The 44,749-nt window shown below is 63.5% G+C and carries 43 protein-coding genes and 1 pseudogene; 28 read left to right on the forward strand and 16 right to left on the reverse strand.

Annotated elements, in window-relative coordinates; all coding sequences use genetic code 11:
* The 8 genes and pseudogenes from PCA31118_RS27155 to PCA31118_RS26035 all read left to right on the forward strand — a co-directional run.
* Positions 1 to 417 (forward strand): annotated as a pseudogene (locus PCA31118_RS27155) (hypothetical protein); the annotation flags it as partial.
* Position 418: 1 nt separating this feature from the next.
* Positions 419 to 610 (forward strand): hypothetical protein, encoded by a 192-nt coding sequence (locus PCA31118_RS26005; RefSeq protein ID WP_150627827.1) that lies wholly within the window; start codon positions 419 to 421, stop codon positions 608 to 610.
* Positions 607 to 1,629: a DUF551 domain-containing protein gene (locus PCA31118_RS26010; RefSeq protein ID WP_150627828.1), complete on the forward strand. Its 1,023-nt coding sequence runs from the start codon at positions 607 to 609 to the stop codon at positions 1,627 to 1,629. The genes PCA31118_RS26005 and PCA31118_RS26010 overlap by 4 nt, the downstream gene beginning before the upstream one ends.
* Positions 1,629 to 2,132, forward strand: coding sequence for an AP2 domain-containing protein (locus PCA31118_RS26015; RefSeq protein ID WP_217431300.1), 504 nt, complete (start codon positions 1,629 to 1,631; stop codon positions 2,130 to 2,132). Before PCA31118_RS26010 ends, PCA31118_RS26015 begins: the two co-directional genes overlap by 1 nt.
* Positions 2,129 to 2,329 carry a hypothetical protein gene (locus PCA31118_RS26020; RefSeq protein ID WP_150627829.1) on the forward strand — a complete coding sequence of 67 codons (201 nt, stop codon included), beginning with the start codon at positions 2,129 to 2,131 and terminating at the stop codon, positions 2,327 to 2,329. Before PCA31118_RS26015 ends, PCA31118_RS26020 begins: the two co-directional genes overlap by 4 nt.
* On the forward strand, positions 2,326 to 2,562 hold the full coding sequence (locus tag PCA31118_RS26025; RefSeq protein ID WP_150627830.1) for a hypothetical protein: 237 nt from the start codon (positions 2,326 to 2,328) through the stop codon (positions 2,560 to 2,562). The genes PCA31118_RS26020 and PCA31118_RS26025 overlap by 4 nt, the downstream gene beginning before the upstream one ends.
* Positions 2,563 to 2,570: 8 nt before the next feature.
* Positions 2,571 to 2,807, forward strand: a complete 237-nt coding sequence (locus PCA31118_RS26030; protein WP_150627831.1) for a hypothetical protein — start codon at positions 2,571 to 2,573, stop codon at positions 2,805 to 2,807.
* A gap of 291 nt (positions 2,808 to 3,098) precedes the next feature.
* Positions 3,099 to 3,398, forward strand: coding sequence for a helix-turn-helix transcriptional regulator (locus PCA31118_RS26035; protein WP_246190442.1), 300 nt, complete (start codon positions 3,099 to 3,101; stop codon positions 3,396 to 3,398).
* Between the two features lie 229 nt (positions 3,399 to 3,627).
* Here the strand turns inward: PCA31118_RS26035 and PCA31118_RS26040 are convergent, their stop codons facing one another.
* Positions 3,628 to 4,257, reverse strand: a complete 630-nt coding sequence (locus PCA31118_RS26040) for a DUF1415 domain-containing protein (RefSeq protein ID WP_246190443.1) — start codon at positions 4,255 to 4,257, stop codon at positions 3,628 to 3,630.
* A 192-nt stretch (positions 4,258 to 4,449) separates the two neighbouring features.
* On the opposite strand from PCA31118_RS26040, the gene PCA31118_RS26045 reads away from it, so the two are divergent.
* From PCA31118_RS26045 to PCA31118_RS26055, 3 genes are all read left to right on the forward strand, one after another.
* Complete coding sequence (locus PCA31118_RS26045; RefSeq protein WP_150627833.1) at positions 4,450 to 5,718, forward strand: ankyrin repeat domain-containing protein; 1,269 nt, start codon at positions 4,450 to 4,452, stop codon at positions 5,716 to 5,718.
* Between the two features lie 105 nt (positions 5,719 to 5,823).
* The gene (locus PCA31118_RS26050) at positions 5,824 to 7,563 is read left to right on the forward strand and encodes an ankyrin repeat domain-containing protein (protein ID WP_150627834.1); all 1,740 of its coding nucleotides are present in this window, start codon (positions 5,824 to 5,826) and stop codon (positions 7,561 to 7,563) included.
* A 194-nt stretch (positions 7,564 to 7,757) separates the two neighbouring features.
* Positions 7,758 to 8,960, forward strand: a complete 1,203-nt coding sequence (locus tag PCA31118_RS26055; RefSeq protein WP_150627835.1) for a globin domain-containing protein — start codon at positions 7,758 to 7,760, stop codon at positions 8,958 to 8,960.
* A gap of 111 nt (positions 8,961 to 9,071) precedes the next feature.
* Here the strand turns inward: PCA31118_RS26055 and PCA31118_RS26060 are convergent, their stop codons facing one another.
* The 6 genes from PCA31118_RS26060 to PCA31118_RS26085 all read right to left on the reverse strand — a co-directional run bounded on the left by PCA31118_RS26060 (position 9,072) and on the right by PCA31118_RS26085 (position 15,057).
* A complete protein-coding gene (locus PCA31118_RS26060) occupies positions 9,072 to 9,899 on the reverse strand; it encodes a phosphodiesterase (protein WP_150627836.1) in 828 nt (275 codons plus the stop codon).
* A 7-nt stretch (positions 9,900 to 9,906) separates the two neighbouring features.
* The gene (locus tag PCA31118_RS26065; protein ID WP_150627837.1) at positions 9,907 to 10,950 is read right to left on the reverse strand and encodes an ABC transporter ATP-binding protein; all 1,044 of its coding nucleotides are present in this window, start codon (positions 10,948 to 10,950) and stop codon (positions 9,907 to 9,909) included.
* Between the two features lie 65 nt (positions 10,951 to 11,015).
* Positions 11,016 to 11,885 carry an ABC transporter permease gene (locus tag PCA31118_RS26070; protein ID WP_425495405.1) on the reverse strand — a complete coding sequence of 290 codons (870 nt, stop codon included), beginning with the start codon at positions 11,883 to 11,885 and terminating at the stop codon, positions 11,016 to 11,018.
* Positions 11,825 to 12,649, reverse strand: a complete 825-nt coding sequence (locus tag PCA31118_RS26075) for an ABC transporter permease (RefSeq protein ID WP_150627839.1) — start codon at positions 12,647 to 12,649, stop codon at positions 11,825 to 11,827. The genes PCA31118_RS26070 and PCA31118_RS26075 overlap by 61 nt, the downstream gene beginning before the upstream one ends.
* A gap of 75 nt (positions 12,650 to 12,724) precedes the next feature.
* Positions 12,725 to 13,738 carry an extracellular solute-binding protein gene (locus PCA31118_RS26080; protein WP_150627840.1) on the reverse strand — a complete coding sequence of 338 codons (1,014 nt, stop codon included), beginning with the start codon at positions 13,736 to 13,738 and terminating at the stop codon, positions 12,725 to 12,727.
* Positions 13,739 to 13,947: 209 nt separating this feature from the next.
* Positions 13,948 to 15,057: a LacI family DNA-binding transcriptional regulator gene (locus PCA31118_RS26085; protein WP_150627841.1), complete on the reverse strand. Its 1,110-nt coding sequence runs from the start codon at positions 15,055 to 15,057 to the stop codon at positions 13,948 to 13,950.
* Between the two features lie 311 nt (positions 15,058 to 15,368).
* Between PCA31118_RS26085 and PCA31118_RS26090 the strand changes: the two genes are divergently transcribed.
* Entirely contained in the window at positions 15,369 to 15,935 is a 567-nt protein-coding gene (locus tag PCA31118_RS26090) for an SRPBCC family protein (protein WP_150627842.1), read from the forward strand.
* Between the two features lie 12 nt (positions 15,936 to 15,947).
* Here the strand turns inward: PCA31118_RS26090 and PCA31118_RS26095 are convergent, their stop codons facing one another.
* Positions 15,948 to 17,054 carry a hypothetical protein gene (locus tag PCA31118_RS26095; protein WP_150627843.1) on the reverse strand — a complete coding sequence of 369 codons (1,107 nt, stop codon included), beginning with the start codon at positions 17,052 to 17,054 and terminating at the stop codon, positions 15,948 to 15,950.
* Positions 17,055 to 17,404: 350 nt separating this feature from the next.
* Between PCA31118_RS26095 and PCA31118_RS26100 the strand changes: the two genes are divergently transcribed.
* The 11 genes from PCA31118_RS26100 to PCA31118_RS26150 all read left to right on the forward strand — a co-directional run bounded on the left by PCA31118_RS26100 (position 17,405) and on the right by PCA31118_RS26150 (position 27,419).
* Entirely contained in the window at positions 17,405 to 18,877 is a 1,473-nt protein-coding gene (locus tag PCA31118_RS26100; RefSeq protein WP_150627844.1) for a 2-hydroxymuconic semialdehyde dehydrogenase, read from the forward strand.
* 115 nt (positions 18,878 to 18,992) lie between these two features.
* Entirely contained in the window at positions 18,993 to 19,427 is a 435-nt protein-coding gene (locus tag PCA31118_RS26105) for a RidA family protein (protein ID WP_044456491.1), read from the forward strand.
* A 54-nt stretch (positions 19,428 to 19,481) separates the two neighbouring features.
* Positions 19,482 to 20,030 (forward strand): 3-hydroxyanthranilate 3,4-dioxygenase, encoded by a 549-nt coding sequence (locus tag PCA31118_RS26110; RefSeq protein WP_150627845.1) that lies wholly within the window; start codon positions 19,482 to 19,484, stop codon positions 20,028 to 20,030.
* A 58-nt stretch (positions 20,031 to 20,088) separates the two neighbouring features.
* Complete coding sequence (locus tag PCA31118_RS26115) at positions 20,089 to 21,084, forward strand: amidohydrolase family protein (RefSeq protein ID WP_150627846.1); 996 nt, start codon at positions 20,089 to 20,091, stop codon at positions 21,082 to 21,084.
* A gap of 212 nt (positions 21,085 to 21,296) precedes the next feature.
* The gene (locus tag PCA31118_RS26120; RefSeq protein WP_150627864.1) at positions 21,297 to 22,490 is read left to right on the forward strand and encodes an ABC transporter substrate-binding protein; all 1,194 of its coding nucleotides are present in this window, start codon (positions 21,297 to 21,299) and stop codon (positions 22,488 to 22,490) included.
* A 90-nt stretch (positions 22,491 to 22,580) separates the two neighbouring features.
* Entirely contained in the window at positions 22,581 to 23,453 is an 873-nt protein-coding gene (locus PCA31118_RS26125; RefSeq protein WP_150627847.1) for an alpha/beta hydrolase, read from the forward strand.
* Positions 23,450 to 24,370 (forward strand): branched-chain amino acid ABC transporter permease, encoded by a 921-nt coding sequence (locus PCA31118_RS26130; RefSeq protein ID WP_044456496.1) that lies wholly within the window; start codon positions 23,450 to 23,452, stop codon positions 24,368 to 24,370. The genes PCA31118_RS26125 and PCA31118_RS26130 overlap by 4 nt, the downstream gene beginning before the upstream one ends.
* Before the next feature lie 33 nt (positions 24,371 to 24,403).
* Positions 24,404 to 25,378 carry a branched-chain amino acid ABC transporter permease gene (locus PCA31118_RS26135; protein ID WP_150627848.1) on the forward strand — a complete coding sequence of 325 codons (975 nt, stop codon included), beginning with the start codon at positions 24,404 to 24,406 and terminating at the stop codon, positions 25,376 to 25,378.
* On the forward strand, positions 25,375 to 26,145 hold the full coding sequence (locus PCA31118_RS26140; RefSeq protein ID WP_150627849.1) for an ABC transporter ATP-binding protein: 771 nt from the start codon (positions 25,375 to 25,377) through the stop codon (positions 26,143 to 26,145). The genes PCA31118_RS26135 and PCA31118_RS26140 overlap by 4 nt, the downstream gene beginning before the upstream one ends.
* The gene (locus PCA31118_RS26145; RefSeq protein WP_044456498.1) at positions 26,142 to 26,852 is read left to right on the forward strand and encodes an ABC transporter ATP-binding protein; all 711 of its coding nucleotides are present in this window, start codon (positions 26,142 to 26,144) and stop codon (positions 26,850 to 26,852) included. The genes PCA31118_RS26140 and PCA31118_RS26145 overlap by 4 nt, the downstream gene beginning before the upstream one ends.
* Before the next feature lie 207 nt (positions 26,853 to 27,059).
* Positions 27,060 to 27,419 carry a helix-turn-helix domain-containing protein gene (locus tag PCA31118_RS26150; protein ID WP_017234237.1) on the forward strand — a complete coding sequence of 120 codons (360 nt, stop codon included), beginning with the start codon at positions 27,060 to 27,062 and terminating at the stop codon, positions 27,417 to 27,419.
* A gap of 122 nt (positions 27,420 to 27,541) precedes the next feature.
* Here the strand turns inward: PCA31118_RS26150 and PCA31118_RS26155 are convergent, their stop codons facing one another.
* Together PCA31118_RS26155 and PCA31118_RS26160 are read right to left on the reverse strand one after the other, a co-directional pair.
* Entirely contained in the window at positions 27,542 to 28,498 is a 957-nt protein-coding gene (locus tag PCA31118_RS26155) for a LysR substrate-binding domain-containing protein (RefSeq protein WP_150627850.1), read from the reverse strand.
* A gap of 10 nt (positions 28,499 to 28,508) precedes the next feature.
* Positions 28,509 to 29,210, reverse strand: a complete 702-nt coding sequence (locus tag PCA31118_RS26160) for a TetR/AcrR family transcriptional regulator (RefSeq protein ID WP_150627851.1) — start codon at positions 29,208 to 29,210, stop codon at positions 28,509 to 28,511.
* 678 nt (positions 29,211 to 29,888) lie between these two features.
* On the opposite strand from PCA31118_RS26160, the gene PCA31118_RS26165 reads away from it, so the two are divergent.
* The 3 genes from PCA31118_RS26165 (at position 29,889) to PCA31118_RS26175 (ending at position 31,376) form a co-directional block, all read left to right on the forward strand.
* Positions 29,889 to 30,335 (forward strand): hypothetical protein, encoded by a 447-nt coding sequence (locus PCA31118_RS26165; RefSeq protein WP_150627852.1) that lies wholly within the window; start codon positions 29,889 to 29,891, stop codon positions 30,333 to 30,335.
* Positions 30,336 to 30,513: 178 nt separating this feature from the next.
* Positions 30,514 to 30,780, forward strand: coding sequence for a glycine zipper 2TM domain-containing protein (locus PCA31118_RS26170; RefSeq protein ID WP_150627853.1), 267 nt, complete (start codon positions 30,514 to 30,516; stop codon positions 30,778 to 30,780).
* A gap of 17 nt (positions 30,781 to 30,797) precedes the next feature.
* On the forward strand, positions 30,798 to 31,376 hold the full coding sequence (locus PCA31118_RS26175) for an EF-hand domain-containing protein (protein WP_150627854.1): 579 nt from the start codon (positions 30,798 to 30,800) through the stop codon (positions 31,374 to 31,376).
* 127 nt (positions 31,377 to 31,503) lie between these two features.
* Here the strand turns inward: PCA31118_RS26175 and PCA31118_RS26180 are convergent, their stop codons facing one another.
* The 4 genes from PCA31118_RS26180 to PCA31118_RS26195 form a co-directional block, all read right to left on the reverse strand.
* A complete protein-coding gene (locus tag PCA31118_RS26180) occupies positions 31,504 to 32,871 on the reverse strand; it encodes a DUF3100 domain-containing protein (protein ID WP_150627855.1) in 1,368 nt (455 codons plus the stop codon).
* Between the two features lie 442 nt (positions 32,872 to 33,313).
* A complete protein-coding gene (locus PCA31118_RS26185; protein ID WP_150627856.1) occupies positions 33,314 to 34,828 on the reverse strand; it encodes an aldehyde dehydrogenase family protein in 1,515 nt (504 codons plus the stop codon).
* A 163-nt stretch (positions 34,829 to 34,991) separates the two neighbouring features.
* Positions 34,992 to 36,023, reverse strand: coding sequence for an NAD(P)-dependent oxidoreductase (locus tag PCA31118_RS26190; protein ID WP_343043316.1), 1,032 nt, complete (start codon positions 36,021 to 36,023; stop codon positions 34,992 to 34,994).
* Positions 35,984 to 36,883 (reverse strand): VOC family protein, encoded by a 900-nt coding sequence (locus tag PCA31118_RS26195; RefSeq protein ID WP_150627858.1) that lies wholly within the window; start codon positions 36,881 to 36,883, stop codon positions 35,984 to 35,986. Before PCA31118_RS26195 ends, PCA31118_RS26190 begins: the two co-directional genes overlap by 40 nt.
* 210 nt (positions 36,884 to 37,093) lie before the next feature.
* Here PCA31118_RS26195 and PCA31118_RS26200 point away from each other — a divergent pair, with 210 nt between their 5' ends.
* Complete coding sequence (locus PCA31118_RS26200) at positions 37,094 to 38,023, forward strand: LysR family transcriptional regulator (RefSeq protein WP_150627859.1); 930 nt, start codon at positions 37,094 to 37,096, stop codon at positions 38,021 to 38,023.
* A 537-nt stretch (positions 38,024 to 38,560) separates the two neighbouring features.
* The gene (locus PCA31118_RS26205; protein WP_044456508.1) at positions 38,561 to 39,625 is read left to right on the forward strand and encodes a porin; all 1,065 of its coding nucleotides are present in this window, start codon (positions 38,561 to 38,563) and stop codon (positions 39,623 to 39,625) included.
* Between the two features lie 131 nt (positions 39,626 to 39,756).
* Here the strand turns inward: PCA31118_RS26205 and PCA31118_RS26210 are convergent, their stop codons facing one another.
* Complete coding sequence (locus PCA31118_RS26210) at positions 39,757 to 42,771, reverse strand: autotransporter family protein (RefSeq protein ID WP_174990611.1); 3,015 nt, start codon at positions 42,769 to 42,771, stop codon at positions 39,757 to 39,759.
* 742 nt (positions 42,772 to 43,513) lie between these two features.
* Entirely contained in the window at positions 43,514 to 44,674 is a 1,161-nt protein-coding gene (locus PCA31118_RS26215) for an autotransporter outer membrane beta-barrel domain-containing protein (protein ID WP_150627861.1), read from the reverse strand.
* Positions 44,675 to 44,749 lie beyond the last annotated feature (75 nt).

Below are 44,749 nucleotides of genomic sequence, written 5' to 3' on the forward strand. Positions count from 1 at the left end.
CTGAAGTTCGAAGTCGCTGCCGATAACGGCGTGCTCGCGAACTTCGGCGCCGACCTGCGCAGCATGCTCTATACGCAGCCGGATACGCAGGAAGACCTCATCGACCCGGACCGTCCGACGAAGCTCAAGTACCCGAAGATGTCGGCCTTCAAGTGGGATCAGGAAGGCGTCGGATACACCGCAGAGATCGACTACGGCCTGGGCGGCGATAGCAACATCGTGCTCGAAGAACTGAAGGTTGACGGCTTCCGCATCCAGCCGATGGAAGGCGGTACGGTGATCGTCACCTTCCGTGCGATCGCGCATCCGGACGAGAGCGACACCGGAAAGCTGTGCAGCCTGATTCAACGCGACGTCGAACTGACTTTGACCGCCCCGCCGCCGACCAGCGTCCACGACTTGCTCAAGGATGCCTGACATGCGCACCCCATCCACCACTGAAATAGTGAAGTCGCTGGAGCACATCTCCGGCGACCTGACCGACGACGAGCGCGCAACGCTCGCGCCGATGGCCGAAGCCATGCACTCAGGCGTCGTCACCCAACTCACCGGCGAGCAGGTCGAAGCCTTGGCCGACATGTACGCCGCGTACTTCGGGAGCACCGTATGAGCACCCTTCTGAACCTGTGGCGCGAAGTATGCGAACGCTCGCCGGCGCTGGTTAATCCGCAGGGAAAGCACCTGATCGTCAGCGAGAGCGATTGTGCGCTGCTCGGCTGCGAGATCGAGCGCGCTTGCCTGCCGCCGGCACATCCCTCGATTGTCGAGACGCTGGCCACCGGTGGCGCAGTCATGATGGGTTTCGATGACGAGACGCAGCAGGTCACGATGAAAGCGATCTCGCTGGAAGAAATGCGCACCCCCACGCCAGCCGCACAGAGCGCAGGGCAAGATGCGGCGGGGTGGCGATCCGTAGACGACGGACTACCCGAGCCTGAAACCGACGTGCTGGTACGCAAGGAGTTCGGCGCGGCCATTTATCACGATATCGCCGGACTGTTCGATGGAGTGTGGAAGTCGCAAGTCAGTCAGGACGACTGCAAATTCCACGTAACGCACTGGATGCCGTTGCCCTCGCTCTACGCCGCGCCCGTGAATGGCGGCGAGCGCGAGTTACTGAACAAGATTCGCGAGCAAGCAGACAAGATTGCAGAACTAAACGCATTCTTCGACACAGGTGTTCCCGAAAATTGGCGCGCGGAAAATTCACCCCTAGTGGACAGGGAATTGCTAGAAGCCGTGCGCGAACTTGTCGACGCCGTCGCTCCATACGCTTACCCGACGCCGGACAAGACGCATACGGTTTGGGCAAAGCTCGAACGCGTGCGCGCCGCCCTCTCGTCTCCCGCGAAGGTGGGCGTGGATGAGCGGGACGCTGCATGGGAAAAGTGGATTCTTGACCCTAAGTTCTACGACTGGAACACCACGGCCCAATGCGCCCAGCTTCATTTCACCGCTGGATTCGATGCAGCCCGCGCCGCGCTGTCGGCGGATGGCGGGGAATTGATCGTAGCAGCAAATATTGCGGTGCACGAAATGCGCCATACCTCCGCGCCGCGCAACAGCTTTACCGAAGCGGTCGATAGGCTGGACGCCGCCGTTGCCGCCAGTACGGCGAAGGGGGCGTGATGAAAGTCATCTTGGCAAGCAATGGCGCAGAAATACTCGTTGATGATGCGGACTTCCCTGCGATGCAGGCTCATAAGTGGAGGATCGACCGGAAGGGATATGCCCGGACGAACATTCGGCCCGTGCCGGACGGCCCGCAAAAGACGGTGTTTATGCATCGCATGCTGCTTGGCGTACTGGGGTCGTCAAGAATTTATGTCGACCACCGAGACATGAACCCGCTGAATAACACGCGCGCCAACATTCGCCTGTGCACGCCCTCTGAGAACGTTTGCAACCGTCCTGCAATGCGCACCAACAAAACGGGATTTAAGGGTGTCTCGAGGCTGCCCAATGGCAGATTCCAAGCGCAGATTAAGGCTGGCCCGACAAAGCTCTACCTGGGGTCATTTGCCACGCCGGAAGAGGCCCATGCTGCATATCGACAAGCCGCCGATACTTATCACGGTGAATTTGCAAATCACAGTCGCGCCGCCTCGCAGGCAGCGGAGGAGCGGACATGAAAACACTACGTTCGATATTCGCTGCCATCTTGGGCTTTGCCGCCGGTTGTGCGGTCATTGCCGGGCTGGCTTGGGCTGGTGGCTACAACTTCGACACGCGCAACCCCGATGTGGCTTTCGGATGTTTCATGGCGCTGGTCTTCGGCGTCGCGGTTGCCAGCGCGGCGTATATGGCAGCGGAGGAGCGGAAATCGTGATCACGATCAAAGACAAGCCGGGGTGCATTACCGTAGATGAAATGCGCAACTACTTCGAGAATTCGATCAAGGAGACGGCGCTGCTGACAGCCAATACACCGCTCGGCGTCATGGAGATCAACGGAAAGTTTTCTCACTACGTGACACCTGACACCAACACCATGTGGATCGGGTTCGCGCTCGGCATGCGCGCCGCCGAACGTCTCGTATCCCACAGCTGGGGGGATATATGAAACTCGTAATGACCGAAGCCGAAGCAATCGCCGCCGGGTTCACTCACGCAGGCACGCTCTATAGCGTCCCGGTATGGGTGGATATGCGTTGCGAGTCGTGCCCGAACATCCATCCGAAATACCGCATCTCTGAGCCGTGGATATGGCTATGTGAACTCATGGCGATTCCCGTGAGCATGTGTATGTCGGAATCGTATTTCCGCATCACGCTCAAGCGCCCGCTCGACGCGAAGGACCGCTCATAAGACAGAACGAGATCATTCTGGGCGACCAGAGGAGCGAACGCTACCGCATCGAGATTCGGCCGATCGTTATGTTCGATGCGCCCGAAGCATGCCAAGTCTGGCTGAAGGTTGGTCCGCAGGAATTCCCTGTTGGTAATGCCCATGAGACACGCGCCGAGGCAACTTGGTATGCGGGTGTTCTGAGACGCGCAATGCGAAAGGCGACAGGCGAAGCAGCATGACCACCGACCCGGCCACGGCCGAAGCACTGAAAGAGATTCTGCGGGTTACGGCCCGCGCCTGGGAGATACGATGATGAATGCTCAACAGCACACCGAACACGCCCGGGCGCCGAAGCGCGCCCGCGAAGATTCGCCGACACTTCCGGCCGAGGGATTCGTGCGACTGCCTCAGGTGCTCGCCGTCTTTCCCGTCTCGCGCACGACGTGGTTGCGCGGCGTGAAGGAAAAGCGCTACCCGGCACCGGTCCAGTTGTCGCCGAGCACGGTAGCATGGCGGGTCGAAGATATCCGCCGGCTGCTCAACTCGATCGCAGCCAATGGCGACGAGATTGGGGGTACTTTTGGGGGTATCGAACCGGACAAAACATGACAAACCATTACCATTCAACGATCTCCCGGCATTTCACGATTCCTCTCTCCGGCACCAGCGACTTACTCAGTCCCTGGTCATGCAAGCAAGACGTAGTCCTCAACAGAAAAGCCGCCCGAATTTATCGCGCGGCTTTTTTGTTTTTGTCGTTCTACGCCTGTTGACGTCGAGCGTAGATCGCCTGCGCGGCGACCCACGGTCAACGGTGCTCGCATCGCTCACGCCGACATCATTTGCGACTGCCTTCGTCTTCCTCGTCGATGACGTTGTCGTTCGCGCCCTCTTCATCCTCGGCGGGCTGCGCCATCCATTCGTGATAGCCCGCTGCGCCCATCTTGCGCATCAACGCTTCGTTACGTTCGTAGATTGCCTCGGCGTCGGGGAATGCGGCGACAGCGCGGTCGATGCTCGCTTCGCGCAGCAAGTGCAGAATCGGATACGGCGACCGATTCGTGAAGTTCTCCACATCGTCCGCCGCCGTGCCTTCGAACTGATAGTCGGGATGAAAGCTCGCGATCTGTAGTTCGCCTTCGAGATGCAATTGCTTGAGCATGCGCTCGGCAAAGAACAGCGCATCGTTGTACTCGTGAAAGTCGAGCAAGGCGTGCGGCAGGATCAGCAGCGTCGTGTCGACGTCCTGCGGATCCGCTTCCGACAGCCATTGCAATTCCCTCTCCAGATCCAGCAGCACGCCCTCCATGTCGCGCGCCGCGCTCACCACGTAGTGGATCTGATCCTTGACGTGAACGGCCTTGGCGAACGGGCAGAGGTTGAGCCCGATCACCGCGCGCGTGAGCCAGTGACGCGTCGCCGCGATCACGGCCTCGCTGTCCTGTGCGCTCGCCCCGTCTGTCGACACGTTTGTCGCCACGTTTGTCGCTAAATCTGCCGCCGAAGCAGGCACCGAGTGTTTCTTGTCCGACATGTGAAATGCATCGCCATGAATCGTGAATACCGCATTGTAGTTCGCCTGCACGCCGCCATCGGCATGTCCACGGTCGATAGCTTCCCGGTGTGAATGCCAAAACGCGGCCTCGCCTTATGCGCAACCATGCCGCCTTTCCACCGCACGCCGCCGACAGCGCTCACCACCATGCCCGGAACGCCACCCATCACCACCTGCGCCCACAGCACCAGCGCCCGCGACCTCACCGCTCCCTCATCCTCCTCATCCTCCTCATCTGCCGCCGCACCCAACTGGCAAGCCGACAGGCAACCGCTTGCCGCGATGTCGCTCGCCGAACTGCTCGACACGCAGCACACGCAGCCCTTTCGTTCGCCGCCCTATCGCACGCAAGACATCTGGAATGTTCTCGTGAACGGACAGACATACGCCGGTCGGGAGTTGCGCGACGCATGCGACAAGGCGTCGCCCAATGGGCCGCTGTTTCTCGAAATGGTCACGCTGCTCACTACGAACGAAAGCGAGCGCACCGTCGACAAACTGGTCGATGCCGGCATCTTTCTGATGCCCAATCTCGCGCGAAATCTGCGGGCCGACGACGCAGCCTTGCTCCGCAGCACCGAAGGGCTGCTGCTCTGGCTGCAATATGCCGCCACCCCGACCGGATACCTCAACGTGTTCGACGGCTCGGACATCTTTGGTACCACTTCCGTCAACGATCGGACACGGATCGGGAAGATCCTGCGGATTCTGGTCGCATGCGGGCGCGACCGAACCGACACCGCGCCGTTGGCCATGGAGGAAACGGCGCCGCTCAATCCCCTTGTCCATCTGTGCAGCCAGGTCGCGCCGCAATGGTTGCGCCGCCTGCTCGAACTGGGGGTGAATTCGAATCAGCGCAGCCAGCGCGGCATGCCGCTGACCGTGGCCGCCATGCGCGCCGAAGCGCTGCGCCTGCACAACGCCGGTCAGGACGTGATGCATGCCCACGGCTCGCTGCATCGCCTCGCGGAGCTTTTGAAGCGTTACGGCGGCGATCTGATGGCGCCGAACCGTCGCGGCGTGCCGTCCGTCGCGCTCCTCACCTTCCATGGGCTTTGCGGCGCGGCCGAAGCGCTGCTCGCCTGCGGCGCCGATCCGAACGCACCGGACCCGAACGGCAATACGCTGATGCACCATCTAGCCCACGCCTCCCGACTTCATCAAGACCCCGCGCATGCCGATAACGCGCAACTCGCCCGCTACATGTTGAGGGTCGCCTTGCGCTATGGCGCCGATCTCGACCGCGTGAACGGTGCCGGGTACACGGCGCGCGAATGGGTGCCCGACACGGTTTCGCTCGGCACGCAGATCGACATCGCGTTTCTCGTCACGACACGCGCCACGGCGTTCCGTCGCATCAAAACGCTCGGCTGATGCCATTGGCAGCCCTCGGCCAGACAACGCCCTCTCCCAATCTCCATGCCCTTCGTCCCATTCCATTCCCCGCCGATGACGTCTGCTTCGATGACGTCTCCGTCGATGATGACATCGCACCAGAACAACATCCCGACCTGCGACATTGCGTCGCCGGATATCGCCACGGCATCGCTACGTAACCTGTCACTCGACGACTTGCTCAAAACGCGACGCGAAGGGCAATGCTCGTCGCAGGCGGCATGGGAGACGTTGATGAGCCTCTCCAGCGCCGCAGGACGCGAACTACGCGACAGTTGTCTGATCGCGAGCCCGACCGATCCGCAAGGACTGGCGTTTTCGATGGCGACACTTTTCTGCAAGCCGGAACGACGTAGAACGCTCGCCGATCTGGACAGCGCCGGCGTCTTCGTCGACCGCTCGCGCAGCGCACAACTCGCCCCCGAGGACGCCGATCTGCTGATGAGCGACGAAGGCCTGCGACTGTGGCTTCGCTACGCGGCGGCCCCGTCGGCCTACCCGACGCTCTTCGTCGACACGATCATGGGCGACGCCCCGGCCGCCGAGCCGGGGTCCACGGTGGAACGCGCACTACGCGTGCTGGTGGCCTGCGGGCGGGACACGACCAGCGACGTTCCCATTTCGGAATTGCCCGGCGATGTGTATCCGCCGCTCTCGCATCTGTGCAGTCACGTCGCCGTGCAATGGCTGCCATCGCTGCTGACGTTCGGTGTGAACCCCAATCAACCGACGGCCGGCGGCGTGCCCCTGATCGCCACGGCACTGGCCGCAGAGGCCGAGCGCCTTCATTCGCAGGGACACGACCTGCTGATCGCGCAGGACTCGCTTTACCGACTGGGCAAGACGCTGCACTCGCACGGCGCGAGCCTCACGACACCGTCTCGCAAAGGCTCCCCGCCCGCCATGCTGCTCGCCCTGAACGGCTACTGCGCCGCCGCTGAAGTTCTGCTCGGACTGGGCGCCGCGTGCAACACATCGGAAGGCAATCAGAGCGGCAATACGCTGATGCATCAGCTCGCGGCGGCGACCCGCCAAAAGGCATACTCGTTCACCGCGTTCTTCCTCCTGAGCGTTGCCTTGCGCTACGGTGGCGACCCCGACCAGAAGAACCACGCAGGCGTGTCCGCCATCTCGCTGCTACCGGACAGCCTTTCGCACTACGTGCGTCTTAGCCAGAAGATGATTTCCCAGGCGCGCGAGCGCGCGCTGCACGTCATTGCCAATCCCCGACCGAAGTCCGCCGAGGAATCGGAGGGCAGGCTGCCGACCGTCAGTGCTTCTCTCATGTCGCTTGCCAAACGTCTGTGCGACGGCGGGCATGACCCTCTGCACCCGCATGAAGCGCTGTTTGAACGCGTTGCGTCGCTCAAACAGCAGGGCGTCGACATGACGCAGTTGCATCGGGACGGATCGCCCCCCGTACTGTGGCTCACGCTACGCGGTTACTGTGGCGCAGCCGAAGTCCTGCTCGCACTGGCGCCGGACTGCAACGCGCCCCGGTTCGAGGGCAATACGCTCATGCACTTCCTCGCGGTGGCGACACGCCATCCCGGCGACGCCATCTATGCCGATTACATGCTCAACACGGCGCTTCGCTACGGCGGCGACCCCACGATCTGCAATCACGCCGGGCACTCCGCCATCGCGTCGCTGAGCGCCGAGCGCGCCCGCTTCCTCCGTGCGGGTATGGCCTTCATCGCCCAGACACGCAGGAGCGCGACGCAGACAGTCAATGCCCGCCGCACCCCTTACGCGCGCGTCGCGCAGACACAGCAGGCGCCTGCGAACGCGCCACTCGTGCGGCATTCCGTCGCAACGACTTAATATGCATTTTATTTGCATCTTATAATGACGTCGCCGGGCCCCTGAATGTCGTGGTCGTGAATTGAGCCTTGGGGTCCGGCGTCCAAATGCCGTGCCCCGACATGGATGCATCCATGTCGGGGCGCCGATGCACAGTCATCAGTACGACCTAAAAGATGTATTTTATTTACATCTTAAAACTCAGGAGTCTTCTCATGCTTTCCGCCGCTTCCCGCCCCTACATCGACGCCAGTGTCCCGGTCCTGCGCGAACACGGCCTTGCGATCACGCGTCACTTTTACGCCAGCATGTTCGAAGCGCATCCGGCGCTGCGCCATCTCTTCAATATGGGCAATCAGGCAAGCGGCGCGCAGCAGCAATCGCTGGCCTCGGCCGTGTTTGCGTACGCGGCGAACATCGACAATGCTGCCGCGCTCGCGCCGGTGCTCGAACGTATCGTCCACAAGCATGTGTCGGTCGGCATCACGCCGGCGCACTATCCGATTGTCGGACGCCATCTGCTCGCCGCCATCAAGCACGTGCTTGGCGACGCTGCCACACCTGCGCTGATCGCTGCCTGGGACGAAGCGTACTGGCTGCTCGCCGGTGCGTTGATCGCCGCCGAAGCCCGCCTGTCGGAGAAGACGCACGCCCCGCTGGGCAGTCTGCGCGAGTTGGTGGTGGCCGACGTCGACCGCGAGACCGAGCACGTCGCGTCTTACTACCTGCGCACGCCGGAAGGCGGCTCTCCCGGCGAGTTCGCGCCGGGCCAATATGTCAGCGTCTCGGTCACCCTGCCGGACGGTCTGCAACAGCGCCGCCAGTACAGTCTTTCCGATGCGCCGCAAGCCCCGCACTGGCGCATCACCGTCAAGCGCGAGGCGGCGAACGACACGAAACCTGCGGGTCAGGTATCGAACTGGCTGCACGCCAATCTCAAGGCGGGCGACCGTCTTCTGGTCAGCCCCGCTTATGGGGAATTCACGCTGCCGCAGTCCGATACCCGAGCGCTCGTGTTGCTGAGTGCCGGTGTGGGCATCACGCCGATGATGTCCATGCTCGCGGCGCTGGCCGCACAAGGCTCACGCCGCGAAGTGCTGTTTGCGCACGCGGGGCGTAACGGCGCGCACGTCGCGCTGCGCCGTCACCTGGCGTACGCCGCCCGACAACTGCCGCATCTGCGCGTCGCAACGTTCTTTGAGACGCCCCTGCCGGACGAACGCGAAGGCATCGACTACACGTTTGCCGGACGTATGGACATCGCGCGCCTCGCCCTGCCGACGGACGCCGATTACCTGCTGTGCGGCCCGTCCGCTTTCATGCAAACGCAATGGCGTGCCCTGCGCGATGCAGGCGTGCCCGCAGATCGCCTGCATCGCGAGGTCTTCGGCCCGGATGCACTGGACCACTTGCTGTAATCGCCGAACACCGTCACAAGCCATCACAAGCCATCTCGGACAGCACCGAACGAACGAGGCCCCCGACGATCCGCCGGGGGCCTCGTTGTTTCATTCGTGCACAAGGATCGATCAGTCGATCAGCGCGCCCGACGCATCGTAAAAGGGATGCGCGCCACCTGCGTCGTCGACGAAGGCCAGATGCGAGACGAGCCCGGTCAGTGGCGTGTATCGATGCAACTGGAAGGCGGGCGGATCGAGCACCCACGCCGAAGGCCCCCCGTCACGCAGATCAAGCGCCACCTGATGCGCAGGTGACGGACACACGCTGGCAACGGTACCCGCGAAACGCGTGTGAATCGGTCGGTGCACGTGCCCGCAAATCACCCGCTCCACGTTGTCGAAACGTTTCACGATGGTGGCCAGCTTCGCCGCAGCGGCGGGATCGAGCGCCTGGACGTCCATGTGTTCGATGCCGCACAGGAATGGCGGATGGTGCATGGCGATGACGGTCGGCGTCTCGGTATCGCTCGCGAGCGTCGCATCGAGCCAGTCGAGACGCGCTTCGCACAACTTGCCCCCGCCGTTGGGCGGATCTTGCGTATCGAGCACCACGAGCCGCAGCGGCCCGAGCATCGCGGTGTATTGCACGAACTCGCCGGGTTTGCCGAGGTAGCTATGCTCGGGGAACACTTCACGCAGGGCGTCACGCCCATCGTGATTGCCCATGACGAGGTAGTACGGGATTTGCAGCGGCGTGAGCAGGCGACGCAGATGCTCGTACTCCTCACGAGCGCCGAAGTCGACGAGGTCTCCCGTGAGCACGACGAAGTCGGGACGCGGCGCAAGCGCATTGAGGCGCGCCACACAGCGTTCGAGGTAAGCGGCAGTGTCGACGCGGCGGTAAGCCAGCTTGCCGGGGCGTTTGATGTGAAGGTCGCTGATTTGCGCGAACAGCATGAGCGATTTATCCGTGAAGCGAAAAGACATGGGCGGCGGGCAGCGACAGCCCCACCTTGTCGCCGACGCGGCACTCGCGTCGGCTGGAGACTTCGACCAGCACCGAACCGGCTGCGGACACACCGGTGAGCGTCAAACGCGTACGATCACCGAGGAACTGCACCGCTTCGACCTCGCCCGTGAGCGTGGCATCGTCGGCGGGGACGACGATGGCGTCCTCCGGACGGAAGTAAAGTTCTTCGACATCCGCACGCACCGCCGGACACGCAAGGCGACCGCCTTCGAGATGGAAGTGACCGTCGCGCCACACGCCCGCCAGACGGTTGAGCGTTCCCACGAAGTTCGCCACATGACGCGAGGCGGGCTGGTAGTAGATATCGCGGGGCGCGCCGATCTGCTCGATTCGCCCGGCGCTCATCACCACGATGCGATCGCCGAGCGCCATGGCCTCGTCCTGATCGTGCGTGACGTAGACGGTCGTCACGCCGAGTCCGCGCAGCAGGCGGTCCATATCGGCGCGTACGGTCTCACGCAACTTGGCGTCCAGTGCCGTGAGCGGCTCGTCGAGCAGCAACACGCGCGGCTCCGGCGCGAGCGCGCGCGCCAGTGCCACGCGCTGCTTCTGTCCGCCGGAGAGTTGTGCGATGGCGCGGTCTGCGTAAGGCGTGAGATGCACCAGATCGAGCAACTCGTCCACACGCTTGTCGATCTGCGCCGGGGGCAGACCGCGCAACTTGAGGCCGTACGCAACGTTGCCGCGCACGGTGAAGTTCGGGAACAGGGCGTAGTTCTGGAAGACCATGCCGACGCGGCGCTTTTCGATCGGCAAGCGCGTCACGTCTTCATCACCGAAGCGCACGCGGCCACCGGCATCGGGGCGCTCCAGACCGGCAATCATGCGCAGCGTCGTGGTCTTGCCGCATCCGGACGGGCCGAGCAGCACCAGTGTCTCGCCCGCGCCGATGGTCAGGTCGAGCGGTTGCAGAACGGTATTGCCGTGAAAGGTCTTGGCACAGCGTTCGAGGTGAATCGGGATGGAAGTCAGTTTCATCGTCAAATCCTTGGCATTCGGTGTGCGTGCAGCGCAACCGCGAAATCAGTAGCGATCAGAAGCACTCAGGTGCGACCGCGCGCATTCCTGACCTTGGCCCGTTGCGCCGTCATCTGCATGACAATGAGCAGCGGCACGATCAGCATGAAGAACACCGCCGTGTACGCACTGCCGATCTCCAGGCGCAGCGACGCGTACGCATCCGCCAGCCCCACCGGCAACGTCTTGGTATCGGGCGTATGCAGCATCCACGTCAGATTGAATTCGCCCAGCGAGAGCGTAACGACGATCAACGCAGCCGCCACGATTTCACTACGAATGTTCGGGAGCACGACCGTCATGAAGCGGCGCAGGAAGCTCGCGCCGAGGCTCGCCGCGCCCTCTTCCATCAGCTTGATGCGCGTGTCGGCACACGCCGCCGCCACGGCGCGCACCATGAACGGCAGCGTGAAAATCACGTGACCGACGATGATGAACGCCAGACTCTCGCGAAAGCCGCGCATGCCGCCGTACACGCTGATCAGCGCCAGCGCGCTCGCCAGTCCGGGCAACGCGATGGGCAGCGTGAGCAATTCTTCGATCCAGCGCGCGAAGCGGCTTTGCCAGCGCGCGAGCACGTACCCGGCAGGCACGCCCAGCAGTGCGACGAGCACCAGCGTGGCGGCGCCGACATAGAGCGAATTCAGAATGGCATCGTGATAGTCCTGCCAGACCTGAATCACCCATTTGAACGTCAGGCCGGCGGACGGCCCCCGGAAATAGTTCACCGACAGCCCGGCGAGAATCGACATCCCGACCGGGATCAGCAAAAACGCGCACATGAGCAACGTGAGCAGCAGTTGCAGCGTGAACAGGGTTTTCTTGAGCATGCGGATCAACCTCCGGCGGCGACAGCCTGCCCGGTGAAATTGCGGGCAAGCATCAGCACCGCCCAGGTCACGATGCCGAGAATCACCGAGAGGGCCGCCGCCGTCGCCACATTGGCGTTGAGCGTGAACTCGGTGTAGATGGTCATTGGCAGCACGTCGATGTCGGTGGCCAGCGTGAAGGCCGTGCCGAATGCGCCGACCGAGGTCGCGAAGCACATCGCGCCCGAAGCGATCAACGCGGGTGCGAGGGCGGGCAGCGTCACGTCGCGGGCAATGGCGAACGGGCCGGCGCCAAGCGACGCCGCCGCTTCCGTGAGCGAATGATCGAGCGATTCCGCCGCAGCCATCACAGCCAGAATCACTCGCGGAATCGAGAAATACAGATAGCCGAGAAACAAACCGGCGAGCGAATAGGCGAACACGAGCTTGTGACCGACGAGCTTCGACGTGAGGTCGCCGATCAGGCCCTGACGTCCCGCCAGCATGATCACCATGAAGCCGACCACCACGCCGGGGAACGCCAGCGGCAGGGTCAGCATCGACACGAGGGCCGATTTCCCCGGAAACTCGTGACGGGTGAGGAAGAGGCCCGCCACAAGCGATAACGCCAGTGTGGCCAGCGTGACGAGTGCCGAGAGCACCACGGTCTGCCACAGGCTGTCGAGATAGCGCGCGTTGGTGAGAATCGCGCGATAGGTCTCGAACGCGTGACCATCGCCGCTCACCTGCACCAGTGCGGCCATCGGCAACAGCCAGAACGCCAGAAAGACCGCCAGCGCCGGTAGCAGAAGTGCCACGCGCCAGCCGCGCGGCAGAGTCAGGTCACGCATCGCTTGCTTTGCTCCTCTTCCTCGTTGGTCGTTGTACAACTTGTTACGGTGTGCGGCGAATGCCTTAACAACGGCTTACCGCACGTTCTTCAGGTACTGCTGACCGAACGCGTCCTGCTGCGCGGCGAGCTTTTGCAGATCGACCGGCTTCACGCGTGCGTAATCGGACGACGGCAGGAACTTGGCAGCCACGTCCGCCGGCATCGTGCTGGCGCGCACCGGGCGAAGGAACGCCTGCGCCCAATGGGCCTGCCCCTTGTCCGACAACGTGTAGTCGATGACCTTCTTGCCGTTGTCGCCATGCGGTGCGTTCTTCACGAGCGCAATCACATACGGCAGCGACACGGTGCCTTCCATCGGAATCACGAACTGCACGTTGGCGCGGTCCTTGTAGATGGCGCGGTAAGCGTTGAAGTCGAAGTCGATCAGGATGGGGATCTCACCCGAAAGCACACGGGCGTACGCCGTTTGCTTCGGCACGATCGGCGCGTTGGCCTTGAGCTTCTGGAAGAAGCCGATGGCCGGGGCGAAATTGTCCATCGAACCGCCCAGTGCCTGGTTGGCGGCAATGGCGGCCGCGTAGCCGGCAAATGCGCTGCTCGGGTCCAGATAGCCCACCATGCCGCGATATTCCGGCTTGAGCAGGTCGGCCCACGAACGCGGCACCGGCTTGCCTTCGAGGGCGTCGCGGTTCACGAAGAAGCCCACGGTTCCCGAGTGGATGGTCGTCCACATACCGCCCGGATCCTTCAGGTTGGCAGGCACTTGGTCCCAGTTGGCGGGCTTGTAAGGGGCGAGCAGACCTTTTTTCGCGGCTTCGATGGCAGAGGTAATGCCCAGATAGACGATATCGGCGACCGGCGCCTTCTGTTCCGCGATCAACTGAGCGACCGCCTGCCCCGAATTCTTGTTGTCGAGCGGCACGCGAATGCCGGTGTCCTGCGCAATCGCCTTGACCTGTCCGGCCCAGTCCGCCCACTCCGGCGGGCAGTTGTAGCAGATTGCGCTCTGCTGGGCATGCGCGGCGCCAGCGCCGAGCAAGGTGAACACCGCCAGTGTGCGCGCGGCGCGGGTAATCCAAAGCTTCATTTCCGGACTCCTGAATGTCTGAGCGTGGGCGGCATACGGTGCCGCCGCAGGTTGGTTCTCTACCGTCGGGTACGGGCCTCACGGCCAGATGCCTGATTGCCTCGGCAGCCGCTGTGCTCTCTGTGCGGAGCCAGTCGTCAGCCAACGCCTTGCTGCTTGCTTCCTTGCAATCTTGCGGGTGACTTCACGGTGACTGCATGGTGACTGCACTACTTCGAAACGGGCGACGCACCGGGCTCGGCGTCCGGACTGCCCGGCGCGTGTGACTTGTGCGGTGGTGCCGCCACGGTGCCGCCACGGCGGATCTCGTGCGGCAGAATCAGCGCGTGGGCGAGCGACGCATCGTGCGGCACGCTCGCGTCGGCACTGGGTCGGCCATCGCTGCGGCCATCGATCTGAGCAAGCAGACGCTGCGCAGCGTGACGGCCGATCTCCACGCTGGGTTGCACGACGGTCGCCAGCGTAGGCGAGAGCAATTCGCCCACGGCGAGGCCGTCGAACCCCAGCACCGACATGTCGTCCGGCACCCGCAGCCCGGCTTCGCGCAGCGCACGCATCACCCCGAGGGCGAGCAGGTCGTTCGAGCAGAACAGCGCCGTGGGACGCACCCCATCTCGCTCGCGCCGGGCGAGCCACTCGCGAACACGCTCGCCGCGCGCACCGCTGTTGAAATCGATTTCGAACGCCGGCAACGGCGTGAGGCCCGCGGCCTGCATCGCGTCGCCATAGCCGAGGTAGCGTCGCTTGGCGCGATCGGAGGCGTGCAGCGCCCCCGTCACCATCACGATGTCGCGATGACCGGCCTCAATGAGCATCGCCACGCCCTGCGCGGCGGCGGCACGGTTATCGACGGAGACGCACGGACGCTGCGGCGCGTCGTTGTAGACGAGTTGGCACGGCACGCCTTCGGCGTCCAGATCGTCGACCAGCGCGCTGTGTTCGGCGTCGGCGAGCGTGAGCAGCAGACCGTCGACCCGCTGTTGCAGCAGGGTCTCGATGGCGTTGCGTTCGCGCTCGGGGTCGTACTGCGTTGTCACGAGCAGCAGTCGGCGGCCCGTCCCCTCGATCGCCGCCTCGATGCCTTCGAGGCAGTCGGCAAACACGGGATTGCCAAGGGTGGGCAGCATGACGCCGATCAGGCCCGTGCGCTCGCCACGCAACTGGCGACCGAGGGCATTCGGGCGGAACTTCAGTTCGAGCGCCGCCGCCTGGACCCGGGCCAGCGTTTCGGGACGCACCAGATGCGGCGAATTGAGTGCGCGCGACACCGTCGCGATCGAACACCCTGCACGCTGCGCTACATCCCGAATATCTGCCACACCCGCTCCTCTTGTTCTGGCCCGTCGTTTTTGAAGTTGACGGATTTTACGCAAATGTAAACGTTTACGAAAACGTTTTCACTCAGGGATTCTATGGACAAATTGTGATGAATTCATGACAGTGGCCTAGGGTCGAGCGTGTCTGCCGCCCGGCTCGCCGGGCATCGTTGTGGTTGCTTTGCGGTTGCTTTGCGGCCGTCGTCGGTGCCATTGCGCCGATCGCCGGGATGCCGCCTATACTGAAATTCCCCCTTGCGGCCCAGTCCGAGGGGGCATGACGGCACCCCTTCCATCTACGACCGGGAACGGCCATGAACGACTATCACTTCCTCACCTTGTGGCGGCTCACGGCGCCGCTGGACGAAGTCTGGGACACGCTTCGCGATGTCGACCACTGGGCCCGCTGGTGGCCGTGCGTTCGGGAAGTCCGCACGCTCGACGCAGGAGACGCCGACGGTGTGGGCGCCGTGCGCGAACTGACCTGGCACGGCGCATTGCCCTACTCGCTCACCTTCGAGACCCGCATCACACATATCGATCCGATGCGCGAAGTGCGCAGCGTGGCGACCGGCGAAGCCGAGGGTACGGGCGTCTGGCGCTTTGACACCGAAGGTTCGATCACCGTCGTTCGATATGCATGGGACGTGCATACGAAGCGCGAGTGGATGAACAAACTGGCGCCGCTCGCACGCCCGCTCTTTCGCTGGAATCACAATTACGTCATGCGACGTGGCGGCGAAGGGCTGGCGGCCATTCTCAACGCCCATCTGGTCGAATGCCTCGACACCGACTTGCCGCCCGCCGCCCTCGGGACGGAGCGCGATCCGAGAGAACTACGCGAAGCGCGGGCACGCGTGAGCCACGGCCCGCGCCAATAGCCGGGCGTCGGGTTAGCCAATGCTGACGCTGGCGTTGACCGTGTCGTCGGTCGGGGTTGGCGGTGGCGTCGGCACGTCCGGGCCGATCTTGTATTCGTGCAGAAGCGTCTCCAGTGCCTCATGTTGATGTGCGGGGAAGGACAATGGCAATTGCGAACGCCATGCCCGCACGGCGTCCACGCCGCCCCTTGCCGTGTCGTTCAGAATGCACCGCAACGCGGGCAGCCGGTCGGCTTCCGGCAACAGGGCGAGTCTCGCGACGAATTCGGACATGACCGTCGCCACGATACTCGGGCGCAGCGCATCGATGATCTTGGCGACGTTCTGGTTGGTGAAGGCATTCCAGGCGGCGTCGCCATTACGGGCCACATTCGTCCACTCCTGTATGACCTCGTCACGCAAGGGGAAAGGCTCGTCGCTGGCGTTGGCGGGCGCGCTCCGGCGCCCCCCTTGCATGATGCCGTCCTTGATCGTCAACCGGTCACCGGTGAGACCGCTGATGAATTCCCCGGCGATCTTGTCGATCAGGCTGCGCGCCCGGCGCGGCGATTCGGCGCCGTCGCCACACGCAGCGGCCGTGGTCGATGCGCGGCGGCCCGCCATGCCGGCTTCGAGCGGCCCGTGAGCGTAGGGCCCTATCGCCTTTGCGTGACTCCCCACGGCGGTGAACGCGACGTTCAACCGCGTATTCCCGCTCACCGTGAGTGCCAGTTGCGCGCCACGCGATTCGCGCGGACCGCGCGGACCGGCCGGCGTAGCGGGATACCCCGGGAGATGCCCCCCGGGATACGCCAGCGGATACGCCAGCGGATGCGACTGGGGGTGCGACGGCGCGTGATCGACGAATTGGGTGAGAGGGGGTGGGCCATAGGGGGCCCTTGCGTCACCTAAGTCGGCAAATTCGGCGAAGCGATCGGCTCCGGCCGGACGTCCGCGGTAGGGTGACGGATCCGTCAACGGGTCCGCCGCCGCATGCCCCGCACGGGTGAATGCGCCCGGAAAGCCTTCGGGCATTCGCCCGGGGCCTTCCGACGGCGTCAGCGAGGACGCCTGCGACGCCTGAGACACCGGACTAACCGTCACGGTGGGAATCGTGTGCTGCGTTGTGCTTTCGATCATGATGGCTCTCCATCGGATTGGGACTTTCATCGTGGTCGCTATGCGGCACATCACTTTCAGGCACCATCGCGATCCTTCGGTTTCCGGTCCGCGCCCGCTGCGGGTCGGGGAGTGTCCCAGCGAATCGTCGGGATGCGCCTCGATGTCCGCTCAGACATCGCGCATTTCTCTTCTGCACACGTCACCGCGTGATCGTCTATTCCATTCAGGAATAGACGATCACGCACAATTCATTATTTTTTATATCGCCGGATGCCTAGACTGGTGAGCATTCGGCGGATATCCGTAGTGCGTACCTCCGCACTCGCCTGCCGCCCCGCCCGGAAAATACTTAAGCTCCAGGAGATCTCGTGAGCCTTGCGACTGCGCCGCTGCTGCGGCATTACGTGGATGGCGCGTTCGTCGCCACCGACCGCCAGTTCGATAACCTCAGCCCGGTGGACGGGCGGCTCGTCGCGAAGGTCTGCGAAGCCGATGCCGCCACGGTGGACCGCGCCGTGCGCGCCGCACGTCGCGCGCTGCACGAAGGCCCCTGGGGGAAGACCACGCCTGCCGAGCGCGCTGCCGTGCTGCACCGTATCGCCGACGGCATTCAGGCGCGCTTCGACGATTTCGTGGCCGCCGAAGTCGCCGACACCGGCCGCCCGATCGAGCAGGCACGCACGCTAGACATCGCCCGTGGCATCGCCAACTTCCGCATGTTTGCGGACCTCATCAAGACCGCAGGCAGCGAGATGTACGAAATGCGCGCGGCCGACGGCGGCGACGTGATGAACTACGTCACGCGCAAGCCGCTCGGCGTGATCGGCATCATCTCGCCGTGGAACCTGCCCCTGCTGCTGTTCACGTGGAAAGTCGCCCCCGCGCTGGCGATGGGCAACTGTGTGGTCGCCAAGCCGTCCGAAGAAACGCCCTCTTCCGCCACGCTGCTGGCAGAAGTCATGGACGCCGCGGGCGTGCCGCCCGGCGTCTTCAATCTCGTGCACGGCTTCGGTCCCGACTCTGCCGGGGAATTCCTCACGAAGCACCCGGACGTGGCGGCGATCACCTTCACCGGCGAATCGCGCACCGGCAGCGCCATCATGAAAGCCGTGGCCGATGGCGTGAAGGAAATCTCGTTTGAGCTCGGCGGCAAGAACGCCGCCGTGGTGTTCGCCGACGCCGACTTCGAAAAAGCCGTGGACGGCGTGGTGCGCTCGTCGTTCACGAACGCGGGCCAGGTGTGCCTGTGCTCGGAGCGCGTCTATGTCGAGCGCCCGATCTTCGACAAATTCGTCGCAGCCATCGCCGAGCGCGCCGCTGCGCTGCGCATCGATGCGCCCGATGCCGACGGCGTGCAAATGGGGCCGCTCGTTTCTCGCAAGCATCGCGAGAAGGTCCTCTCGTACTATCGCCTCGCCGTGGAAGAAGGGGCGACGGTCGTGACCGGCGGCAGCGTGCCGAGCTTCGGCGATGCGCGCGACGAGGGCGCCTTCGTGCAACCCACCGTCTGGACCGGCTTGCCCGACACGGCACGTTGCGTGCGCGAGGAAATCTTCGGCCCGGTGTGCCACATTGCGCCGTTCGACAGCGAGGACGAAGTGATCCGCCGCGTGAACGACAGCGATTACGGTCTTGCCGGATGCGTGTGGACGACCAACCTGTCTCGCGCACATCGCGTGGCGCGCCAGTTCCAGACCGGACTCGTGTGGGTCAACACCTGGTTCCTGCGCGACCTGCGCACGCCGTTCGGCGGCGTGAAGCTCTCCGGGCTGGGGCGCGAGGGCGGACGCCACTCGCTCGATTTTTACTCGGAAATCACGAACATCTGCATCAAGCTGTGAGGCGACGGTGCGGCAATCTCGATGGGGGTCGAGGTTGTCGCACCCGCGCGCCGTCCGGACCCGACGGGATCCTCCCGGACAACCCCATTCAAGCCAACAGGGAAGACGTCAAACCATGAGCGCATCTCAAGACACCCAGGCCCGTGTGGTCGAAGGCAAAGCCAAGCCGCGCGGCAAATTTCCGCATATCAAGCGTGCGGGCGACTTTCTGTTCGTCTCGGGCACCAGTTCGCGCCGTCCCGACAACTCTTACGCCGGCGCCCAGGTCGATGCGCTGGGCGTGACGCAACTGGACATTCGCGAGCAGACCCGCGCGGTCATCGAGAACATTCGCGATATTCTCGCCAGCGAAGGCGCAACGCTCGCGGACGTGGTCGAAGTCAGTTCGTTCCTGGTGAACATGAACGACTTCGGCGGCTACAACGCCGTGTACGGCGAATATTTCGACGAGAACGGCCCCACGCGTACCACGGTCGCCGTGCATCAGCTACCGCACCCGTTGCTGCTCATCGAAATCAAGTGCGTGGCCTATGCGCCGCGCGCACGCTGAACGCTTGGCCTCACTCCCCACCGACATCTGACGCGGCATGACCCAGGAGACAGCATGTTGACGTATGGCAAGCCCTTCAATTTCCAGCGCTGGATCGACGATCACGCGCATTTGCTCAAGCCGCCCGTGGGCAACCAGCAAGTCTGGCAGGACAGCGACTTCATCGTCACGGTCGTGGGCGGACCGAACCACCGCACCGACTATCACGACGACCCGCTCGAGGAGTTTTTCTATCAGTTCAAGGGCAACGCCTGGGTCAATCTGTGGATCGACGGCCGCCCGGAGCGGGTGGACCTCAAGGAAGGCGACATCTTCCTGCTGCCGCCGCACGTGCGTCACTCGCCGCAGCGCCCGGAAGACGGCAGCCTGTGTCTGGTGATCGAGCGTCAGCGCCCCGCGGGGCTCCTCGACGGCTTCGAGTGGTACTGCCTGAACTGCAACGCGCAGGTCCATCGCGTGGAAGTCCAGCTCAAGAGCATCGTGACGGATCTGCCGCCGCTGTTCGAGGCCTTCTACGGCGACGAATCGCTGCGCCGGTGTCCGAACTGCGGCGAAATTCATCCGGGGCGCGCAGCCCAGCCCAAGACCACGACGGCCGCCTGAGCTATCGCCTGTCGCCCGTGCCCTGTCGCCTCGCACTCAACCCATCACACCTCACGTCATGAAGAAAATCGACATGCACGCCCACTTCTTCCCGCGCATCACGCAGGAGGAAGCGGCCCGCCTGGACGCCGCCACCGCCCCGTGGCTGCGCATTGACGAGGGCGGCGAGACCGGCAACATCATGCTCGACAATCGCGCCTTCCGACCCGTCTACCGCGCCCTGTGGGATCCGGCATTGCGCATCGAAGAACTCGACCGCCACGGCGTCGACCTGCAAGTCGTCTGCGCCACCCCGATCATGTTCGGCTACCGCTACGACGGTCACGCCGTCATGGACTGGGTGCAGCGCATGAACGACCTCGCGCTGGAGCACTGCGCCTACGCGCCCCACCGTCTGAAGGCCATGGCTCAGGTGCCGCTCCAGGACCTCGACCTGGCCTGCGCGGAAGCCTCTCGCGCCAAGGCCACCGGCCACGTGGGCGTGCAGATCGGCAACCATCTCGGCGAAAAGGATCTGGACGACGAACAGCTCGTGGCGTTTTTGCGGCACTGCGGCAACGAGCACATTCCGGTACTCGTGCATCCGTGGGACATGATGACCGACGGCCGCATGAAGAAATGGATGATGCCTTGGCTCGTGGCCATGCCCGCCGAGACGCAACTCTCCATTCTGTCGCTGATCCTGTCCGGCGCATTCGAGCGCCTGCCGCGCTCGCTCAAGCTGTGCTTCGCCCACGGTGGCGGCGCCTTCCCGTACTTGCTCGGCCGTGCAGAGAACGCCTGGCATTGCCGCGACATCGTGCGCGCCGACAGCCCGCACCCGCCGTCGCACTATCTCGATCGTTTCTACGTCGACAGCGCCGTGTTCGACCCGCGCGCCCTGCGCCTGCTCGTCGATACGATGGGCGTCGAGCGCATCATGCTCGGCTCGGACCATCCGTTCCCGCTCGGTGAACAGGACATCGGCCAGCTGGTCGCCCAGCAGCCCGGTCTCGACGACGCCGCCCGACACCGCATTCTGGCCGGCAATGCCCTGACGTTCTTCGGACTGTAACTGGTGCTTTCCCGAAGTGTTTTTGAAAACGCTTGCCTACGCAATAGGCGTCGTTTAGGCTGGACCCTGAAATACTTGATGCTTAAACAATTGGCTAAGATTTGAAATAGTCTGACGCGCCTGGCCCACGATGACCGACGTGAAGAAGCGGTCAGGTGTCCCGGCGCGAGTCCACAGATGACAGTGCTTGAATTCATAGTTTGGAGACCATGATGACGGGAACGAAGACCACGCAACGCAAGGCCATCGCAGTCCTTGGCGCCGTCGCCGCAGCCGCGGCGATGCTCGCGTCCGGCGGCGCATACGCGCAGGTGAAGATCGGCTTCATCGGCACGCTGTCCGGTCCGGGCGGCGCGCTCGGCCAGGATCAGTACGACGCCTTCATGCTCGCCATCGAGCAAAAGGGCGGCAAGCTCGGCGGCGTGCCGGTGCAGGTGATCAAGGAAGACGATCAGCTCAAGCCCGACGTCGGCGTGCAGGCCGCGCAGAAGCTGGTGGAGCGCGACAAGGTTCAGCTCATCACCGGCGTGACGTTCTCGAACGTGATGATGGCCATCCACAAGAACGTGACGAACGCGGGCGTGGTCATGGTCGGCTCGAATGCCGGCCCGGCGCCGATTGCAGGCGAGCAATGCTCCCCGAACTTCTTCTCGACATCGTGGGATAACGACGAACTGCACGAAGCCGGCGGTCAGCTCTCGACCAATCTCGGCTTCAAGAAGATGTATGTGATGGCCCCGAACTATCAGGCCGGGCGCGACGCCGTGAACGGCTTCAAGCGCGACTACAAGGGCCAGATCGTCGACGAGGTATACACGCAGGTCAACCAGCCGGATTACTCGGCAGAAATCGCCCAGCTCCAGGCCGCCAAGCCGGACGCCGTCTATGTGTTCTATCCGGGTGGCATGGGCGTGAACTTCGTCAAGCAATACCGCCAGGCCGGTCTGCTGGGCAAGATTCCGCTCATCTCCGTGTCGACCATCGACGGCTCGACCCTGCCCGCGCTCAAGGAGCAGGCGATCGGCAGCATCACCAGCGCGCCGTACTCGCCGGACCTCGATAACGCCCAGAACAAGCAATTCGTTGCGGCCTTCCAGAAGAAGTACAACCGCGTGCCGTCGATGTACGCGGCGCAGTCGTACGACGCCGCCAACCTGATCGACTCGGCCCTGGCGAAGACCAAGGGCAGCGTGGCTGATCGCGAAGCGCTGCGCGCAGCGCTCAAGGCCGCCGACTTCCAGTCCGTGCGTGGCTCGTTCAAGTTCGCGAGCAACCAGTTCCCGATCGCACCGTTCTATCGCGTGGACGTCGTGAAGGACGCCAGCGGCGCGGCATTTGCGAACAAGGGACAGATCGATGTGAAGACGCGCGCGAATCTGGCGTCGATGTGCAAGATCCGTTCGTAAGTCGCCAGGCGTTGCAAAGCGGGGGCAACCGGCCCCCGCTGTCTTTGAGCTCTGTCATTGAGCTCTGTATTTGAGCTTTGCCGAGGCTTTATGAAGCGCTACCGCAATTTCGACGACGCCGAGCTGGACGTTCAGTACAACGCTCGCGCCACCACGCCCAACATTCTCGATATCCTGACGCAGTACGCCGAGCAGAGCGCGCACGCCCGCGCCACCGTGCCTTGCGTTCTGGATGTCGCCTACGGCGATCACCCCGACGAAACACTCGATATCTTTCCCGCCGCCGAGCCTGGCGCGCCGGTGTTTTTCTTCGTTCACGGCGGCTACTGGCGCGCGCTGAACAAGAGCGATTCGAGCAATATGGCGCCCGCGTTCGTGCGGGCCGGCGCCACCGTCGTCACGATCAACTACTCGCTCGCCCCCGGCGCCTCGCTCGACACGATCGTCGATCAGACGCGCCGCGCGCTGGCGTGGACGCACCGTCACATCGGCGAGCATCATGGCGACGCCGGCCGCATCCACATCTGCGGCAGTTCGGCCGGCGGTCATCTCGTCGGCATGCTCCTCGCGAAGGGGTGGCATGCCGAATATGGTGTGCCGGAGCATGTCGTGGCCGGCGCCGCGCCGTTGTCCGGCCTTTTCGACCTCACGCCGATTCCGTACACGCACATCAACGAATGGATGAAGATGTCGGCGGACGATGCGCGTCGCAACAGTCCGTACTTCCGTCTGCCCGACCATGGTTGCCCCATTGTCGTGTCCTACGGCGAGACGGAGACGGCCGAGTTCAAGCGTCAGACGGACGATTATCTTGCCGCGTGGCGCGAAAAGGGTTTCCCCGGCGAATACGTGGCCATGCCGGGGACCAATCATTTCGACATCGTTCTCACGCTCAATGACGCGGCTAGCCCGCTCACGCAAGCCATCTTCCGCCAGATGGGCCTGGCCCGGGAGACGACATGAGCCTCACACTCTTCATCATGCAATGCCTGAACGGGCTGCAACTCGGGGTGTTGCTGTTTCTCATGGCAGCCGGGCTGACGTTGGTGTTCGGCATCATGAACTTCGTCAACCTCGCGCACGGCTCGCTCTACATGATGGGCGCGTTCATCGCCGCGACCGTCTACAACCACACGGGCTCGTTCGCGCTCGCCGCGCTTGCGGTGCTGCCGGCCATGCTCGTGCTCGGCCTGATCGTCGAATTCGTCGCCCTCAAGACCCTCTATGATCGCGATCACCTCGATCAGGTGCTCGCCACCTTCGGGCTGATTCTGTTCTTCAACGAACTGGCGCGCATGATCTGGGGCCCGTCGCCGTATTACATGGAAGTGCCCGAGTGGCTGTCCGGCACGGTGAACCTCTTCGGTCTCGATTACCCCGCGTATCGTTTCCTGATCATCGTGGTGGGACTTGTGGTCGCCCTCGGCTGCTACCTGCTGATTCACCGCACGCGTATCGGCATGCTGATTCGTGCCGGTTCGACGCATCGCCAGATGGTGGGCGCGCTCGGCGTGAATATCGTTCTGCTCAACTCGCTGCTGTTCGGTCTGGGCGCGATCCTCGCCGGCATTGCCGGGCTGATGGCCGGTCCGATCCTCTCCGTGCAGCCGGGCATGGGCGAGCCGATCCTGATTCTGACGATGGTCGTGATCGTGATCGGCGGCATCGGTTCGGTGCGCGGCGCGTTTCTCGCAGCGCTGATCGTCGGGGTCGTCGACACCGTGGGGCGTACTGCCCTGCCCACGCTGCTGCGCAGTCTGATGGAGCGCAGCACCGCCGATACGGCCGGTCCGGCGCTGGCGTCGATGCTCATCTATCTGGTCATGGCGGCGGTGCTTGCGGTGCGTCCGCAAGGACTCTTCCCGGTAAAACATGGCTGATCCACGGCTGATGGCCAACGAGAAACGATGGAAATGAAACTCAATCTACGCACCGCCGTGCCGATACTGCTGCTGGTTCTGCTGGCGCTGGTGCCCATATACGCGACGTTTGCTCAGCAACCGTTCTTCCTCACCCTGTTCGGGCGCATCGTGGTGTTCGCGATCGCCGCCGTCTCGCTCGATCTGATTCTCGGTTATGGCGGCATGGTCAGCTTCGGCCACGCCCTGTATCTCGGTCTTGGCGCCTACGTCGTGGGCATCATGAGCTTTCACGGTATCGACAACGGCTTCGCCCACCTCGGCGCGACGCTGCTGCTGTGCGCGATCGTCGGGGCGATTACGGGCCTGCTCTCGCTGCGCACGACCGGCATCGCCTTCATCATGATCACGCTTGCGTTCGCCCAGATGTTCTACTTCCTCGCGGTGAGCCTGAAGCAGTACGGCGGCGATGACGGCCTGCCCGTGTCGGCCGGCAGCCGCTTCGGCAGCATAACGCTGGACGATCCCGCCGTGCTGTACTACGTGGCCTTCGCCGTGTTGTGCCTGTGCGTGTGGGGAGGGCGCCGGCTGGTCGAAGCCCGCTTCGGCATGGTGATTCGCGGTGCGCGTCAGAACGACCGCCGCATGCGCGCGCTCGGCTACCCGACGCTGCGCTACAAGCTCGTCGCCTACATCATCAGTGCGATGGTCTGCGGTGTCGCCGGCATGCTCTACGCCAACCTCACCCACTTCGTTTCACCGGCCTACATGGCGTGGACGGCCTCCGGCGAGCTGATCGTGATGGTGGTGCTGGGCGGTCTGGGCTCGTTCTTCGGCCCGCTGCTGGGCAGCACCGCCATGCTCCTCATCGAAGAGTGGCTCAAGGGCATGACGGAGCACTGGATGATCATCTTCGGCCCACTCATCGTCGTGGCCGTGCTGGTGTCGCGCCGCGGCCTCTACGGCCTGCTCGGCGACCTGCAAGTCCGTCTTTCGCGCCGCACGCGCGCCGTGGAGGGCAAAGCATGAGCCTGCTTCGTGTCGACCAACTGGTCAAACGCTACGGCGGACTGACCGCCACCGATCACTTCTGTCTGGACGTCGCACCGGGCGAGTTGCACGCCATCATCGGTCCGAACGGCGCGGGCAAAAGCACGCTCATCGGCCAACTCGCAGGCGAGCTGCGCTCCGACGAAGGCAGTATTCATTTCGACGGTCACGACATCACGTCGATGCCCATCGAACAGCGTGCACGCTCGGGGCTGGCGCGCTCGTATCAGATCACCTCGGTATTCCGTGAATTCACCGCGCTGGAGAACGTGCTGGTGGCCGTGCAGGCGATGCAGGGACACAGCTTCGGGTTCTGGCGTCCCGCGATTCGGGAAGCCGCGCTTGTCGAACCGGCTCGCGAGATTCTGGCGCGCACCGGCCTGGCCGCCCGTATGAACGTGCCGGCCAGCGCGCTGGCGCATGGCGAACACCGTCAGCTCGAACTGGCGATGGCGCTGGCCGGCCGTCCGAAACTGTTGTTGCTCGACGAGCCCATGGCCGGCATGTCGCAGGCGGAATCCGAACAGATGACGCACCTGCTGGCCGAGCTCAAGGGCGACTACGCCATCGTGCTCGTGGAGCACGACATGGATGCCGTGTTCGCACTTGCCGATCGCATTACCGTGCTGGTGTACGGACGCGCCATCGCCTGCGGCACCGCAGACACGATTCGCAACGATGCGGGCGTTCGCGAAGCCTATCTCGGGGACGAAACCCGCAACGAAATGCTGGGAGCGACGGCATGAGCACCTTGTTGTCTTTATCCGGCGTCGAGTCGTACTACGGGGCGAGTCAGGCGCTGTTCGGCATGCATCTCGAGATCGAACGCGGCGCGTTCGTCACCCTGCTCGGTCGCAACGGCATGGGCAAGTCGACGACCGTCAAATCGATGACGGGACTCATGCGCCCCGCCCGCGGCGAAATCGTGTTCGACGGACAGCCGGTGCACGCCAGTCCGTCGCACCGCATTGCGCGCGCCGGCATGGGACTTGTGCCCGAAGGCCGTCAGATTTTCCCCACGCTGACCGTGCGCGAGAACCTCGTCGCCACCGCAGGCAATCGTCACGGGGCGAGTTCGCCATGGACGCTCGCGCGCATCTACGAACTGTTTCCGCGACTGCGCGAGCGCGAGAAGAACCTCGGCAGCAATCTGTCCGGCGGTGAGCAGCAAATGCTCGCCATTGGTCGTGCATTGATGACGAATCCGAAATTACTCATTCTCGACGAGGCGACGGAAGGGCTTGCACCGCTCATTCGCGGTGAAATCTGGCAATGCCTGAAGCAACTCAAAGGCAGCGGCCTGTCGATCCTGTGCATCGACAAGAATCTGGCGCCGATGCTCGAACTCGGCGACCAGCACTACATCGTCGACAAAGGCCGTGTGGCGTGGCAGGGCGACTCGTCGAAGCTGCGTCGGTCGCTGCCCGAACTGCAGGCGTATCTCGGCGTCTGACGCCATCGTCCGGCCGCGTATGTCCCATTTCTGCGTACACTCTACGGCACCTCGTCTACACGAGGTGCGTAGTACTCGATAGGTGTCAGACGCAAAAATCGGGAGTGTTTTGTGAAAGCACCCAGCAAAAGTCTGTGGTGCAATCGGCTCCGCTTGATTGACTTTGCAAGCACTCCCGATCCACAACTAACGACACCGGTCAGGACTATGGCTTACTCGAACACGCCTTCGAATCCCTTCCGCTGGCTGCTCTCACAGGACACCGGCGCGCCGCCGCCGGCCGAGCCGGCGCACGTCAAGAACGGTCTGCCTGCGGATCTTCCGCTCAACATCAAGGAGTTGCCACGCACGCCGCTTCCGAAGCTGGAAGTGTTTCCCGACGAGTTGCTGGCGTTACGAAAACATCTCGGCATGTCGCGCAACGTCTTCGCGCATTACCTGCGCACGAATCCACGTACGCTGGAGAACTGGGAGCAAGGTCGGGCCCGGCCGAACGCGCAGGCCGCCTGCCTGATCCGGCTCGTGCAGCAAAACCCCGGACTGGTCTCGTCGCTCGCGCGTCTCTGAATCTTGGGGAGGAGACCGTGGTCCGGCGCCTATGGCGGGCCACGACGAAAAGGGGCGTCCCGATCGATCCTCGGGGCGCCCCTTTTCTTTTTGACCTGATTGTCCGCAATACCAGCGACGGGTTACGGCTTGAGTCCGCACACCTCGCGCAGGCACGCGACGAATCGGGCACACGCGGGGCTGGGTGACTTGTCGGCGCGCAACGAATAGCCCACATCGCCGAAGCTGCCCGGCATCGTGTCGGCCAGCACGCGCAGCAACCCGGATTCCACGAACGGCGTCGCGGCGGCGCGCGGCATCAGCGCCACGCGAGGCGTCTCGAGCATCAGACCGATATTGGTCAGCACGGAGAGCGACTCAACGACATCCTCGGGCAGTGCGAGTCCGGCATCGTGAAACAGTCGCTCGGCCGCCAGGCGCGAGGGCGACTCGGGTACCGGCAAAATCCACGCCTGCTCGCGCAATTGCGCGAGCGGCACGCGCTCCGGCAAATGCGACCAGTGGCGCTCTGCGCCGATCACGCTGAGCGATTCGTTAAAGAGAATTTCATGCGTCAATGCAAAGGCGTTGGCCACCGGCAGCGAGCGCTCCGGCAACCGGCCGACGACGATATCCAGATCGCCGCTCGCCAGCGCCGGGAATAGTTGTGCCGTGGTGGCCTCCCGTACGGTGACGAGCACGCCTGGCGTGCGCGCCTTGAGCATGGCAATCGTGCGAGGCAACAAATCGGCGGCGGCCGAAATGAGGGTGCCGACGATGACGTGACCGCTGGTGCCCGCGCTAAACGCGTTGACCTCGTCCGTCAGATACCGCAGTTCCGCCATGAGCGACTTTACGCGGTGACCCAGCAACTCGCCCAGTTCCGTGGGCTGCATGCCGCGATTGCTCCGTACGAAGAGCGGCCCTTCGAAGCAGGCTTCGAGCTCATGCACGATCTTGCTAACGGCCGGTTGCGTGAGACCGGTTTCGTTGGCGGCGCGCACGAGCGACCCCGTTTCGAGCACGCGGTCGAAGACCTGAAGCTGATGAAACTTGAGCTTTCGTCCGAGATTGAGGGCTGTCCAGGGAAGTGATCGCATCGGCGGTATGTCAGGCCGCCGCCGCCGAGCCGGATGCCGCGACCGGATCCGTTGCCTGCGTCGCCGGCGCCGACGCGCCCGACTTGGCCGCTTCGGCGGCTTCCGTCACCCCGGTGGAGGGCGACGTCTGGACCGTCTCGCCCGACAGGAACGCCGCCACGTACTCTTCGAGCATGGCCACATCCGGCAGCGAGGCGGGGTTCACGTGATAGTTCACGAGGCAGCCATCGAAGGTCAGCACGAGCATATCGATCAGACGCGCCCGCCGCACGCTGTCACGCGCCAGACTGGGCGCGCTTGCCGCGAGCATCGCCGAGAGCCGCTCCCGAAACCACTGGAGCAGGGACGGATCGTAGGGATCGCCCGGACTCACGGTCGCCAGCGCCTGCACCAGATTGTGCGAGAAGCCGTTGTCGAGCCTCGGCGTGTCCACCAGCAGGCCGTTGAGCAGCGTGCGCATGCGCTCGTGGGCACCGTGGGCTGCCAGTACCTCGGCTTCGAGCGTGGAAATGCGCGCCTTGAACCACTTCTCGTAGACGCAGAAGAAGACTTGCAGCTTCGCGGTGAAATAGCTGTAGATGTTCGCGTGCGAAATACCGGCACGCTTGGCGATCTGCACCATTGTGGTGTCGACATACCCTCGTTCCATGAACAGGGCATGCGAGGCTTCGAGAATGGCGAGACGAATGTCTTCTTTCTTGACTTGTGGCATATGTGAGCCTGCTCGGTTGGGCCGGGCACCTCGAAACAGTAATTCTCAACTTCCTCAACTTCCACCAGCGCCGACGGGAGGGTCAGCGCGCACAGTATGCCAGCGCAAACGCAGCTTGCGGCGAAAACTAAGCGCAAACACTCCCCCGGACTTTCCCGATAGTTCAACGCATACAGCGTGGTTTGCGATGACAGACATCGCGTTATGCGTCGTCTCGTCGCACATTCCGCGCACGCCAGCCTGTCAGACGACGAGGAAAGGTTTGACGCGCATATATTTCAAAATTGAACAATTACGATGTCATGCAATTGCGTGTCCGACGACGCTCGCGTTGCCGACCATTTCATATACGTGAACGAATACCACAGCAAATATGAAGTTCAGGCGTCAAGTTCAAGCGCGCTTGCCTGCCATCCAACGAAGTCCCTCACCGACCACGCTGCCCAGCCAGGTGTAAGACATTACCGACAGCGAATTCCTACATTGATTCGTAGTCCATCGTAAATCCTCGACGAGATGTGCACCGCAACATCGCCGCCAACGCCCGTGATACGGCGCATTCACGGGCAATTACAAAGACTTACAACATCGAGCGATCCAAAACCCGCAATTGGCGTCCAATTTCGGTAATCCCATGATGACGGCGGGCGGGACGAACACCGCTCTCGAGAGGAGGTCATGATGAAAGTGAAACGTGAAGGTGTTGCAAGGCAAACGGCGGCGAGCGACGCGAGGTCCGCGATGGCGAAGGTGTCTTCTGCCATCGCATTGACGACGATGTTGCTCACGCTGGCGGGTTGCGCGTATGAAGCGCCGCCGCAGCCCCGGTTGCCATATCGCGGCCCCGACAGCACGAATCCGTCGTACCAGTCGCAGCCCAATTGCGGGCCGCCGCCATACGCGCCGGGCTCGGCTTGCAGCCCCTACGCAGCACCGCCGTCGTCGGCTGCGCCGGGCACTGACGCCTACGGTCGCCCTTATCCGCCGACCGATGGGTACGGCCGCCCCTACCCGACCGACGCGCAGGGCCGTCCGTACGCGGCACCACCGCCCCCGGCGTATCGCGAATCGAATCCGGCCAACGGCGCTCCCGTGCCGGAGAACGGCTCGGCGACGGCGCATTGAGCGGACGAACAACGTAGAGATACATCACACGATGCGCGGCGTGCATTGCGCGCCACCACGCGTCGCCATGCAGATTGCAGTGAGCGAACGACAGGTCGGGCCGGACGAGCGGTACGGTCTCGGTCTTTGATCTGTGAATACCCAGGGGCGAAATGCCCTATTGAAGGAGCCATACGTCATGAAAACCAAACAACGATGGATCTCGCACATCTCGAAACTTTCGCGCTCCGCGGCGCCCGTCGTCGTCGGGGCCGCCCTTGTCGGCACGCTGGCCGGGTGCGGCGGTATGACGCCACGCGAATCTCGTAATACTGCGGTCGGTGCCGGTGTGGGCGCGCTGGGCGGCGCCCTTATCTCGGGCGGCGATGTGGGCACGACCGTGGGCGGCGCCGTGGTGGGTGGCGTGATCGGTAACGTCATCACCGATGATCGCCACCGCCGCTGAAGAAGGAGGATCGAGACATGACACGCCAAGACACACTCCGCCAACGTACGCGCGAAATGCTCGATGTGCTCGATACGCGACGCTTCGGTCGCCGCGCGCTCGCCGCCGCGACCCTGTGCGCCGGTGCCGCAGCCCTGTCGCTCGCGGCCATGCCGAGCTTTGCGCAAGGCACCCCGCCGGTCAACGGCGTCGTTCCCACGACACCGTCGCCGCCCCCGCCGCCCGCCAGCGGGCCGGACTACGGCGACGCCGCCGACCAGAACGCCGCACTGGGCATGTACCTGCAACGGTCGTTCGACGCGATCGACACCAATCGCGACGGCCGGATCGACCGTAACGAATGGGCTGCGTATCAGCGCAGCCAGTTGCAGGCGCGTCGGGCAACGTTCGAGCGCTATTTCAAGGCGGCCGACAAGGACGGTGACGGCTATCTGAGCCGTCAGGAAGCGGCCGCCTCCGAGCCGTTCCTTTATCAGCGTTTCGACGACATCGACGTCAATCACGACGGCAAGCTCTCGCCGGCCGAAATCCGCAGCTTCTTCCGCCGCTATTACCACGAGCGCGAGCAAGCCGACGCGGCGACGACCAAGCCGTAATCGTTCGTTCCCCGCAACGTAGCAGCCGCCCAAACGAGAAGGGCCGGGACCTGTATCGAACAGGTTCCGGCCCTTGGTCTTTCACGCTGCGCGCAACCTGTCACCGTTGCGCGCTCGCGAACACGCCTTAAACGTGGAAGAACTCGGCGATGATCGCGGCGCCGAGGAACGTACCGGCGTTTGCGAGGAACGACACGACCACGATGCGCCAGCCCAGACGGCGGAAGGCAGGCACGTCCTTAGCGACCGACAGACCTGCGTAGGTCAGCATCGGCGTGACAAGCGCCAGGAAGTTGATCTTGCCCGTGAACTGCTCGACGACCGGCGCGAACGGGAAAGCCGGCGACGTCAGGAACATGGCGATCAGCGAGACCCAGCACACGGCCGGCACCTTGCGGCGCGTGACGAAGTACAGTGCTTCGCCGACGATCACGGCGCCGATGATGATCAGCATGCCCGGCACGCCGTCGAGGAACGGCGTCTTGAAGGCCATGGTGTTGCCGACCAGCGCCAGTGCACCCGAGAAGACCCAGGCAAACAAACGCGCACCGAAGTTCATTTCAACGGTATGCGCCTTGCTGGCTTCCTTGAGCTCCTTGGCGGCTTCGGCGTCTTCCACGGCCGCGGCTTCGGCGTTGGCACGGCCGCGCTTGCTCATGCGACCCAGCACCGGTTCCATCACACGATAGCCCCACACGGCGAGCGGCAGCGAGATGAACAACGTGAAGTAGGTACCGATGGTCGTCGTGATCAGGTTCGACGCCGCAGCGAAGGTGGCGACTTCCTTGGCCACTTCCGGGGTTTGCTGTGCGGCGATGGCGCCGGCGGCGGCTGCCATCATCGAGCCCGAACCCACACCGGCGCCCATGGCGAGCGAGTGCGGATGGAACAGATTCAGGCTGGCGACGAAACCGGCGAACAGCGAAATGAACACGGCGCCGAAGATGGTGCCCGTCAGGTACTCGGCCAGCACGCCGCGCCCTTCCGGCGAATCGAAACCGTACTTTTCGCCAATGATCGCAAGGCTCGGCTCACGGCCCACGGAGAACGTCGCGCCGATGGCCTCACGCTTGATGCCGAGCATCAGCGCCACCGGCAGTCCCAGAATAATCGTGCCCACGAAGTGGCCGAACTCCTGGAATACGAGCGCCCAGCCGGCCGCCACGAGCTTGGGCAGCGAGCCGCCCACGAGCAGACCCAGCTTTGCGACGAACAGCAGCAGCGCCGGTTGCAAAATGGCGGCGGCCTTGTGCTGCATCGGCAGGTCGATCTGCGCGAAGCGCGGCAAACGCGCTTGCGACAGGCCCAACGCTGCGCCGAGCAACAATGCCCAGACCATTGGCAACAACACGATCTTGCCGTGACCGGCCTTGATGCTGATCGCACCGATGAGCTCCGCGATCACGAGGATCACGATTGCCCAAACATACAGGCGCACGCCATCGCTGAAGGCGCCCCCTTGCGGCTTGGCCGCTTTTTGTTCCATGACTGCCATCTGGGTCTCCACTGCACTTGCTATTGAACCGGTCCGACGCCTGGCACGCACGGCTAGCCGTCGCTTTGGCGAACATTTCGGTGATTAAGGAAGTTCGGCACGCGATCCGTCGGGCCCCGAGACCCGCAGAATTTTCCCACGCAGCGGGAATACACTCCCCGCCATGTTGGCACGCCTTGGTGACAGCAACAGCATTCCGCGCCGAACCACCCGAGGGCGGCATTATACGCGGTCAAAAACCCCGTTTCGGCCGTCAATCCCGCAGGCTGAAACGGTCGTACGCCGAACGAGGTCTCACGACCGGCGTCCGGCGCACTTTCTGCACTTTTACGATGCGTTCACGCCACATTCTCACGAACTGAACGCATGATGGCAGCACATCGCCCGAGGGTCTGCATCGACGCATTGCCCTGCCGACCCCGGCGAAACGCGGCAACCCCGATCAGACGTAGCCAAACGGCGTGGCCGGATTGGCGGCCGTCTCGACCCACACGCTCTTCGTCTGCGTGTACTCGTACAGCGCCTCGACGCCGCTGGAGCGACCGTAACCGCTGTGGTGGTAGCCACCGAAGGGCGACGCGACGTTGATTGTCTTGTAGCCGTTGATCCAGAACGTACCGGCGTTCACTTGCGACGCGACACGGTGCGCGCGGGCCACATCCTGCGTCCAGACGGCGCCGGCCAGACCGAATTCGCTGTCGTTGGCAATCGCCAGCGCCTCTTCCTCGGTGTCGAACGGAATCGCCACCACGACCGGCCCGAAGATTTCCGTGCGCGCCACGCCCATGGCGTTATTGGCATCGGCCAGCACCGTCGGGCGCACGAAGAAGCCGCCTTCGCTGCGTTGCTGCGAACCGGCTGCCAGACGCGCACCGCCTTCGACGCCGGCGTCGATCATGTTCATCACGTGCTGATATTGCGTGCGATTGCAGATCGGGCCGACTTCGGTGGTGTCGTCGAGCGGATCGCCCACGCGGATCTTTTCCGCCCCGCGCGCGAGCATGTCGATCATCTGGTCGTACACGCCACGTTGCACCAGCAGACGTGAGCCCGCTACGCAGCTTTGGCCCGCGCTCGAGAAGATGGCGGCCTGGGCGCCAAGGCATGCGCGCTTGAGGTCGGCGTCGTCGAACACAATGTTGGCCGACTTGCCGCCCAGCTCCAGCACGCTCGGCAGCAGACGCTGCGCGGCAGCCGTAGCGATCTTGCTGCCCGTGGCCGGCGAGCCGACGAACACGACCTTCTTGACGACCGGGTGCGAGATCGCGGCTTGTCCCGTGGTGTGGCCGAAACCGGCGAGCACGTTGATGAGACCGCGCGGCACACCGGCCTGCTCGGCCAGCGCAGCCACCACGAGCGAGCTGGCCGGGGTCAGCTCCGAGGGCTTGAGCAGCACGCCGTTGCCCATGGCGATGGCCGGCGCCAGTTGCCAGCCGCATGTGAAGACGGGAGCGTTCCACGGGGTGATCTGCAACACCACACCCATCGCTTCGCGGCGCGTGTAGTTCAGGTGCGTACTCGGCACGGGAATCACGTCGCCGAAGAACTTGTCGGTCCACCCGGCGTAATACTCGAACATCTCCGCCACTTTGCCGACTTCGCCACGGCAATCACGAATGGGCTTGCCCGCGCCGATGGATTCGAGCTGTGCCAGCGCCTCGGCGTGCTCGCGAATCTTCGCGCCCACGGCCTGCATCACACGGCCACGGGCCGCATGCGTGAGCGCCCACCAGGTCTTTTGTGCGGCTTGCGCAGCGTCGGCGGCTTGTGCCACGACATCGGCGCCGGCGTCGCGATAGGTCAGCACTGCCTGACCGGTGGCCGGATTGACGATCTCGATAGACGTCTCGCCGCGGCCTTCGATCAGTTCGCCGTTCACGAACGAGCCGATGGTGGTGGCGTTGGGGAAGAACTTCGCGAATGCGCCGAGCAAAGCGGCGGCTTGTTGGTCTGCCATGAAAAACTCCGTACTCACAGAATGGCGCGTCGCTGTCGTGGCTATCGTCGCTATCGCTTCGGTGCAGGGCACCGACAGCGCATCGTCAGCGGCGCGTCATGTCGTCAAACAAAAAGGAATGCAGGGCACGCGAATGTCTCGCGTCTCGCGTCTGGCGTCTCGCTTATGCGCGGCCCGGCTCGATGAACTGCACGATGCGGTTGAAGTCTTCGTCATCGCCCACGGTCGCAGCGCTCGCGGCCCACAGGCGCCCGACCTCGGCCGACAGCGGCCCCGTGGCCAGCGTACCCGTTTGCTCGGCCAGCGCCATGGCCAGGCGCACGTCCTTGCGCATGAGCTTCATCGTGAAGCCGGAGTCGAAGGCGTCGTTGAGAATCCATGTCGGATAGTTGGTTTGCGTCACACCGCTGCGACCCGATCCGGCATTGAGCCCTTCGAGCACCTGCTCCGGGGCCACGCCGGCGGCCTTCGCCAGACGCATCGCTTCACCCGCCACCACCAGATGCGCGGCGCACATCAGGTTGTTGATGAGCTTGGTGACGTGACCCGCGCCCACGTCGCCGATGTGCACACGTTTGGCCGACATGGCCGCGAGCACCGGCTCGATGCGCGCGATGTCCTCGGCAGCGCCGCCCAGCACCATCGTGAGTGCGCCGTTGAGCGCGCCTTTCGGGCCACCGGATACCGGGGCGTCGATCAGGGCGATCCCCTTCTCGCGCAGCGTGAGCGCCAGCTTGCGCGTGCTTTCCGGATCGGCCGTCGACGTGTCGACCACGATCAGGCCTTCGCGGCCGTTCGCGGCAATGCCATCGGCACCGTTCACCACGGCTTCGACGACTTGCGACGTGGGCAGCGACAGCACCAGGGCGTCGGCTTCGCGAGCGAGTTCGGCGACCGACGCCCGCAGGCCGACCCCGGCCTCGGCCAGCGCGGCACCGGCAGCCGGCGACGGATCGAAACCGAGCACCGTGAAACCGCCGCGCTGCAACGACAGCGCCATGCCGCGTCCCATATTGCCCAGTCCGACCACTCCGATGATTTTCATGTTCACTCCAGATTGACTGCGAAGATGACGCCGCCCCCACGGGCGACGCCGCGTTGCTTCGTCCGCCGGGACATCCGGCCGACGCGTGGAAATATCAGGGAATCGCCGCGCTAGTGGTTCACGAACTCCAGCACCACGTTTCCGGCAAATTCGGGTTCGACCACCAGCCCGTGCTCGTTATAGCCGTAGGGCACGCCATGCTCTCGCCACAAGGCTTCGATGTGCGCCAGATCCGGCGCGAGCAGGGTGATCGCCACCGCATGCGTGCGCACGCCCTGCGCCATCGGCAACCCCACGGCGGCGTAACGCGCTTCGGCGCGCTGCAACGACATGGCGCGCAGCTGTCCGCAGCCGGTATCGGCCACGGCACCGCCATCGTAGAGATCGACGTGACGCGCGCCGTACAGTTGCTGCCAGCGCGTGGCGAGGGCGCGCAGCGACACGGCATCCGGCGTTACATAGGTAATGCCGACGATGCCCGTCACCCCGTTGGGATGGCGCTGCCACTCCGGCATCCAGATCAGTTCGGGGCGATGCTGATGACAAATGAAATTGGACGCGTCGCCCAGCGATTCGTCGATGAACAGCCCCAACGAGACAACGGCCTCATCGGGCGTGCCATCGGGCTTGCGCATCGCGCGCCGAAAGTCGAGCAGGCCTTGCGTGCGCAGTCCGGCCTGCACCAGGCGGGCGTGATCGGCGCGGGCGTCTTTGCTATGGAGCGCGACGAGCGACACGCCCTCTTCGCGGGCAAGAAAACTGCCGAGGTGGCGTCCGAAACAGAAGTCGCCGACGGTGTGGGTGCCGAACTTGCTTGCGTTGTCCACGCCGATGAGTTCGATGAAGTTCTCGCCGAACATCATGAGCGATGTGACGGTCCCCCACGGGTGGTACGACACCGGCGACGGTGCGAACCCCATGCGCTCGTAGTGCGCAAGGCGCCGCGGGTGGTCATGCACGGTGACCAGCGGATGATCGATGCCGAATCGCGTATTGCGCGGAGGAATCATCGGGTGTCTCCGAGGGGTCCGTCGGGTCACGGCACGTGACCTTGGGTCGCATCAAAACTGGCGCGGAATCGGGCCACCGACACCGGGCCTCGCCTGGGTTCGTTGCCCGGCGTTGGGGCCGATCCGCATGCATCGCAGTGTGGAGTGAAAAAAAAGGACGCTCAATGACAACGCTTGAAGATTTTTGTTCTAATAATTAGTCTTTAGGGTATGACACCTGCCATCAACGAAAGCCGCTTGTCTTATCTCTACGAGGCCGTCCAGTGCGGCACGGTGCGTGCGGCCGCCGACAGACTCGACATCGCGCCCTCGGCCGTCAGCCGCCAGATCGCCTTGCTGGAGGCGGAACTGGCGCTGCCGCTGATCGAGCGCCACAAGCGCGGTGTGCACCTGACGCAGGCCGGTCGCCTGCTCATGGAGTACTACCGGGAACAACGCGCCCACCAGGAAGACCTGCTCGCCAAGCTTCAGGAAGTGCGCGGACTGCGGCGCGGGCATATCCGGCTGGCAGTCGGTGAAGGTTTCGTCAGCGACCTGATGGGCGCGCCATTGCAGTACTTCTGCAAGCGCTACCCCGACATCACCCTGACACTCGATCTGGCCGGCACGAACGAGGTCATGCGCCTTGTCGCGGAAGACGACGCGGACATCGGCCTCGTCTACAACCCGCCCGCCGAGCCCAAGATCGTCTCCCGGGCGCAAATGGCACAGCCGGTTCACGCGATCGTCGCCCCCGGTTCGCCCCTCATTGCCAAGGCGAAAGCGACCGGCGCCGTCACGCTGGACGCCCTGTACGACGTGCCGCTTGCCCTCATGCACGGCTCGTACGGCACGCGCCAATTGATGGAACTGGCCGAACAGTCCGAGAAGCATCGGCTCGTCCCCACCGTCACGACCAACTCCATCTCGGTGCTCAAGCATTTCGTTCGCGCCGGATTGGGCGCCACCTTCCTGCCCACTTTCGCCGTGTCGCAGGAAATCGACGCCGGCGTGCTGAGCGCCGTTGCCATCGACCATCCCATTCTGAATAGTGCGGAGGCCCACCTGATCACCCGCGCCGGACGTCGCCTGTCCGGCGCGGCCAATCGCCTGCTGACCCATCTGGCCAGCAAAATGGAAGCTTTCGGCGCGCCGGACTGAGATCGAAGTCAGGCAGTCTCGCAATCGCTCGGTCTGAAACGCCCGACTGAAAGCCGTCGACCGAAATTGCCGCGCCGAGGGTGCGCTCATGGGGCCGTTTCGGTTGCTGGCGCGCAACAAACGCGGCACTAAGCCTTTCCCTTATATTGCGGACAGAAAAATTCGGATATAAAGAAGCCAATCCGGCCAACGGGCGTTGTTTGCGTCGCAGTACGAGACATATCGCCCGGCCCGACACTCATTCCGGTCGCATGGCCACGCGCGAACCGCGCTCGGCCGCCGACCCTACGCCAGTGGACTGCCATGAATACGATCTCTGAATACCAGAGCGTGACGGCATCACTCGCAACCGGCCGCATTCCCCCATGCGGCGCCCGTTGCCCCGGCGTTCCCGCTTGCCGATTTCTCGTCACTCGTAACGAAATTTCAGGCTTTTCCGACGATGTCGCGTGCCGCCCCCACTCGGGCGAGGCGCGACGACGACGGTCATAACCACGCAAAGAGGTGCGGGGCAAAACGCAACCTGGGGAGCAGATCATGAAGAAGAAGCTCATTGCAGCGAGCCTGCTTTGCAGCATCGGCACGTTCGCGCACGCGCAATCGAGCGTGCAACTCTATGGCCGCGTCGATGGCGGCTTTCAGTTCATGAACAATTTACAGGACGGCAACGGAGGCACTGCCTCGCGCTGGAGCGCACAAGGGGGCGACTACGGCACCAGCCTGTTCGGCCTGCGCGGTTATGAGGATCTCGGGCGTGGATTGCATGCCGTATTCAACCTGGAAGCCGGCTTCCAGTTGATGAACGGCTTCAACAATAACGGCTCGGGTTCCTTGTTCGATCGCCGCGCGTTGGTGGGTCTGAATTCGCGCTCCTGGGGGCAACTGACACTCGGTCGCAACCTGTTCATCAGCAACGGGGTCTGGGACTTCGATCCGTTCCAGCAGCAGGCTTTCTCGTCGGCATCGCTCGTACGCGGACGTAACTGGCCGCAGGCGAGCAACACCGTGAACTATCAGAGCCCGAACTGGTACGGCTTCGATGTCGTGGGCCAGTACGCGTTCTCCAACATCGCCGGCCAGTTCAATAACGGACGCGGTATGGGAGCACAACTGACCTATACGCACGACCGATTCCAGTTGCGCGCGTTGTACGACGAAATCCGCGACACCAATGGCCGCTTTACCGACGTTTTCGCCACGTCGCGCGAGTATTTCGCAGGCGCGAACGTGTTTCTGAACCGCTTCACAATTTCGTTGGGCTACACGCACATGGCCGCGCCGGATGCCCCCGCGCCCGACTTCGCTACGCGCGCCGATCACTACTGGGCCGGCGTGAAGTATCAGGCGACCCCCGTGTGGGCGGCGAATGCCGCCGTGTACCACGTAAACGTGCCGGGTGGCTTCGGGCACGCCACCATGTTCGAACTGGGGACGACGTACAACCTCTCGAAGCGCACCTTCTTCTACGGCACCATCGCCTACGTGAAGAACAGCGCCAACCAGAGCTTCTCGGTCGCCGCGATTCCCAGCGATTCGCTCGACAACCCGCCCGCCGGCAAGAGTCAGACGGGCGCGTACATCGGGATCTCGCATTCATTCTGAGGCCCCACGGCGACCCCCCGTCATCACGCATCATTCGCCCAACCACAAACCGCCCGGAACTCGCCGGGCGGTTTGTTTTTGTCGATGGCCCTCGGGCGCCGCCTTCCGAAGCCGGTACGTCCGGAAGTACGTCAAAAGCGGTACTTCGCGCTGACGCCGCCCGCGACGGCCGTCTCACCGGCACGAAGACTCAGATTGCCGCCAACGTGCATGTTGAGTTGCCGGGTCACGCGGATATCGGCCCCGAGGTCTGCCGTGAAGATGTCGCGTCCGAGTTTGACACCGCTGACGGTGAATGCGCGCGGTGCGCCGTAGATGGCGTTCGTCACACTACCCTGCGTATCGCCGAACTCATGTTCGTAGGCCAGACGCAACGACGGGATCACGCTGCCGCCTGCCGTGTTGACGAGTTCGCGCCACAGCCGCACACCGGCGACGATGCGCCGCGAGTTGCTGACCTGCGGGCCGACATGCAGGCCGTTGTTTCCCTGACCGGCGTCGCGGTCGGTTTCGTCGTAGCCGCCCAACCGGGTGTAAGCGAGCCGCATGCCGAGGAAGGGATCGACGTTCATCCCGCCCGCGATCACGCGCTGCCCGACTTCCCCGAAGAGGCCAAGGGTACGGCCACCGGTCTTGCCGGACACGCGCGCCGCGACGTCACGCGCAGCGACGCTCCGATCGCTCGTCACGTTGTGGTTGCTGTAGAACACGCCGCCGTTGGCGAACCACCGCGCATCACTCAGATACGAGCCGTAGAGGCCGACGCTGGCGCTTCGGATGCTCGTATCGCCGGGCAGATCGTTCGCCCTCGACGTTCGCGTGCCCAGACCGAACGATGCACCGATCAGCGCGTTGCGATTGAGTCGCCGGTCGACACCGAAGGCGCCGTCGATGCCGCTGGTGGAAAAGGCCATGCCGTTGCCTTCCTGACTCGCGCCCGCTCCCTTGAACGCTCCCCAGATGGCCGTCCCGTTGTCCCCGGCACGCTGACCCGCAGTCGTGTTGCAATCGGGCATCGAGCCCCCGGCGAGCATGCGGGTCTGCATGCTGGCGCGAAATGCGTCGGCGGCACTGTAGGCTGCGGCAGCATTGTTCACGAGCGATTCGCCGGAGAGCATGCGCGCGGCGCGCCGTTGCTCGGGGGAACCGGCGGGCAACAGGACCATCTGCCCGAGTACGCTTCCCCCGACACGGCCTGAGACGATGTCGTTGAGCGTGACACCCTGAAGCGACGCGAGCACGCCCTGCTCGCTGCCCGTGTAGGGTGCGTTGGGATCGAGGAAGCCGATGCTCTTGTTCGGGTCGATGATGACCGAACCGTCGTCGCCGCCGCCGTCGTCGTCCGGTCGCGTGGGGATACTGCCGTAGTCGACTTCGCCAAGTTTCACGTTGGCGTCCTTGCCGGGAACGACGACCTGAATCTTCTTCTCGTAGAGTTCTTCGGGAGTCACCGACGCGTCGGCGGGCCGCAGCACGATTTTCGTTTTCGTGAAATCGCCGTCCTTGTTCACTTCCAGCGTGCCGCGCTGGATACCGTCAGCGTCTTTCCTGGCGTCGGACAGGATTTTGGCCTTGTCGCCGTTGGACTCGTAGGAATCGATCACGAGCTTGTAACCGTTGAGCCTGAGCGTGCCGGCGTTCTCGAATTTCTTGACGTCGTAGACGTCATTGGCGAGCGAGATCGTGGCGGGCTCGGAGAGCGTCAGCAACCCGGTACCGAGCGCGTTCCGGTGGGCAGCGGTGAGCGTACCGTTCTCCACGTTCAACGTATTGATGCCGCGCTGGTCCCCGCTGAAAACGAGGTGACCGGTGCCGACTTTGGCCACGTGGGCGCCGTGTTCCGCCACGGCACCGCCGTGAATGTTGCCGCCGAACATGTCATCGCGATTGAGCGCGCCCAGTTTGAGCGTTTTACCGGCAGTGACAACCTCGCCCGTCCCGGACAGCGATCCGATCGTCACGACGTTGATGGTGTCCGGCGCGCCTGACGATTTCGTGTCCGCGAGCGTCAGCACGCCGCCATCCATCTCGACGGTTGCCGAATCAGCCGTCGTGGCGCCGGACAGGTTGGTCGTCCCGGCAGTGTGCAGATGCACCCGGTCCAGCGCGGTGTCATGAAAAACGACGATCGCGCCCTTGTGGTTCTCGATGTCGGCATCGCCGACTTTCGCCTTGAGAAAGCCCAGTGCGCCATCGTTCGAAATGACCGCATTCCGGGCGTCGGCCTCGTGGAAGCCGGCAACGCCGTCCTTGAGAATCGCGATCTTGCTGTGGCCCGCATCGGATCCCTTCTCGAAATTCAGTTCGCCATGCTTGGCCACGATAATCTTGGCGCCACCCGCACTCGTGCCTTCCTGAAAGGCGATCTGCCCGCCCTTGTCGCCCTCGTCGAACGGTTTTCCCTGTGTGGCGCCTGCCGTGAGCGCAATCCCTTCAGCGTTCGGGTCGACACCCTTGCCCGCAGCAAAGTTGAGTGCCCCGTTGGTGCCCACAGCGACGGTGAGCGAGGCATCGCCCTCGATGCCACGATGCACGTTCAGGGTGCCTTCGTTGACCAGAACCGTGTGCCTGGCGTCTTCGATGGCGCGTAGCGTGCCGACATCCCGCGTGGCGTTTTGCGCCCCGGCAACGGCGTCGGACATGTCTCCCGAGCGTGACGTGATTTCCAGCGTGGCGTCCTTGCCGATGAACGTCTCGCCCGGCGCCGGCACGTTCTCGCTTTTGAAGTCGATCTGGTTCTTGTCGTTCCACGTCAGGACACCGTCTGCACTCTTGGCCGCGTCGGTGGTGGCGGCGTTCAGTTGATAGGTCGCCTTGAGCGTATCGAGGTCGGTTTCGCTGCTGACGGCATTCCACCGGTCTCGCTTGTATGCGATCAGTGCCTTTTCGCGCTCGGCGGTATTGAAAGCCTTGTTGGCGTCGTGCCATTTCCCGTCGTTGTTGGAAAGCTCCCCGAGGAGCGCGTTTCTCGTTGTCTCGTCGAATGTGTCGCCGCTTTTTCCCACCGCGTTCATCGTTTTCGACAAACTATCAAGGTCCGTTGCCAATTGCCTGTCCCAGGCCGGCGGATTTCCTTTTGCCAGGGCATCCGCTTTTTCCTTGATGACTTTCGCAAGCTCCTTGAGCAATGCAATCTTTTTATCCACGGACTCGGAGCTCGTCATGACGATCTTTATCCGACCACCATAATCCTGCAATACATCGTTACTCTTTTTATAATTCTCTTTTTCTTCCGCATTCCTGCTCGCAATTTCGCCTTTCGCATTCAGATCATTGACTCTCGCTTCCTTTTCATTCTCCCAACCATTTTGGGGCGCTTGAGAAAATGCATACACCGGCGTCCCTGCCATCACCACCGCCGCCACAGCCAAGCAGATCCTTGTCTGACAACGAGTATTAGACTTCGGACGGTTCCCTTGCATTGGACAACTCCTTTTTCAATTCGCCTCAAATGATGATTTCCCTCATCACGCTTCAGACGGCGACTTGAAAGCCACCATCGTTCCGGCAAATTCTAGGAGTCGACTTATCTCAATCTTCGTTATTCAATATCGCTTTGATACTTAACCCATCGGCATCAATCTTTATTAAATCAACGTCAAATTACAAAAGGATAATTTTCTTTTTTCAAAAATCGCTCATTCACATATCTCATTACCATCTCCCTATCCCAAACGCAGCAAAAACGGGTGCGCGGACGCGACCGGGTAATCACGACGATTGAGGCTTTTCCTTACGTATGCATCGTGCCCCGAGTGCCCGCAGGCAACGAAAACGAACAACAAAAAACCCATCGGGCCCTCCCGGACTCGATGGGTTGTCTTGTGGCCTCGACGGCGCAGGCCCTCACTGGCGTCAACCATCAGGGCCTGCCCGGCGACAGCAAGCTCAGAATCGGTATCTTGCAGACACCGCCCCGGCGACTGCGCTTTCGCCCCGACGTACGCTCACGTTACCGCCTACATGCACGTCGAACCGCTTCCTGAACTGAAGATCGACGCCGAGATCGGCGGTGAGAACATCCCGTCCCAAGGTCGGCCCCTTCACATGGAACGCACGGGGCGCGCCGTAAAGCGTGTTCGTCAGGCTGCTCTGCGTATTGCCGAATTCATGCTCGTAGGCCAGACGCAGCGTCGGCGTGAGCTTGCCGCCGTCGAAGTCGAACACGTCGCGCGAGACACGTACACCGAGCACGCTACGCACCGACGTTTGCGATTGCGCACCGACGCGCAGGCCGTCGTTGCCAACGGCACTATCGCGACTCGTCTCGTCAAACGCATGCAGACGCGTCGAGGCAACGCGCACGCCCATCGACGGATCGACGTTGAATCCCGCCACGTCGAAGCGTCTGCCGATCTCGCCAAACGCCCCGAACGTGTTGCCACCGGTCTTGCCCGACAGGCGCGAGGACGCGCTGCGCGCAGCGACCGTGCGCTCGGTCGTCACGCTGTGATTCGTGTATGACAGGCCGCCGCCCACGAAGATGTTCGCGTCGTTCAGATGCGAACCGTAGAACCCCAGACTGACGCTGTTGATTTTCGATTCGCCGGGCATGCCATCGGCTTTCGAGCGCTGATTGCCCAAGCCCACCGAAGCACCGATGACCGTGTCGTGGCCAATGCGCTTGTCCACGCCGATGGCGCCGTCGATTCCGCGAACGTCGAACGACAGGGCGTTGCCGCGCTGGCGCGTGTTGCCCCCCGAGAAAGACGCCCATGCAGCGATCCCGCGCGCGTCGACACGGGCACCGTTGGCGGTGCGGTCGTCGACCATGGCGCCGCCCGCGAGCATGCGCGCCTGCATGCCGCGCTGGAACGCCATGTTCGCCCCTTGTGCCGCCGTGGCGTTGTTCAGCAGCGATTCGCCCGAGAGCAGGCTTGCTGCGCGGCGTTGCTCGGCGGAGCCTGCCGTTTGCAGCGCCATTTCGGCGAGCACCTTGCCGCCGATCCGCCCGGACGTCAGATCGCCCACGGTGATACCGTCGACCGACGCCAGCACGGCCCGTTCGTTCGCGCGATAAGCGCCGTCCGCCGCCAGATACTGCACCACGTTCGGGACGTAGAGGCCGGAGGTTCGAATCCTCTCACCCCGACCAGAATTTCCTTAGAAAACAGCGGACTATAA

The organism is Pandoraea captiosa (assembly GCF_902459775.1).
Taxonomy (GTDB): domain Bacteria; phylum Pseudomonadota; class Gammaproteobacteria; order Burkholderiales; family Burkholderiaceae; genus Pandoraea; species Pandoraea captiosa.

Coding starts and splice junctions, on each gene's coding strand:
- PCA31118_RS26105 (WP_044456491.1), top strand. CDS start 18,993: ATGAGCGCATCTCAAGACACCCAGGCCCGTGTGGTCGAAGGCAAAGCC.
- PCA31118_RS26035 (WP_246190442.1), top strand. CDS start 3,099: ATGATGAATGCTCAACAGCACACCGAACACGCCCGGGCGCCGAAGCGC.
- PCA31118_RS26050 (WP_150627834.1), top strand. CDS start 5,824: ATGATGACATCGCACCAGAACAACATCCCGACCTGCGACATTGCGTCG.
- PCA31118_RS26135 (WP_150627848.1), top strand. CDS start 24,404: ATGAAACTCAATCTACGCACCGCCGTGCCGATACTGCTGCTGGTTCTG.
- PCA31118_RS26115 (WP_150627846.1), top strand. CDS start 20,089: ATGAAGAAAATCGACATGCACGCCCACTTCTTCCCGCGCATCACGCAG.
- PCA31118_RS26140 (WP_150627849.1), top strand. CDS start 25,375: ATGAGCCTGCTTCGTGTCGACCAACTGGTCAAACGCTACGGCGGACTG.
- PCA31118_RS26060 (WP_150627836.1), bottom strand. CDS start 9,899: ATGCTGTTCGCGCAAATCAGCGACCTTCACATCAAACGCCCCGGCAAG.
- PCA31118_RS26180 (WP_150627855.1), bottom strand. CDS start 32,871: ATGGCAGTCATGGAACAAAAAGCGGCCAAGCCGCAAGGGGGCGCCTTC.
- PCA31118_RS26055 (WP_150627835.1), top strand. CDS start 7,758: ATGCTTTCCGCCGCTTCCCGCCCCTACATCGACGCCAGTGTCCCGGTC.
- PCA31118_RS26075 (WP_150627839.1), bottom strand. CDS start 12,649: ATGCGTGACCTGACTCTGCCGCGCGGCTGGCGCGTGGCACTTCTGCTA.
- PCA31118_RS26130 (WP_044456496.1), top strand. CDS start 23,450: ATGAGCCTCACACTCTTCATCATGCAATGCCTGAACGGGCTGCAACTC.
- PCA31118_RS26065 (WP_150627837.1), bottom strand. CDS start 10,950: ATGAAACTGACTTCCATCCCGATTCACCTCGAACGCTGTGCCAAGACC.
- PCA31118_RS26170 (WP_150627853.1), top strand. CDS start 30,514: ATGAAAACCAAACAACGATGGATCTCGCACATCTCGAAACTTTCGCGC.
- PCA31118_RS26120 (WP_150627864.1), top strand. CDS start 21,297: ATGACGGGAACGAAGACCACGCAACGCAAGGCCATCGCAGTCCTTGGC.
- PCA31118_RS26195 (WP_150627858.1), bottom strand. CDS start 36,883: ATGATTCCTCCGCGCAATACGCGATTCGGCATCGATCATCCGCTGGTC.
- PCA31118_RS26110 (WP_150627845.1), top strand. CDS start 19,482: ATGTTGACGTATGGCAAGCCCTTCAATTTCCAGCGCTGGATCGACGAT.
- PCA31118_RS26005 (WP_150627827.1), top strand. CDS start 419: ATGCGCACCCCATCCACCACTGAAATAGTGAAGTCGCTGGAGCACATC.
- PCA31118_RS26175 (WP_150627854.1), top strand. CDS start 30,798: ATGACACGCCAAGACACACTCCGCCAACGTACGCGCGAAATGCTCGAT.
- PCA31118_RS26090 (WP_150627842.1), top strand. CDS start 15,369: ATGAACGACTATCACTTCCTCACCTTGTGGCGGCTCACGGCGCCGCTG.
- PCA31118_RS26155 (WP_150627850.1), bottom strand. CDS start 28,498: ATGCGATCACTTCCCTGGACAGCCCTCAATCTCGGACGAAAGCTCAAG.
- PCA31118_RS26160 (WP_150627851.1), bottom strand. CDS start 29,210: ATGCCACAAGTCAAGAAAGAAGACATTCGTCTCGCCATTCTCGAAGCC.
- PCA31118_RS26165 (WP_150627852.1), top strand. CDS start 29,889: ATGATGAAAGTGAAACGTGAAGGTGTTGCAAGGCAAACGGCGGCGAGC.
- PCA31118_RS26125 (WP_150627847.1), top strand. CDS start 22,581: ATGAAGCGCTACCGCAATTTCGACGACGCCGAGCTGGACGTTCAGTAC.
- PCA31118_RS26020 (WP_150627829.1), top strand. CDS start 2,129: ATGAAAACACTACGTTCGATATTCGCTGCCATCTTGGGCTTTGCCGCC.
- PCA31118_RS26150 (WP_017234237.1), top strand. CDS start 27,060: ATGGCTTACTCGAACACGCCTTCGAATCCCTTCCGCTGGCTGCTCTCA.
- PCA31118_RS26185 (WP_150627856.1), bottom strand. CDS start 34,828: ATGGCAGACCAACAAGCCGCCGCTTTGCTCGGCGCATTCGCGAAGTTC.
- PCA31118_RS26080 (WP_150627840.1), bottom strand. CDS start 13,738: ATGAAGCTTTGGATTACCCGCGCCGCGCGCACACTGGCGGTGTTCACC.
- PCA31118_RS26205 (WP_044456508.1), top strand. CDS start 38,561: ATGAAGAAGAAGCTCATTGCAGCGAGCCTGCTTTGCAGCATCGGCACG.
- PCA31118_RS26015 (WP_217431300.1), top strand. CDS start 1,629: ATGAAAGTCATCTTGGCAAGCAATGGCGCAGAAATACTCGTTGATGAT.
- PCA31118_RS26200 (WP_150627859.1), top strand. CDS start 37,094: ATGACACCTGCCATCAACGAAAGCCGCTTGTCTTATCTCTACGAGGCC.
- PCA31118_RS26095 (WP_150627843.1), bottom strand. CDS start 17,054: ATGATCGAAAGCACAACGCAGCACACGATTCCCACCGTGACGGTTAGT.
- PCA31118_RS26145 (WP_044456498.1), top strand. CDS start 26,142: ATGAGCACCTTGTTGTCTTTATCCGGCGTCGAGTCGTACTACGGGGCG.
- PCA31118_RS26030 (WP_150627831.1), top strand. CDS start 2,571: ATGACCGAAGCCGAAGCAATCGCCGCCGGGTTCACTCACGCAGGCACG.
- PCA31118_RS26045 (WP_150627833.1), top strand. CDS start 4,450: ATGCCGCCTTTCCACCGCACGCCGCCGACAGCGCTCACCACCATGCCC.
- PCA31118_RS26010 (WP_150627828.1), top strand. CDS start 607: ATGAGCACCCTTCTGAACCTGTGGCGCGAAGTATGCGAACGCTCGCCG.